This window comes from Novosphingobium huizhouense (genome assembly GCF_020179475.1).
In the GTDB taxonomy this organism is placed as follows: Bacteria; Pseudomonadota; Alphaproteobacteria; order Sphingomonadales; family Sphingomonadaceae; genus Novosphingobium; species Novosphingobium huizhouense.
This window is the reverse complement of record NZ_JAILXZ010000002.1, coordinates 1-56,250: the sequence shown is the minus strand read 5'-3', so window position 1 is coordinate 56,250 and position 56,250 is coordinate 1. Positions and strand designations below refer to the sequence as shown.

54 protein-coding genes and 1 tRNA gene (1 of these 55 only partly in view) are annotated in these 56,250 nt (G+C 65.0%); 26 read left to right on the top strand and 29 right to left on the bottom strand.

The window, feature by feature from the left end:
* A protein-coding gene (locus K3A85_RS08530) for a helix-turn-helix domain-containing protein (protein WP_225206092.1) crosses the window boundary here: on the top strand, positions 1-167 show its 3' portion. It extends 715 nt beyond the left edge of the window; only the last 167 of its 882 coding nucleotides appear in the window; its start codon lies off the left edge, out of view; the stop codon is at positions 165-167.
* 56 nt (positions 168-223) lie between these two features.
* Here the strand turns inward: K3A85_RS08530 and K3A85_RS08525 are convergent, their stop codons facing one another.
* The 9 genes from K3A85_RS08525 to K3A85_RS08485 all read right to left on the bottom strand — a co-directional run bounded on the left by K3A85_RS08525 (position 224) and on the right by K3A85_RS08485 (position 11,286).
* The gene (locus tag K3A85_RS08525; RefSeq protein ID WP_225206091.1) at positions 224-1,531 is read right to left on the bottom strand and encodes a family 1 glycosylhydrolase; all 1,308 of its coding nucleotides are present in this window, start codon (positions 1,529-1,531) and stop codon (positions 224-226) included.
* Positions 1,524-2,489, bottom strand: coding sequence for a fumarylacetoacetate hydrolase family protein (locus K3A85_RS08520; protein WP_225206090.1), 966 nt, complete (start codon positions 2,487-2,489; stop codon positions 1,524-1,526). The genes K3A85_RS08525 and K3A85_RS08520 overlap by 8 nt, the downstream gene beginning before the upstream one ends.
* A gap of 5 nt (positions 2,490-2,494) precedes the next feature.
* Entirely contained in the window at positions 2,495-3,274 is a 780-nt protein-coding gene (locus tag K3A85_RS08515) for a cyclase family protein (RefSeq protein WP_225206089.1), read from the bottom strand.
* A 25-nt stretch (positions 3,275-3,299) separates the two neighbouring features.
* A complete protein-coding gene (locus tag K3A85_RS08510) occupies positions 3,300-4,985 on the bottom strand; it encodes a GMC oxidoreductase (protein WP_225206088.1) in 1,686 nt (561 codons plus the stop codon).
* Positions 4,985-5,620, bottom strand: a complete 636-nt coding sequence (locus tag K3A85_RS08505; protein WP_225206087.1) for a gluconate 2-dehydrogenase subunit 3 family protein — start codon at positions 5,618-5,620, stop codon at positions 4,985-4,987. Before K3A85_RS08505 ends, K3A85_RS08510 begins: the two co-directional genes overlap by 1 nt.
* 127 nt (positions 5,621-5,747) lie before the next feature.
* Positions 5,748-7,979: a TonB-dependent receptor gene (locus K3A85_RS08500; RefSeq protein ID WP_225206086.1), complete on the bottom strand. Its 2,232-nt coding sequence runs from the start codon at positions 7,977-7,979 to the stop codon at positions 5,748-5,750.
* Positions 7,980-8,095: 116 nt separating this feature from the next.
* Positions 8,096-9,253, bottom strand: a complete 1,158-nt coding sequence (locus tag K3A85_RS08495; protein ID WP_225206085.1) for an alpha/beta hydrolase family protein — start codon at positions 9,251-9,253, stop codon at positions 8,096-8,098.
* Between the two features lies 1 nt (position 9,254).
* Positions 9,255-10,157, bottom strand: a complete 903-nt coding sequence (locus K3A85_RS08490; RefSeq protein WP_225206084.1) for a VOC family protein — start codon at positions 10,155-10,157, stop codon at positions 9,255-9,257.
* A 13-nt stretch (positions 10,158-10,170) separates the two neighbouring features.
* The gene (locus K3A85_RS08485; protein ID WP_225206083.1) at positions 10,171-11,286 is read right to left on the bottom strand and encodes an FAD-dependent oxidoreductase; all 1,116 of its coding nucleotides are present in this window, start codon (positions 11,284-11,286) and stop codon (positions 10,171-10,173) included.
* Between the two features lie 138 nt (positions 11,287-11,424).
* Between K3A85_RS08485 and K3A85_RS08480 the strand changes: the two genes are divergently transcribed.
* The 5 genes from K3A85_RS08480 (at position 11,425) to K3A85_RS08460 (ending at position 16,374) form a co-directional block, all read left to right on the top strand.
* Complete coding sequence (locus K3A85_RS08480; protein WP_225206082.1) at positions 11,425-12,351, top strand: LysR substrate-binding domain-containing protein; 927 nt, start codon at positions 11,425-11,427, stop codon at positions 12,349-12,351.
* 117 nt (positions 12,352-12,468) lie between these two features.
* Positions 12,469-13,479 (top strand): sugar phosphate isomerase/epimerase family protein, encoded by a 1,011-nt coding sequence (locus K3A85_RS08475; RefSeq protein WP_225206081.1) that lies wholly within the window; start codon positions 12,469-12,471, stop codon positions 13,477-13,479.
* A complete protein-coding gene (locus K3A85_RS08470) occupies positions 13,470-14,378 on the top strand; it encodes an alpha/beta hydrolase (protein ID WP_225206080.1) in 909 nt (302 codons plus the stop codon). Before K3A85_RS08475 ends, K3A85_RS08470 begins: the two co-directional genes overlap by 10 nt.
* Complete coding sequence (locus K3A85_RS08465; protein WP_225206079.1) at positions 14,378-14,770, top strand: C-glycoside deglycosidase beta subunit domain-containing protein; 393 nt, start codon at positions 14,378-14,380, stop codon at positions 14,768-14,770. The genes K3A85_RS08470 and K3A85_RS08465 overlap by 1 nt, the downstream gene beginning before the upstream one ends.
* Positions 14,767-16,374: a family 43 glycosylhydrolase gene (locus K3A85_RS08460; protein WP_225206078.1), complete on the top strand. Its 1,608-nt coding sequence runs from the start codon at positions 14,767-14,769 to the stop codon at positions 16,372-16,374. Before K3A85_RS08465 ends, K3A85_RS08460 begins: the two co-directional genes overlap by 4 nt.
* A gap of 22 nt (positions 16,375-16,396) precedes the next feature.
* Here the strand turns inward: K3A85_RS08460 and K3A85_RS08455 are convergent, their stop codons facing one another.
* The 3 genes from K3A85_RS08455 to K3A85_RS08445 form a co-directional block, all read right to left on the bottom strand.
* A complete protein-coding gene (locus tag K3A85_RS08455) occupies positions 16,397-17,389 on the bottom strand; it encodes an aromatic ring-hydroxylating dioxygenase subunit alpha (RefSeq protein ID WP_225206077.1) in 993 nt (330 codons plus the stop codon).
* 220 nt (positions 17,390-17,609) lie between these two features.
* Positions 17,610-18,665, bottom strand: coding sequence for a sugar phosphate isomerase/epimerase family protein (locus K3A85_RS08450; protein ID WP_225206076.1), 1,056 nt, complete (start codon positions 18,663-18,665; stop codon positions 17,610-17,612).
* 11 nt (positions 18,666-18,676) lie between these two features.
* Positions 18,677-19,792: a Gfo/Idh/MocA family protein gene (locus tag K3A85_RS08445; protein ID WP_225206075.1), complete on the bottom strand. Its 1,116-nt coding sequence runs from the start codon at positions 19,790-19,792 to the stop codon at positions 18,677-18,679.
* Positions 19,793-19,891: 99 nt separating this feature from the next.
* Here K3A85_RS08445 and K3A85_RS08440 point away from each other — a divergent pair, with 99 nt between their 5' ends.
* Both K3A85_RS08440 and K3A85_RS08435 read left to right on the top strand, forming a co-directional pair.
* Positions 19,892-21,112, top strand: coding sequence for an MFS transporter (locus K3A85_RS08440; protein WP_225206074.1), 1,221 nt, complete (start codon positions 19,892-19,894; stop codon positions 21,110-21,112).
* 92 nt (positions 21,113-21,204) lie between these two features.
* Positions 21,205-21,888: a TetR/AcrR family transcriptional regulator gene (locus tag K3A85_RS08435; RefSeq protein WP_225206073.1), complete on the top strand. Its 684-nt coding sequence runs from the start codon at positions 21,205-21,207 to the stop codon at positions 21,886-21,888.
* 15 nt (positions 21,889-21,903) lie between these two features.
* Here the strand turns inward: K3A85_RS08435 and K3A85_RS08430 are convergent, their stop codons facing one another.
* Positions 21,904-22,899, bottom strand: a complete 996-nt coding sequence (locus K3A85_RS08430) for a sugar phosphate isomerase/epimerase family protein (RefSeq protein WP_225206072.1) — start codon at positions 22,897-22,899, stop codon at positions 21,904-21,906.
* A gap of 20 nt (positions 22,900-22,919) precedes the next feature.
* On the bottom strand, positions 22,920-23,300 hold the full coding sequence (locus tag K3A85_RS08425) for a C-glycoside deglycosidase beta subunit domain-containing protein (RefSeq protein ID WP_225206071.1): 381 nt from the start codon (positions 23,298-23,300) through the stop codon (positions 22,920-22,922).
* A gap of 127 nt (positions 23,301-23,427) precedes the next feature.
* Between K3A85_RS08425 and K3A85_RS08420 the strand changes: the two genes are divergently transcribed.
* The 6 genes from K3A85_RS08420 to K3A85_RS08395 all read left to right on the top strand — a co-directional run bounded on the left by K3A85_RS08420 (position 23,428) and on the right by K3A85_RS08395 (position 30,711).
* Positions 23,428-25,056 carry a GMC family oxidoreductase gene (locus K3A85_RS08420; protein ID WP_225206070.1) on the top strand — a complete coding sequence of 543 codons (1,629 nt, stop codon included), beginning with the start codon at positions 23,428-23,430 and terminating at the stop codon, positions 25,054-25,056.
* 81 nt (positions 25,057-25,137) lie between these two features.
* Positions 25,138-25,914: a TIM barrel protein gene (locus K3A85_RS08415; protein ID WP_225206069.1), complete on the top strand. Its 777-nt coding sequence runs from the start codon at positions 25,138-25,140 to the stop codon at positions 25,912-25,914.
* Positions 25,915-26,129: 215 nt separating this feature from the next.
* On the top strand, positions 26,130-27,446 hold the full coding sequence (locus K3A85_RS08410; RefSeq protein ID WP_225206068.1) for a DegT/DnrJ/EryC1/StrS family aminotransferase: 1,317 nt from the start codon (positions 26,130-26,132) through the stop codon (positions 27,444-27,446).
* On the top strand, positions 27,430-28,470 hold the full coding sequence (locus tag K3A85_RS08405) for a hypothetical protein (RefSeq protein ID WP_225206067.1): 1,041 nt from the start codon (positions 27,430-27,432) through the stop codon (positions 28,468-28,470). The genes K3A85_RS08410 and K3A85_RS08405 overlap by 17 nt, the downstream gene beginning before the upstream one ends.
* Position 28,471: 1 nt before the next feature.
* A complete protein-coding gene (locus K3A85_RS08400; RefSeq protein ID WP_225206066.1) occupies positions 28,472-29,179 on the top strand; it encodes a class I SAM-dependent methyltransferase in 708 nt (235 codons plus the stop codon).
* Positions 29,176-30,711, top strand: a complete 1,536-nt coding sequence (locus K3A85_RS08395) for a glycosyltransferase (protein ID WP_225206065.1) — start codon at positions 29,176-29,178, stop codon at positions 30,709-30,711. The genes K3A85_RS08400 and K3A85_RS08395 overlap by 4 nt, the downstream gene beginning before the upstream one ends.
* A gap of 164 nt (positions 30,712-30,875) precedes the next feature.
* Here the strand turns inward: K3A85_RS08395 and K3A85_RS08390 are convergent, their stop codons facing one another.
* Both K3A85_RS08390 and K3A85_RS08385 read right to left on the bottom strand, forming a co-directional pair.
* A complete protein-coding gene (locus K3A85_RS08390; RefSeq protein WP_225206064.1) occupies positions 30,876-31,463 on the bottom strand; it encodes an HD domain-containing protein in 588 nt (195 codons plus the stop codon).
* Between the two features lie 15 nt (positions 31,464-31,478).
* Complete coding sequence (locus K3A85_RS08385; protein ID WP_225206063.1) at positions 31,479-32,321, bottom strand: sterol desaturase family protein; 843 nt, start codon at positions 32,319-32,321, stop codon at positions 31,479-31,481.
* A gap of 104 nt (positions 32,322-32,425) precedes the next feature.
* Between K3A85_RS08385 and K3A85_RS08380 the strand changes: the two genes are divergently transcribed.
* Together K3A85_RS08380 and K3A85_RS08375 are read left to right on the top strand one after the other, a co-directional pair.
* A complete protein-coding gene (locus K3A85_RS08380; protein WP_225206062.1) occupies positions 32,426-33,058 on the top strand; it encodes a Crp/Fnr family transcriptional regulator in 633 nt (210 codons plus the stop codon).
* 480 nt (positions 33,059-33,538) lie between these two features.
* A complete protein-coding gene (locus tag K3A85_RS08375) occupies positions 33,539-33,805 on the top strand; it encodes a sigma-70 region 4 domain-containing protein (RefSeq protein WP_225206061.1) in 267 nt (88 codons plus the stop codon).
* Positions 33,806-34,456: 651 nt separating this feature from the next.
* On the opposite strand, the gene K3A85_RS08370 is transcribed toward K3A85_RS08375, so the two are convergent.
* The 6 genes from K3A85_RS08370 to K3A85_RS08345 form a co-directional block, all read right to left on the bottom strand.
* On the bottom strand, positions 34,457-35,122 hold the full coding sequence (locus K3A85_RS08370) for a transposase (RefSeq protein ID WP_225206060.1): 666 nt from the start codon (positions 35,120-35,122) through the stop codon (positions 34,457-34,459).
* Positions 35,123-35,334: 212 nt separating this feature from the next.
* Positions 35,335-36,030, bottom strand: coding sequence for a hypothetical protein (locus K3A85_RS08365; protein ID WP_225206059.1), 696 nt, complete (start codon positions 36,028-36,030; stop codon positions 35,335-35,337).
* Between the two features lie 53 nt (positions 36,031-36,083).
* Positions 36,084-36,650 (bottom strand): hypothetical protein, encoded by a 567-nt coding sequence (locus K3A85_RS08360; protein ID WP_225206058.1) that lies wholly within the window; start codon positions 36,648-36,650, stop codon positions 36,084-36,086.
* 187 nt (positions 36,651-36,837) lie between these two features.
* Positions 36,838-37,050 (bottom strand): DUF5818 domain-containing protein, encoded by a 213-nt coding sequence (locus K3A85_RS08355; protein ID WP_225206057.1) that lies wholly within the window; start codon positions 37,048-37,050, stop codon positions 36,838-36,840.
* Positions 37,051-37,393: 343 nt separating this feature from the next.
* Entirely contained in the window at positions 37,394-38,443 is a 1,050-nt protein-coding gene (locus K3A85_RS08350; protein ID WP_225206056.1) for an endonuclease NucS domain-containing protein, read from the bottom strand.
* Between the two features lie 126 nt (positions 38,444-38,569).
* Positions 38,570-39,337, bottom strand: a complete 768-nt coding sequence (locus tag K3A85_RS08345) for a dCTP deaminase domain-containing protein (RefSeq protein ID WP_225206055.1) — start codon at positions 39,335-39,337, stop codon at positions 38,570-38,572.
* Here K3A85_RS08345 and K3A85_RS18195 point away from each other — a divergent pair.
* The 4 genes from K3A85_RS18195 (at position 39,325) to K3A85_RS08325 (ending at position 42,908) form a co-directional block, all read left to right on the top strand.
* Positions 39,325-39,873 (top strand): deaminase, encoded by a 549-nt coding sequence (locus K3A85_RS18195; protein WP_225206054.1) that lies wholly within the window; start codon positions 39,325-39,327, stop codon positions 39,871-39,873. The genes K3A85_RS08345 and K3A85_RS18195 overlap by 13 nt on opposite strands.
* 69 nt (positions 39,874-39,942) lie before the next feature.
* Positions 39,943-41,220, top strand: a complete 1,278-nt coding sequence (gene dcm / locus K3A85_RS08335; RefSeq protein ID WP_225206053.1) for a DNA (cytosine-5-)-methyltransferase — start codon at positions 39,943-39,945, stop codon at positions 41,218-41,220.
* Entirely contained in the window at positions 41,213-41,665 is a 453-nt protein-coding gene (locus K3A85_RS08330; protein WP_225206052.1) for a very short patch repair endonuclease, read from the top strand. The genes dcm and K3A85_RS08330 overlap by 8 nt, the downstream gene beginning before the upstream one ends.
* 97 nt (positions 41,666-41,762) lie before the next feature.
* Complete coding sequence (locus K3A85_RS08325) at positions 41,763-42,908, top strand: type II restriction endonuclease (protein WP_225206051.1); 1,146 nt, start codon at positions 41,763-41,765, stop codon at positions 42,906-42,908.
* 446 nt (positions 42,909-43,354) lie between these two features.
* Here the strand turns inward: K3A85_RS08325 and K3A85_RS08320 are convergent, their stop codons facing one another.
* The 5 genes from K3A85_RS08320 to K3A85_RS08300 form a co-directional block, all read right to left on the bottom strand.
* Positions 43,355-45,481, bottom strand: a complete 2,127-nt coding sequence (locus K3A85_RS08320) for a phage/plasmid primase, P4 family (protein ID WP_225206050.1) — start codon at positions 45,479-45,481, stop codon at positions 43,355-43,357.
* Positions 45,471-45,701, bottom strand: a complete 231-nt coding sequence (locus K3A85_RS08315) for a helix-turn-helix transcriptional regulator (RefSeq protein ID WP_225206049.1) — start codon at positions 45,699-45,701, stop codon at positions 45,471-45,473. Before K3A85_RS08315 ends, K3A85_RS08320 begins: the two co-directional genes overlap by 11 nt.
* 67 nt (positions 45,702-45,768) lie before the next feature.
* A complete protein-coding gene (locus K3A85_RS08310; RefSeq protein ID WP_225206048.1) occupies positions 45,769-46,221 on the bottom strand; it encodes a hypothetical protein in 453 nt (150 codons plus the stop codon).
* Positions 46,218-47,408 (bottom strand): tyrosine-type recombinase/integrase, encoded by a 1,191-nt coding sequence (locus tag K3A85_RS08305; protein WP_225206047.1) that lies wholly within the window; start codon positions 47,406-47,408, stop codon positions 46,218-46,220. Before K3A85_RS08305 ends, K3A85_RS08310 begins: the two co-directional genes overlap by 4 nt.
* A 174-nt stretch (positions 47,409-47,582) precedes the next feature.
* Positions 47,583-47,673 (bottom strand) — tRNA-Ser (locus K3A85_RS08300).
* 141 nt (positions 47,674-47,814) lie between these two features.
* Between K3A85_RS08300 and K3A85_RS08295 the strand changes: the two genes are divergently transcribed.
* The 5 genes from K3A85_RS08295 (at position 47,815) to K3A85_RS08275 (ending at position 51,614) form a co-directional block, all read left to right on the top strand.
* On the top strand, positions 47,815-48,729 hold the full coding sequence (locus K3A85_RS08295) for a peptidylprolyl isomerase (protein ID WP_225206046.1): 915 nt from the start codon (positions 47,815-47,817) through the stop codon (positions 48,727-48,729).
* Between the two features lie 2 nt (positions 48,730-48,731).
* Complete coding sequence (locus K3A85_RS08290; RefSeq protein ID WP_225206045.1) at positions 48,732-49,046, top strand: DUF1905 domain-containing protein; 315 nt, start codon at positions 48,732-48,734, stop codon at positions 49,044-49,046.
* A gap of 124 nt (positions 49,047-49,170) precedes the next feature.
* Positions 49,171-49,578 (top strand): hypothetical protein, encoded by a 408-nt coding sequence (locus K3A85_RS08285; protein ID WP_225206044.1) that lies wholly within the window; start codon positions 49,171-49,173, stop codon positions 49,576-49,578.
* Between the two features lie 73 nt (positions 49,579-49,651).
* Entirely contained in the window at positions 49,652-50,551 is a 900-nt protein-coding gene (locus tag K3A85_RS08280) for a hypothetical protein (RefSeq protein WP_225206043.1), read from the top strand.
* Between the two features lie 82 nt (positions 50,552-50,633).
* The gene (locus K3A85_RS08275) at positions 50,634-51,614 is read left to right on the top strand and encodes a calcium-binding protein (protein ID WP_225206042.1); all 981 of its coding nucleotides are present in this window, start codon (positions 50,634-50,636) and stop codon (positions 51,612-51,614) included.
* A 36-nt stretch (positions 51,615-51,650) separates the two neighbouring features.
* Here K3A85_RS08275 and K3A85_RS08270 read toward each other — a convergent pair whose 3' ends face one another.
* A complete protein-coding gene (locus K3A85_RS08270) occupies positions 51,651-53,741 on the bottom strand; it encodes a RelA/SpoT family protein (RefSeq protein WP_225206041.1) in 2,091 nt (696 codons plus the stop codon).
* Between the two features lie 133 nt (positions 53,742-53,874).
* On the opposite strand from K3A85_RS08270, the gene K3A85_RS08265 reads away from it, so the two are divergent.
* Entirely contained in the window at positions 53,875-55,086 is a 1,212-nt protein-coding gene (locus K3A85_RS08265) for a glycosyltransferase family 87 protein (RefSeq protein ID WP_225206040.1), read from the top strand.
* On the opposite strand, the gene K3A85_RS08260 is transcribed toward K3A85_RS08265, so the two are convergent.
* Positions 55,076-55,708 carry a GNAT family N-acetyltransferase gene (locus tag K3A85_RS08260; RefSeq protein ID WP_225206039.1) on the bottom strand — a complete coding sequence of 211 codons (633 nt, stop codon included), beginning with the start codon at positions 55,706-55,708 and terminating at the stop codon, positions 55,076-55,078. The genes K3A85_RS08265 and K3A85_RS08260 overlap by 11 nt on opposite strands.
* Between the last annotated feature and the right edge of the window lie 542 nt (positions 55,709-56,250).

The following is a 56,250-nucleotide window of genomic DNA, read 5'->3' as shown; positions in this document are numbered from 1 at the left end:
TCGAGGCGATCAACCGTCGCCTCGCCCTCGAGGCACGCCGGTTGCTGCGGCACACCAATGCGACGATCTCGCAGGTTGCGGAGGAACTGGGTTTCGCCGATGCATCGTACTTCTCGCGCTTCTATCTCCGCACGACCGGCAACAGGCCATCCGCCGAGCGGGATTGATCACGAACGCCACGATCGCCTCGGCAAGGAGCGCGCGGCCCCATCGCGTTCGCGGGTCAGAGCGAATTGCGGCGCGCAATGTCTCCCAGCACGGCCGCGCTCGGCTTGGGCGTGCGCTTGAACGTGGTGCGGTCGAGCGTGTGGAGACCGAAGCGGATCCGGTAGCCGAAGACCCACTCGAAATTGTCGACCAGCGACCAGTGGATATAGCCGAGCACCGGCACGCCCTCTGCCATCGCCTTCTTCAACTCGGCGAGCGCTGCCGGAATCAGCCAGGCCCGAACGCTGTCGTCATCGGTGCCGACACCGTGTTCGGTCACCATGATCGGCACCCCGGCCTGCGCATGGGCATACCGCGCGACGTTGGCGAGCGACGGCGGATAGACCTCGGCTCCCATCGTGTTGCGTTTGGCGTCCGCCGGCGGGGGCAGCTTGCCCTCGGCGTTCCACACCGCGCGCTCGTAGTTCTGGATGCCGAGGAAGTCGCACTGGCGCGCGGCGCGCAGCCATGCACCGTAGTACTTCTCACGGCGGGCATCGCGCTGGCTGTCGCGACCGACCGCCTGATCGTCGATGATCGCAAGGCTGACGCCGACCGGGAGGCTCGTCCGCGCGGCCTTGATCGCCGCCCGGCCCTGGGCATGCCCTTCGAGCATATGCGCCTGCGTCTTTGCCGGGTCGCGGATGTAGAGCGCGCTGCCGGGCTGGAAGAAGGGCACGTTCATCGCACGGGCCGCGGCGGCGGCCATGGCCTTGTCGCCCTCCATCAGGTTGGCCGGCAGCAGATCCTGCAGCACCCCGGCAAGGTTCGGCTCGTTGAGGGTGGTCGCGTATCCGATGCCCTCGGCAATGTGCCGCGCGGCGCGGTCGCAGTAGCGGGCGAACACGGCCGCAGCATCATCGTGCTCCCAGCCGCCCCGGCCGGCAAACCATCGCGGCGTGGTGAAGTGGTTGAAGGTGACCACGGGCGTCAGGCCACGATCGCGGCACCCCTCGATCATCGCCTTGTAGTGATCGAGCATGGCGATCGAAAACTGCCCTGGCTCGGGCTCGATGCGCGCCCACTCGATCCCGAAGCGATAGGTATTCAGGCCCATCGCCTTCACCAGATCGAGGTCGGTCCGCCACAATTCGAAGCTGTTCGCGGCATCGCCCGACGGTTCGGCAAAGACCGTCGGATCGACATGCTCGGCAAGCCAGATGTCGGAGTTGATATTGTTGCCTTCGACCTGATGACCGGCGGTGGCAGCTCCCCACAGAAAGCCCTCGGGAAACGTGGGGTCGACCGAGCGCCATGCTTTCGCGAAGGCGGGGGCTGCAACCGATGCGGCGCCAGCCGCAAGGAGGGTCCTGCGATCAATCATGCTTGCGAACCTTCTGTTCGATCACGCCGAACGGCTCGCGACCGGACGACTGGACGCCCGCCATCCGCACCGAATCTCCGAACGCCATGAACGGCGTCGTGGGCGCGCCCGCCGCGATGATCTCGATCGCGCGGCGTTCGGAAATGCAGGCCGACCCCTTGGTCGCATAATCCGGGTTGGAGACCGTCCCCGAGCCGATGATCGTTCCGGCCACGAGGTCGCGTGTCCGGGCGGCGTGCGCGATCAGTTCGGGAAACGAGAACGCCATGCACGCCCCGTTGACCCGGCCGAACCGCTCGCCGTTCCAGTCGACGTGCAGGTCGCAACACACCCGGCCGTTGCTCCAGTCTGCCCCCAGCTCGTCGGGCGTGACCGCATAGGGTGCCATCGAGCAGGCCGGCTTGGCCTGTACCCAGCCGAAGCCGGTCTTCATTTCGACCGGCGCAAGGGTGCGCAGCGACCAGTCGTTGATCTGGACCAGCAGGCGGATGTGGCGTTCCGCGTCGCGCGCGCTGGTGCCCATCGGCACCGCATCGACGATCACGCCGAACTCGCCCTCGAAATCGATACCAAGCGCCTCGTCGGGCATGCCGATATCGTCGCAGGGGCCCAGAAAGCGATCGCTGAGGCCCTGGTACATCAACGGGCGATCCGCAGGCACCGGGTCCATGTGGAACGCGATCTGCATCAGTTCGCCGTGTGTCGTATAGGCCGAACCGTCGAGCCATTGCCACGAACGCGGCAGCGGCGCGCGCAGGCCGGCCGGCTCGAGCGGTGCCCCCTCGCCATCCGCGAGCTGCGCCGCGATCGCCCGCAGGTCGCCCTCGGCCTGTGCCCAGTTCTCCACGGCCGTCAGCAGGTTGGGCCATGCCACGCACGGCAGGCAGCGCGTCCCGTCGTCGGACACGACCACGAGCGCACCGTCCGGATGCCCGTTCGCAAGGGTTGCCAGCCGCATCGCGATCAGTCCTCGAAGATCGCCACGGCGCGGGTCCACCCCGCCGAAGCGCCGGCAATCTTGTGCGGGAAGCACGATACCAGAAACCCGTCGGGCGGCAGCACCTCAAGGTTGTGAAGCTTTTCCAAATGGCAGTAGCCGATGTCGCGCCCGGCCTTGTGGCCTTCCCAGATGAGCGAAGTGTCGCCCGTCTCGGCAACCTTCCGTGCGGTGTGGACGAATGGAGCATCCCAGCTCCACGCGTCCGTGCCGGTGACGCGAATCCCGCGCGAGGTGAGATACATCGTCGCCTCGTAGCCCATGCCGCAGCCCCTGCTGACGAAGTCGGGGTCGCCCAGCGCCTTGCCGGCTGCGGTGTTCACCAGCACGATCTCCAGCGGGCGGAGTTCGTGGCCGATCCTCGCCAATTCCGCCTCGACGTCCGCTGCCGTCACCACGTAGCCATCGGGCATGGCGGTGAAGTCTAGCTTCACCCCCGGCTGGAAACACCATTCGAGCGGGATCTCGTCGATGGTGAGCGCCTTCTTGCCGCCGTCCTGCGTCGGGTGGAAGTGCCACGGCGCATCGAGGTGGGTGCCGTTGTGCGTCGAAAGCCGGACCATTTCGGCCGCGGCGAAGCCTTCGCCGTCGGGGGTCTGGTCGGCGGTGACGCCGGGGAAGAAGTGACCGAGTTCGGTCATGGTTTCGCCGTGGGTCTGATACTCGATATGCGGCCGCATGAACGGCGGATCGCTCACCACGTCGTTGCACAGGGTGATCGAAAGGTCGACGAAGCGGCGGGTCATTGGGATCAATCCTTTCGGGCTGGGGTCAGATCACGCCATCGCGCAACATCGAGACGGCAGTGTCGCAGGCCCGTGCTGTAAGAGCCATGTAGGTCAGTGACGGGTTCTGGCAGGCCGACGAACTCATCTGCGCGCCATCGGTGACGAACAGGTTGGCGATGTCGTGCGCCTGGCTCATGCGGTTGAGCACGCTCGTGCGCGGGTCCCAGCCCATGCGCGCCCCGCCCATTTCGTGGATCGCCGTCCCGCCCGCGCCCGGCTGGTCGAGCGCGACGATGACCTGGCCTCCCGCCGCAGTCAGCATGGCCGAGGCTTCGGCCTTCGCATCGGCCAGCGCAGCGCGTTCCTGGTCGCCGTGGGAAAACGCGATCTCGAGCTGCGGGATGCCGTTGGCGTCGACCTTGGTGCGGCTGAGCGTCAGGCGGTTGCTCGCACGCGGCAGCGATTCCGCGAATGCCACCAGCACCATCCGCCACATGCCGGGGGCACGCAGGCGGGCCTTGAAGTCCGCGCCGATACCCGCCTCGCGCTTGCCGCGCGTCCACGCAGACTGAAGCGCGCCGCCCTGGAACGAATAGCCCCGGGTAAAGCCCTTGCCGTCGAGCCGGTCGAGATTGCGGAACCGCGGAATGACGATGCCCGTCGGACGGTTGCCGAAACTTGTCCGGTTTTCGAAGCCGGGCATGATCGCAATGGCGGAAAGGGTGTTGGCGTGGTCCATGATGTGGGTCCCGAGCACGCCGCTGCTGTTGGCAAGGCCCCGGGGCATCGCCTCGTTCGCCGAGTTGAGCAGCAGGTGGACCGAGTTGAAGGCCCCCGCATTGAGAAACACCAGCCGCGCCGTTGCGCTGCGTCGGGTCTTGGTCCGCGTGTCGATCCAGCGCACGCCGGTGACGCGGCTGGAGACGGGATCGTAGTCGATCTTCTCGACCGCGGCGTCGGTGATCAGCGTCAGTCGCCCGGTCTTTTGGGCCGCCGGCAGGGTCGACGACTGGGTAGAGAAATAGGCGCCGAAGGAACAACCGCGGTTGCAGATGTTGCGGTTCTGACAGGCAGCACGACCTTCCTCGGGCTTTGCCTCGGTCAGGTTGGCGGTCCGGCCGATCGTCAGGCAGCGCTCGGGCCAGCGCTCGGCGATCCGCTCACGCAGAGCCTGCTCGACGACATTGAGCTGCATGGCCGGCTGGAACTCGCCGTCGGGCAGTTGCGCCAGTCCCTCGCGCGCGCCGGACACGCCGACGAAGCGCTCGACATGATCGTACCACGGAGCAAGATCGGCGTAGCGGATCGGCCAGTCGGTCCCGATCCCGTCTCGCTTGTTGGCGCCGAAATCGTAGTCCGACCAGCGATAGCATTGCCGGCCCCAGGTCAGCGACCGACCACCGAGCTGGTAGCTGCGAAACCAGTTGAAGTCGCTGCCGGCCGCGGTGGAGTACGGGTTCTCGCGGTCGTTGACGAAGTGGTTCTCCGACCACTCGGTGAAGTGGCGGTTGAGCATCTGCACAGGATGTTCGCGCCGGTACATTTCAGTGTCGCCCTGGCCGCGGAACGGCAAATCCCACGGCGCCTTGGTCTCGGTCTCGTAGTCCTGCTGGTGGCGGATCTCGCGACCGCGTTCGAGCATGAGGACCCTGAGGCCCTTTTCCGTCAATTCCTTGGCCGCCCATCCGCCGGTGATGCCCGAGCCGACGACGATTGCATCGAATTCCATCAGCCGAACTCCACCGCGGTCCAGTCGCTCGACCACGCGCGGTCACCCGGAGCCAAAGCGATATCGGGATCGAACCGGCCGGGGACGAGCTCGTAGCGCAACTCCTGCGCACCGCCGGGCTCGGACGTATAGTACCCGGTCAGGATCAGCCCCTTGATCGTGGCCCAGGGCGCAGGAGTCTGCGGCGGGGGCCCGGGCGGGAACGCCGCCGCATCGAGTGCTGTCAGGATCCGCGCCTGCTCCGCCGGTGCGATGGCGAGGAAGTTCCCTTGCGCATTGCGGTCGAGCGTCGCCTCAAGCCAGGGAAGATGGCGCAGCGAGCTGTCGGCGCGCAAGAAGGGGCGCAAGGCGCTGTCGGGCGCAACAAGCGCCGTGCGGCTTGCCGACAGGCCGTGCGCAAGCGCGAGCGCGACGAACGCAGGAACCCCGGTGTCGACCGCGCCCGGTGTCTCGGTCCGCGGGATGACCAGATCGGCAACGCGCGCCAGGACCTGCATCTGGCGATCCGACGGCGCCTCGTCGGCGCTGGCCGGCGAGAGCATGACGCTCGCGGTCGGTACTCCCAGGGCGAGAGCGAGCAGCGCCGCGCCACCGAGAAAGTCGCGCCGGTTCCAACCCTGTGCCTGATCCGTCACGATCACCCTCTTGCCGATTGGGCCGCGACTGCCGCGACCCGGAACCACGACCATGGCCTATGCCCGGTCGTGGCTCCATTGTCAGGACACGGTGCGGCAAGCGCGGCCGCCGCACCGTGCTGCACCATCAGATCTTCCAGCCGAAGCGCACGCCCCAGGTGCGCGGGGGCTGGAACTGATAGGTGTTGAGGCCCGCCACGAAGTTGCGCTGCGCGTTGGCCAGAACGACCTTGTCGGTGAAGTTGCGTACGAACGCAGTCACCTGCCACTGGCCGTTTTCCGGCTCGTAGGTAAGCGAGGCGTTGCCCGTTGCATAAGGCCGGCTCTGCGTGTCGCGGGTGTTAAACACCGAATAGTAGAACATCGAGCTGTACTTGCCGTCGATCCGCGGGGTGAGCTTGCCGCTGCCCACGGGGAAGGCATATTCGATGCCGCCCGAGATCGACATCGTCGGCGCGTTGGGCAGGCGGTTGCCGGTGATGTCGAACGGATTGGGCGGATTGTCACCATCGACGACGACGATGTCGTTGCCGTTGTCGTCCTTGCCGAACCTGGTGTGCAGGTACGACGCGTTGAGGTCGATGCGGCCACCTTCGCCGAACAGGGCGATCGTCTGGATTTCCGCGCCGTAGATCTTGGCGCTGCCGACGTTGAAGATGCCCGACGAGCAGGTGGGACAAGAGGTCTGCGACGCCTGGTAGCCCTTGTAGTTGAAGTAGAACGCCGCGGCGTTCAGCTGCAGCCGGTTGCCCATGAAGCGGTTCTTGGTGCCGATTTCGAAGGCATCGAGCTTCTCCGGGGCATAGTCGACCGAAGCGCCGCTGCCGTTCGAATTGAAGCCGCCCGCCTTGTAGCCGCGATCGTACTTGGCGTAGACCAGCGTATTGGCCGAAGGCGTATAGTCCAGCCCGACGTGCCAGGTGGCCTCGCCGTGCTTCATGTCGCCCTTGCCGTCGGTCGTAACGGTAACGAAAGGCGGCACGAATGGCGAGGCCAGCGCCCCGATGATGAGCTTGGCGTTGCCGGTGCGGACCTTGCTGTCCCACGTGTAGCGGCCACCGACCGAGAGCTTCAGCTGTTCACTCAGCTTGGCCGCGACCTGTCCAAAAACAGCGTCCGACTTGGTCTTGATCTTGTAGTCGAACTTGATGCCGTACTGGCCGGCATAGCTGTGATCGGAAAGCGGCCCGCCCTCGGCGAACGGTCCGGTCATCGCGACGTTGAACAGGCCGGAGTCGATCGTGTTGTCTTCCTGGAAATGGAAGTACCCGGCCTGGAAGAACACCTGTCCGTTCGGATCGTTGTTGATACGGACTTCGTGGTTCCAGGTGCGCGGATCCTCGCCCTGGCGGAACTGGCGGGTGGCGGGGTAGCCGGGGCCGGTCCCGTCGAGGGCGTGCTTCCAGGTCTGGTGGTCGTAGCCGCCCGCGTAGGTCAGGGTGAGGTCGCCGGGAAGGCTGTCGTAGCTCGCTTCCCAGCGCGCCCGGTCGCCCTTCAGGCGGTTGGAGGTTTCGGCGTAGTTGGGGAACGACTTCGCATCGCCGAAGTCCGGGCGGGTGCGCAGCGGCGAGGTCATCGCGACGTCGCCCACCGCGTGGATATCGTCATGCTGGTACGACGCCCACAGCTTCAGCCCGTCGACCGGCTGCGCAGCGACCTGGATGCGGCCCGAGGTGGTGTTGTCGTCGTCGCCGCGGTCGTCGATGACGGTCAGCTTGCGATACCCGTCATGCTGGCGATGGGTGCCGGAGATGCGGAATTGCAGGCGATCGTTGACCGGCACGTTGGCGCCAGCCTCGACGTTCAGCGCATCGTAGTTGCCGACTTCGATCGAACCGAAGGCCCCGGCGTCCTTGCCCGGGCGATTGGTGATGATCGAGACGAGGCCGCCCGTCGAGTTGCGACCGTTGAGCGTGCCCTGCGGTCCCTTCAGCACTTCGACGCGCGCGAGGTCGTACATCGAGGTGCCGATCGAGAACGAGCGATTGGTGTAGAAACCGTCGCGCGCGATCGGAACCGAAGGGTCACCCACTTCGGTGACGTCGGTCGAGGCGACGCCGCGCACCGCGACATACGCGGCGCCCGTGCTCGAGGTGACATTGACGCTCGGATCGATCGCCGAGAGCGCCTGGACCGTGGCGATGCCCTTCTCGGCAAGGTCCGCGCCGGTGTAGACGGTGAGCGCGACCGCGGTCCGCTGCGCCGAGGTTTCCGCGCGCGTCGCCGTCACGATGATTTCCTGGATGCCGGTCTCGGGCGCGGCTGCGCCCGCCGCCGCGTCCTGCGCCATGGCGGACACCGGGAACGCCGCCAGGCTGACGCCAGCAAGCAGCAGGTGATTGGTCAAACGAAGCCTCATACGATCCTCCCTGAAACACACCGCCGGTCCCGCCGACGGCTTAATTAGAACATTTATTCTACAAAATGCGCATCCGCCCTGTCAAGAATGAACGTTCTAGTACGGATTTATGCCGCTCACGCCGTCGCCCCGCCCAGCGTTTCGGCGAACCAGTCGGCGATGCAGTCGCGGCCGTAGGCCATGTTGTCGGCGCCGACATGCTCGACCCCGCCTTCGCGGGCGGTGAAGATCACCTTCTCCCGGCGCGGCGCGTTGACCAGCTGGTCGTAGAGATCGTCGGCATAGGCCGGGCTGATCTGTCGATCCTGCGCCCCGTGGGTGACCAGGAACGGAACGCGGATGCGATCCATGTGGCCGTTGAGGTTCATGTCGGTCGACTTGGCGAGGAACTCGTCCATGTCGGCCGCGCCGAACGCCCACATCACGTGCGCCCAGTAATGCGGCACCGGGTTCTCGCCCTCGCGCTTCAGCCGGCGGTCCTGCACTTCGCGCCAGTTGTGGTTGGCGCCCCACACCGCGCCGCTCGCAAATCGCGGCTCGTAGGCGACCGCGCGGGGCGCGAAGTGGCCGCCCAGGCTGATCCCGGTCATGCCGATCCGTGCGGGGTCGACGTCCGGCTGCTGCTCGAGCCAGTCGACCGCCTTGCTCGCCCAGCTTTCCGAGTGCGGGTCGACCGGCAGGCCCTGCAGGCGCAGCGCCTCGCCCGAGCCGGGCTGGTCGACGCACAGCGTCGAGATGCCGCGCCGCGCCAGTTCCTGCGGCAGCCGGCTCCAGTAGAGCAGTTCCTTGCAGCTATCGAGCCCGTTGCAATAGACCACGACCGGCCGCGGGCCCTCGCCCGCTGCGCGGGTGTAGAGCGCGGGCATGGTCCCTTGCCCCAGCGGGATCTCCACCCGCTCGCGGTTCAGCTTGCCGAGCGCGGTCGACTTGTCGAACGCCGCGCGCGCCCTGGCATAGGTCTCCTTGCGCCCGGGCGCGCCGTGGCCCTGCATCCGCTCGGCAGTGAACAGGTAGAGCGAGGCGCGCTCCAGCTTGTTCGAGGCGCTGAACGCGCGCCCCTTCGCCTCGTCCTCGGCAGCGAGCGCGATCAGCTTCTCGCCCATCGCCGCCCATTGCGCCATGAACTGCGGCGTGCCGGCATCCGCGCCGCTGGCCGCGGCATCGCGGATCGGCTGGCACATGTCGACGATCTCGCCGATCTGCGCCCCGCTCTCCATCGCGATCGCGACCGAGAGGTTCCAGATATAGTTCGGAAAGTACTCGAACAGCGCCATGTCAGGCGTCCACCGCAACGAACAGCCCGGGATTGGGCGCAGGGTGCGGCAGCGTCTGCGGCCCGCCGACGCCGATGCCCCACTGGTCCATGACCATCGGCGCAGGCGTGTAGACGGTCGGCTCGCGGGTCTCGAAGTCGACCTCTTCCAGTTCCGAGGTGTATTCGGTGACGAAGCCGCCGGGGGTGACGAAGTAGCTGAAGGTGTTGTTGCCCGCGGTGTGGCGCCCCGGTCCCCAGCCGATCTCGACGCCCCTCTGCTTCAGCCGGTGAATGCCGCGCATCATGTCGTCGACGCCGAGCATGTCGTAAGCCACGTGGTTGAGGCACGGCGGCCCCGGCAGGATCGCGAGGCGGTGGTGCGCCGAGTTGCAGCGCAGGAAGCACATGAAGTCGCCGAGCCAGTCCGAAACCTTGAACCCCAGCACGTCGGTGAAGAAGCGCACCATGGCCTGGTGGTCGGGCGAATGCAGCACGATGTGGCTGATCTTGACCGGCACGCCATCCCAGCGCGCAAGCTCGCGACGCGACCCCTTCGCGACATCGGCCGAAATCTCGAACTGCAGGCCGTCGGGCGAGAAGAAGCGGAAGCCGTAGCCGCCGCCCGGCGTGGTCAGCGCGCGCGGGGGGTGGACGATCCTCGCCCCCGCTGCCTCGACCCTCGCGCACAGCGCATTGACGTCGGCGCGGCTGTCGGTCGCCAGCGCGATCACGTCGACGCGGTTCGCCTCCGCCCGGCGCAGGCCGACGACGTGATGCTCGTCGCTGCCCGCCGTCTTGAACCAGGCGCGATCGTCCTCGCCCGCCACCGGCTCCAGCCCGAAGACCTCGGTATAGTAACGCTTCTCGGCCTCGAGGTCGGCGACCCCGTAGCCAACATATCGGATTTCGGTCACGCGGCTCATGCGCTGGGATCCTTCAGATCGGCTGGGAAACCACCGCGAACATCTCGCCGGTGGCCTTGTGATTGTCGACCGGCGGGGCGATCCCCAGCTGGCCGTGGCAGATCGCCAGGCTCGCCCTGACGATGTAGGCGCAGCGCTCGAACCGACGGTCGCGATAGGCATGGAAGGCGGCCTCCACCGTTTCGGCACGGCCGAGTTCCTCGGCGAGCACGATCGCGTCCTCGACCGCCATGCCCGCGCCCTGGCCCAGATGCGGCGTCGTCGCATGGACAGCATCGCCGAGCAGGCCGATCCGGCCACGGCTCCACGGCCCGGTCACGAGCATACCCTCGAGCGGGCGATAGACCACGGCGCGATCATCGACGATCTGTTCGCCGAGCGCGCGGACCGACGGCGCGCAGCCCGCCAGCTTGCCGCGCATGGCTTCGGCGATCCCTTCGATCGGATAGCGCGGATTGCCAGGCTCGGGCGTGGTCACGAACATGTACATGAGCGTCTCGCTCATGGGCACGAGGCCGACGCCGATCGGGCCGTTGTAGACCTGCAGGGCATCGAGCCCCTCGCTGCGCGGAAAATTGTAGCGCCACACCGCCTGGCCGGTGAACTCCGGCCGCTCGGCATCGGGCAGGATCTTTGCGCGTGTGTCGGAATAGATCCCGTCCGCGCCGATGACCGCGTCATAAATGCCGGTAGTGCCGTCCGAGAACCCGACCGCAACCTTGTGTCCGTCGTCGTCGAGCGAGTCCGCGGTCACGCCGAGCCGGATCTGCGAGCCGAGGGCGCGCGCGCAATCGCCGAGAACCTTCTGCAGCGCCCTGCGGCCGATGCCCACGTTGGCGGGCCTGCCCTCCACCAGGCGCGGCGACGGAACCCGAGCGACCATGGTCCCGTCGGGCACGAAGATTTCCACCGCATCGAAGCCGAAGGCCGCGTCGAGGAAGGAATCGAGCACGCCGAGCTGGTCCATCGCACGAACCACGTTCGACTGCTGGATGATGCCCACCCCGTAGACCGACCACTCCGGGTCGCGCTCGATCAGCGTCACCCGATGCCCCGCGCGGTTCAGCGCGATCGCCGAAGACAGGCCGCCGATGCCGGCGCCGATTATCAAGATGTCGAGGTTCTGCATAAATCCAACTTGCTGGGCCGCCGGCACGGATGCTGTCCCGTGGCGGTGCGGCCGCTCTCCCGGTGGCCAGCTAAACCGTCAGCTTGCCTTTTGCCGAATTGTTTGTTTTCATCGAAATCCATAAATTCGGATGATACGATGCGCTTCAAGGGCCTCGACCTCAACCTCCTCGTCGCGCTGGAGGCGCTGCTCGAAGGAGCAAGCGTCAGCCAAGCCGCGAAACGCCTCCATCTGAGCCAGCCGGCGGTCAGCGCGTCGCTGCGCCGCCTGCGCGAATGGTTCGGCGATCCGCTCCTGGCGGCCAACGGCAAGGGCCTGATGCTCACCCCCTATGCCCTGCGCCTGAAGCCGCAACTTGCCGAACTGCTCGCCCAGATCGACGCGTTCGCCAGCCAGCCGGCGCAGTTCGACCCGGCGCGCACGCAGCGGCGCTTCCGCATCGCGATGTCGGACTTCCTGGTCAGCGTCCTTCTCCGCCCGCTCACTTCCGAGATCGCGCTGCGTGCACCAGGCATCGAGCTCGACATCGTCACCCCCGACGACAGCTCGGTCGAGTTGCTCGACCGGGGAGAGATCGACCTGATGATCGTGCCGCAGGATTTCGTCAGTCCGCGCAACCCCTCGCGGCTGCTGTTCGAGGAGAACCACGTCGTCGCAGGCTGGAGCGGAAGCCCGCTGATGCAGGCCCCGCTCACGCTCGATGTGTTCGCGAGCGCAGGCCACGTGTCAGTGCGGCTCGGCCAGATCGTGCGGCTCACCTTCGCCGAAGCGCAACTGCGCGCGCTCGGGATCAACCGGCGCGAGGAGATCATCGTGCCGGCGTTCACCATGGTGCCCGACCTTCTGGTCGGCACCGACCGCCTGGCGATCATGCACGAGCGGCTTGCGCGCCTCGCCGCCCGGCGCTCCGAGATCGCGATCGCCCCGCTTCCCGTCCCGTTCCCGCCAATGCGCGAGATGGTCCAGTACCACCGCGCGCGGACCGATGATGCGGGCCTGCGCTGGCTGCTGCGCGAGATCGACGCGGTGATCGCGGCGGACGGCTCCGCTTCGCACGCGGATTGACACCCCGGCCGATCAATATAATAATCTTAGTTCCAATACTCGGTCATGGAGTCGCGGCATGGCCCATCGGGCGCGCGTCGCTGCGCCGGGTAAAAACAACTTCGGCGGGGATACGGCATGACCGGTTCGATCAAGCGCGGCGTCAGCCTCTACAGCTTTCAGGAAGAAATGTTTCTCGGCCAGATGACGGTCGAGGACTGCGTCGCGTTTGCCACGTCGATCGGCGCGAACGGGATCGAGATCCTGCCCGAACAGAACATGCCCCAGTTCCCGGCCCTGACCGACGCCGACGTCGCCACCTGGCGCGAAATGCTCGCCCGCCACGGCGCGCATTTCACCTGCTACGACATGTTCCTCGACACCAAGCTGCGAAAGGGCGAGCTGCTGTCCGACGACGAGCAGGTCGAAAGCATCCGCCGCGACCTCGAGCGGTGCAACCGGCTCGGCATCCGCAACATGCGCGTGCTCGTCTTCGTGCGGCCCGACATTCTCGAACGCTGCGTTCCCTATGCTGAGGCGCTCGACGTCCACATGGGCGTCGAAGTCCACGCCCCCTGGCACCTCGAGCACGCCTGGATCCTGCGTACGATCGAGGTCGCCGACCGTCTCGGCACCCGGCACCTCGGCATCCTGCCCGACATGGGCATCTTCATGAAGCACTATCCGCCCGAATTCCGCGCCCGCTTCGAGCGCGAGGGCGCCCGCCCCGAGGTCGCCCAGTTCATCGTCGACCAGCACGAACAGAAGATCATGTGCGAATACACGATCTACGAAGTCGCGGTGAAGATGCAGGGCAATCCAGCGGAAGTGCGCATGGCGGAGACGCTGCGCCATGCGCCGTTCGCCAACCCCAAGCGCATTGCCGACTATGCGCCCTATTTCCGGCACATCCAGGCCAAGTTCTACGGCATGACCGAGGACTGCACCGACCCCAGCATCGCCTACGACGAAGTCATTCCCGAACTGGTCCGCTGCGGTTGGGACGGCACCCTGTCCAGCGAATACGAAGGCAACCGCTGGGTCCAGGACGCGGGGCCCGTGGACAGCCGCGAGCAGGTCCGCCGCCAGCACGTGATGTTCGAGCGACTGATCGCCCAGGCCCGCGAAGACGTCCGCGAATGCGCCTGATCCTCGCCACCCTGCTGGCGGCCACGGCATACGCGAGCATTCCGGTGAACGCCCAGCCCGTCGTCAGCCGCGACACGATCCCCGCACCGGTCCAGCCGGGCGCGATCGACCTCGATACCGGCGCAAAGGCCGCCGACCGCGAGATCTGGCATCTCGACGGCACCCGGGTTTCGGTCCGCAACGTCACCCGGCCCACGCTCGTGCCCTTCAGTCCGGTCGGTCCCGCCAGCAAGGCTGCGGTGGTCATCGCGCCGGGCGGCGGCTTCCTCGGCCTCGCCATCGAGAAGGAGGGCTGGGACGTCGCGCGCTGGTTCGCCAACCACGGCATCACCGCCTTCGTCCTGAAATACCGCGTTCTCCCCACGCCCCCCTCGCAGCCCGACTTCGCCAGCCAACTCGAGCGCATGATCCGCGGAGAAAAGCAAGGCGTCACTTTCGGCGTGCCCGACGACACCCCGCCCGAAGCCCTGGCCGACGGCGTCGCTGCGCTGCGCTATGTCCGCAGCCATGCCGCAGACTATGGCATCGATCCGGGCAAGGTCGGCTTCATGGGGTTCTCCGCCGGCGGCTTCCTGACGCGGTCCGTCGTGGCCCGGGGCGGCGCCGACATGCCCGCCTTTGCCGCGCCGATCTATCCCAGCATGAAGCCGTTGTCGGTGCCGCAGGATGCGCCGCCGATGTTCGTGGCGATGGCGCAGGACGATTTCCTCCTCGGCATGGTCAAGGGCTTCCCGCTGATCGATGACTATCGCGCCGCTGGCCGACCCATCGAATTCCATCTTTTCACGAGCGGCGGCCACGGCTTCGGCGCGGGTGTCCGGGGGACCCCGACCGAGGACTGGCTCTATCTCATGCTGCGCTGGCTCACCGTCCAGGGCTTCGTCGAAGGGACCAAATGATGTTTGACCGCTACCTGATCGATTCCGACAGCCTGCACAACACCGGTCCCGTCCAGGCGCCGACCGGTTTCGCCTTCACCGCGCGGCTCGGCTATTATCGCGGCCTCGGCCTGTCGATGGTCGAGGAACTGGAGGTTTCCATCGACGGCGAACCGCTGCCTCGTTCGGCGGTGCGGTTCGACGAAGGCAAGGGTGCCTTGACGCTCGACGAGATGGAAACCTGCTATGACCGGCGCTGGGGCTTTGGCGCGCCTGCGACGATTTCGGTGGAGCACCCGGGCGGCTTCCCCGCCGGGGAGCACAAGCTCTCTTTGCGGCAGCGACTGCGGGTCAGCTACATGCCCTTCCCGTCATTCAACTTCGACGAAAAGACCGTGACCCTCGCCGCATGATTGATCGTCGGGCGGCGCTTGCGCTGGGGATTGTCGGCGGACTTTCGGCAGGCCTCCCGGCAAGCGCTCGCACGCCCCGCGCCGCGATGGACACGGGCGAAGAGCGGCAGCAGCACGGGGATCTGGGCAATGGCACTTTCCGCAATCCCGTTCTCGCGGGGGATTGGCCGGATCCTTCGATCCTCAAGGACGGAGAGGACTACTACCTCACCCATTCCTCGTTCGAGGCATCGCCCGGCCTCCTGATCTGGCACTCGCGCGACCTCGTCAACTGGTTCCCGGTCGCGACCGCGCTCGACAATCCGCTGGGGATCGTCTTCGCGGTCGATCTCGTCAAGCATGACGGGCGGTACTTCATCTACATCCCTTTCATGGCCGCGCCGTGGTCGCAGGGGCTGAAAAGTTTCGCGAACATCTTCGTGATCTGGGCCGACGACATCAGGGGCCCGTGGAGCGCTCCGATCGACCTTGGCATCGGCGGCCTGATCGATCCCGGCCATGGCGTGGGGGAGGACGGCAGGCGCTACCTGTTCCTTTCCGGCGTCAACCGCGTGGCGCTTACCGACGATGGCCTCGCCACCGCCGGCCCCGTCGAACCGGTTTACGACGGCTGGAAGTACCCGGACGACTGGGTCACCGAAGCCTACTCGCTCGAAGGCCCCAAGCTGTTCCGGCGTGGTGAATTCCTCTACCTCGTGACGGCCGTCGGCGGGACCGGCGGCCCCCCGACCGGCCACATGGTGACGATCGCCCGCGCGCGGTCGATTGACGGCCCCTGGGAGAACTGCCCGCACAATCCGATCGTGCGGACCACCGACCCGCGCGAAGCCTGGCTGTCGCGCGGCCATGCGACGTTCGTCGAAGGGCCGGCCGGCGACTGGTGGATGGTCTATCACGGCTACGAGAACGGCTATCGCACGCTTGGCCGGCAAACGTTGCTCGAACCTGTGGGCTGGACTGCCGACGGCTGGCCGCGCGCCCTGGGCGGCGATCTTGCCAGGGCGATCGGCAAGCCGCGCGGCGGAACGCCGGGGCCGCACGGGATCGACTGGAGCGACGACTTCTCGAAGCCTGCGCTTGGCACGCGGTGGCGCTTTTACAACCAGGCGCCGGGCGAGAGCGGCCGCGCCACGGTCGCCGGCGGCGCGCTGACGCTGCTGGCCAAGGGGCACGGACCGGACGATTGCTGTCCGCTCACGCACCCGGTCGGCGATCATGCCTATGAATGCACGGTTTCGCTCGAACTCGAAGGCGGCGCAACCGGCGGCCTGCTGCTGTTCTTCGATGACCGGATGTTCGTGGGCATGGGCTACGACGGCAGATCGATGACCAGCTACCGCGGCGGCAAAGCGAGTTATTGGCAGGAACCGGTGGGCAAGGCTACGCGGATCGACCTGCGCATCGTCAACGATCGCAATATCGTCACCATGTACCATCGCGTTCCGGGGGCCGACTGGACCCGTCACGGTGTGCGCAGCGAAGTGTCCGGGTACAACGCCAACACGATGGACGACCTCGCCTCGTTGCGCCCGGCCCTCTTTGCCAGCGGCAGCGGCAGCGGCAGCGTGCGGTTCAGGGACTATCGCTACCGGCCTCTTCCCTGAACCGCCTGCGCCGCGCTCCTGCTTACTGCTCGGCGCGGCGCAGTTGCATCATCCGCCGCCGCGCCCGGATCGCGGCTGCGTCCGATGGCAGGATCAGCGGCTTCAGTACCCAGAAGTCGGCATCGCCCATCGCCTCGGCCTGCGCCGCGATCATCGGCTCGTCTTCCTCGAGGAACACGCGGCGCGCCATGGCTTCGGCCTCCGGACCGGGCTCGTGGGTGAAGAAGTAGTGCGTCGAATGTTGCGTCTCGGGCGTCAGGATATGGGGGTTGACCATCTCGGCGATGACCTCCGCGCCGCCGCTGCGGGTCATGCGGATGAACAGCGCGAGACTGGCCGGCGCGTGCCAGCGGATATGCAGGATCTGGTCGACGGTGGCGCCCTCGCCCAGCATCGGAAGCGCCCATCCCGGCGGCGGCGCGCCGGTCATGTCCCACTTGTTCCAGATCGCGCCGGTGTCGTCCTGCACGACGGTCTGCGCGCCATGGCTGAACAGCGAACCGTTGGTGCCGAAGCTTTCGACGTGGAGGAACTCGGCGTGGCTGAGATCGAGCAGGTTGTCGGCGATCAGCTCGTAGTTCACGCCCATCACGTAGTGCGACTTTCCGGTCGCGGGGCCGCTTTCGACGAAGGCGAAGTCGGGGATCGTCGCGGGATCGGCGCGCCCGGCATCGCCCGGCCAGAACCACAGGGCGCCGTGGCGCTCGACAACTGGCATGGCGGAAATGCGGGCGGTGTCGGGCACGGCGTGGCCGAACGGGTTGTGGACACAGGCGCCCGTGCCGTCGAACGTCAGTCCATGATAGCCGCAGGCAATCCGGCCGTCGGCGAAGCGACCGCGGCTGAGCGGCACGAAGCGGTGCGGGCAGCGATCCTCGACCAGCGCCCAGCTGTCATCGGGATTGCGCCACAACAGCCAGCTGCGGTCGAGCAGCTTGCGCGCGAGGAAGCCGTCCTCGGGCACTTCCCGGACCCAGGCGGCCATGTACCAGCAGTTGCGAACGTATTCGGCCATCGTACCTTCCTCTCGTTATCGAGGCACGGGAAATGGCTGAGGATTGAACGCATTGCCCGCACCCACGCGGACTAACGTCCGCCTATGCCGTGGGGCCTGCGCCGGCGGCTCCGCTTCGGGAGCCGCCAAGCCAAGCCGGCGGAGATTGCCGGCTGCCAGGCTGTCGCCCGATCGTCGCGACCGGGCAGGGGATTTGTCTAGATTGGAATTATGGTTCCTGTCAACCGATCCCCATCAGGCGCCTGTTGGCATCGCGGTCGGCGCCGCCGGCAGCGAAGTCGTCGAAGGCGTGCTCGGTCACGCGGATGATGTGGTTGCGGATGAACGGCGCTCCCTCGGCGGCGCCGTCTTCGGGGTGCTTGATCGCGCACTCCCACTCGAGCACGGCCCAGCCGGGGAAATCGTTGGCCGCCATCTTGCTGAAAATTGCGCCGAAATCGATCTGCCCGTCGCCCAGCGAGCGGAACCGGCCGGGCCGGTCGACCCACTTCTGGTAGCCGCCGTAGACGCCCGAGCGGCCATTGGGGCGGAACTCGGCGTCCTTGACGTGGAAGCACTTGATGCGCTCGTGATAGATGTCGAGGAACGCGAGGTAATCGAGCTGCTGGAGGACCAGGTGGCTCGGATCGTACAGGATGTTGGCGCGCGGATGGTTGCCCACGCGCTCGAGAAACATCTCGAAGGTGACCCCGTCGTGAAGGTCCTCGCCGGGATGGATCTCGTAGGCGACGTCGACCCCGTGTTCGTCGAACACGTCGAGAATCGGCGTCCAGCGCCGGGCGAGTTCGTCGAAGGCATCCTCGACGAGTCCCGCCGGGCGCGCCGGCCAGGGGTAGAAATAGGGCCACGCGAACGCGCCCGAAAAGCTTGCGTGCGCGGTCAGGCCCAAGTTGCGGCTGGCCTTCGCCGCCAGCACGAGCTGGTTCACCGCCCACTCCTGCCGCGCCTGCGGATTGCCGTGGACCTCGGCAGGGGCAAAGCCGTCGAATTGTGCGTCGAACGCGGGGTGCACGGCGACGAGCTGGCCCTGCAGGTGCGTCGAAAGCTCGGTCACGGCAAGGCCCTTGTCCGCCAGCATGCCGGTGATCTCGTCACAGTAGACCTGGCTCGTCGCCGCCTTCTCGAGGTCGAACAGGCGCGCATCCCAGCTCGGGATCTGAAGGCCCTCGTAGCGGAGCCCGGCGGCCCAATCGGCGATCGTTGCAAGGCTGTCGAACGGCGCGGCATCGCCAACGAACTGGGCGAGGAAGATGCCGGGTCCCTTGATTGTCTTCATAACAGGCTCCTTCAGGCCGGAAGCTTGACCCAGCCGGCATTGTCGCGGCTGGCGCTGACAGCGGTATCGATGAACGCCATGCCCCGCAGGCCGTCGGCCATACCGGGCAGCAGGGGCGCCGCTTCGCCGCGCAGAAGCGCGGCAAAGTCGCGGTAGAGATTGGCGAAAGCCTCCAGGTATCCCTCGGGGTGACCGCCCGGCGTGCGGGTTGCTGCCGTCGCATCGGGCCCGAGCAGCCCGGTGCCGGCACGGATCGTCCGGCTCGACCCGTCGAGGCCGGCGATCGTCAGCGCGTTGGGCTCCTCCTGCTTCCACGCAAGCCCGGCCTTTTCGCCGTAGATCCGGATGCGCAGCCCGTTGAGTTCACCGACCTCAATCTGGCTGGCGAGCAGGACCCCGCGCGCGCCGTTGTCGAACCGAAGCAGGATCGCGCAATCGTCGTCGAGCAGACGCCCGGGGACCACCGCGCCAAGGTCCGAAAGCAGCGATTCGACCCTGAGGCCAGTGACGAATTCGGCCAGATGGAACGCGTGGACGCCGATGTCGCCGATGCAGCCGCCCAGCCCCGCGCGCGCCGGGTCGACCCGCCATTCGGCCTGCTTGCCCTGCGCCGGGCCGGCCAGCCAGCCTTGCGGATATTCGACCACCACCTTGCGGATCGTGCCGAGTTCGCCCGCGGCGATCCGCGCCCGCGCTTCGCGCACCAGCGGATAGCCGGAATAGGTATAGGTCACGCCGAACGGAAGCCCCGCCGCTTGCGCCAGCGCGGCGAGTTCCCGCGCCTCGGCCAGCGTCGCCGTGACCGGCTTGTCGCACATCACCGGCACGCCTGCCTCAAGCGCGGCGCGCGCAGCCGGAAGGTGGTGATGGTTCGGACTGACGATCGAGACGAAGTCGATTCCGTCCTCGCGCTGCGCTTCCTCGCGCAGCATCGTCGCCACGTCGGGATAGGCCCGCGCGACGTCGATGCCGTAAGTCTCGCCGGCGATGCGGCTACGCTCCGCACTGCTCGAGAAAGCGCCTGCGACCAACGCGATTTCGCGATCGAGTTCCGCCGCGATGCGGTGCACGGGGCCGATGAAGGCTCCCGGCCCGCCGCCGATCATGCCAAGCCGCAACCGCCGCATTTCCGCTCCCTCTGCCGATAACATTTGTAATTCTTATTCTATTTTGATACCCCGAACCCCGTCAAGCACAAACGCGGCGGGCACGCCGAGGAGAGGGGCATGCAGTTCTTGCGGGATTTCTACCGGTCGCTGACACTCAAGCCGCAGGGCTTCACGATCGTTCTGGCGGCGTTCCTGCCGGTTTTCGCGATCATCGCGATGTTCCCTGTGGTCGCGGCGATCATCGCGCACTTCCACGACGACCCGGACGCGCCGATCCTCGTGCCCCAGATGGTCACCGCGCCCGGTTACGCGATCGCCCTGCTCGCGCCGTTCGCCGGCCTGTTCGTAGACAGGTTCGGTCGACGACCGCTGCTGCTGGTCTGCACGTTCTTCTACGGCGCGCTCGGCGCTGCCCCGTACCTGCTCGATTCCCTGCGCGCCATCATCGGCACGCGCATCGTCCTCGGCGTGTGCGAGGCCGGGATCCTGACCATCGTCAACACCCTGATCGCCGACTACTGGGACGACAATGGTCGCCGCAACTGGCTGATGCTGCAAGGAATGATCGGGCCGGCCCTGCAGCCGCTGGTATTCATCCTGGTGAGTGCGGTCGCCGCAATCCAGTGGAACGCGGGCTTCCTGGTCTATCTCGTCGCGTTCCCGATCTTCTTCGCCATGTATTTCACCTTGTTCGAGCCGGAGCGCGCTGCCTCACCTCTCGCCGGCGACGCCCGCGACGGCGGCAATGGCAGCGACGGGCAGGCGTCGGGCAGCCGCTTTCCGGCGGGCGAGGCGGCCCTCGTTGCCGGTCTCACGCTGTTCGTCTCGATCCTCTACTACGTCTTCATCGTCAACGGCAGCATCGCCTGGCAGGAAATCGGCCTCGCCGATCCGATGGCGGTGAGCAAGGCGACCGCCATCCCCGCGTTGTTCATCCTGCTCGGCGCGGTCCTGTTCCGCTTCGTCTCGCGGTGGAGCAACGCGATCCAGATCAGCACCTTCCTCGTCATCCTCGGCCTCGGCCTTGCCGGGATCGGCGTGGCGCACGACGTCCGCACGATGCAGTTCGCGCTTGCCGTCCAGCAGACCGGCGCGGGCATGGCCATCCCGGCGCTGATCGCCTGGGCGCAGAGCAAGTTCTCGTTCGAGCACCGCGGGCGCGGCATGGGCGTCTGGACCAGCGCCTTCTTCCTCGGCCAGGCGATCTCGCCGGTCGTGGTGGGCACCGTCGCGGCCCGGGCCGGCTCGATGCACGCAGCCTTCACGCTCGCCGGCCTTACCGCGCTCGTCGGCGGGGCGCTGCTGCTGATGGTCTCGCGCCGCACCGCCGCGATCTGAGCGCGCCCGGGCGGGTTGGCATCGCGACCGCTGGCCGCTATCGCTCGCGACTGCATTGCAATTCATCGCTCTTGCGGGGATAACGCCAGACCATGACCAGTTCGACGAGGCCTCGCGCAAGAAAGGCGACGGCGCCGGCCGAATTCACGGTCGAGACGATGAGCCGCACCCCGCAGCAGGGCCGCAGCAAGGCCTCGCTCGAACGAATGCTGGCGGCCGCGCGCGACCTGATGATCGAGCGCAGCAGCGAGGACTTCACGCTGATCGAGGTGAGCAAGCGCGGCAACGTCTCGATCGGGTCGATCTACCTTCGCTTCGAAAGCAAGGAAAACCTCGTCCGCGCCGTGCTGGCAGAGTCCATGCAGGCGCTCGAGAACGACGAAGCGGCGATGCTCGCTCGGCTTGCCGCGTCGTCCGGCGACCTGGCGAGCTTCGTCCCGAAGTTCGTCGAGGCCTACGCCGCGATCCTATCCGAGCACGCAGCCCTGCTGCGCCTGTCGATGATCCGCGCAGAGCACGACCCGCAGGTGGCAATCCCCGGAAAGGCCGCCGCCCTGCGCTCGGCGACGCGGTCGGTCGAGGCCATGCTGGCCTATCCCGAACTGGCGGGCGAGGATCGCGAGGTCCGCGCGAACTCGGCCTATGCCGTGATCTTCGCCACGCTCGCCCGCCAGCTCAGCCTCGGATCGACGCGGGAATCGGTCAACAACCAGGACTGGACGACGCTGAAGCGTGAGCTGGGACGGATGTCCCTCGCCTATCTCCAAGCGTCGTAGCCATTCCCGCAAGGCTCAGCCCGCGAGGATCTTCCTGCACATCGCGTGGTGCCGCTCGACCTGCTCGAACGCATCGCGGGTGTCGTAGGCGTGGCCTTCCCACTCGCTGACCATCGTGCCGGTAAAGCCTCCGTCGCGGAACAGCGGCAGAATCGCTCCATAGTCGATCGCTTCCTCGACCAGGTCCTCGCTCACCCCGTAGAACTTCCCGTGGATGTGGATGGTGCGGTCGACCATCTCGGCCCAGCTCAGCGGGTCGTTGTTGGCAAGGATGAAGAACGCGAGGCTGGCCGCCTGGATGTGCGCGGGCGCATGGCCTTCGCGCAGGGCGATCTCGCGCAGCTTGCCGGCGCGTTCATGGCTCATGCCGGGTTCGAGCCAGATATCCTGGAGCAGGTCGATAAGGCTCTCCGCCGCCCCGGCGGCGCGCGCCGCGTCGAGCATGCTCGCCGGAATCCGGCTGGCGGTGCCGCTGAAGTCCGGGATCCAGCCCAGGACCGGGGTGTCCAGCTTCTCGTACATGTCGCGATAGGCCAGCACGGCCGGATGGCGCGCCCACATCGGGGCGTGGACCTCGACCCCCATGCGCAGCCCCAGGTCGCCGGCATAGGGCGCGATCTCGGGAAGCAGGTGCACCGGCAGCGCGAATTGGTAGCGCACCAGCGAGAACCCCATCTTCGCCGCCGAACGCAGCTGGCGCTTGTGGTATTCGACCAGCGCGGCATCGTCGATCGGCTGCTGCCCGGGCTTCAGGAAGCGGTCCGAATTGATCGCGCAGGAAACCGGATTGAGGTTGTGCGCCGCGATCAGCTCGCGGAATTCGGCAGCGAACCGGTCGCTGACGTCGGGAAACTCCTTGAAGGTCTGGAACCCGATGATTTCGATGTTAGGACCCAGCCCGCGCCGGTCGACTTCATGCAGCAGCGCGGGCAGGTCGAACTGCCGGCTCAGCCACTCGTTGGTGAAGGAATAGAGCGAAACACCGATGTTCGGTCCTTGCGCGACGGTCATGGCAGCATTCCTTCCTTGGCTCAGGCGACGCGAAGCGTTGCGACCTGCGTGTTGGTGCGGGTCATTCCGGGGATGTACGGCGGGCTGATGTTGATCGTCAGCGACAGGGCGACCTCGCGCCCTGCTTCGATTTCCCCCGCGGGAAGGACGAGGAACGCGCTGTCGCGGACGAACCAGAACTCGTCCACCTTCTCCCCGTTCTGCGCCAGCGGCCAGGACTTGCCATCGTACTCAACGACCGCATCCGAGAGATCGGCGGCCACTCCGTCGAGCGACACCGCCGCCACCTCGACGGTCGAGAACGGCAGCGAGCGATACCAGGGCAAGCGCATCGCCAGCCTGATTCCCCGCGGATGGGCGCAAACGCCCTCTTCTCCAATCAAACGCTCGACCGGCAACATTCGGCATCTCCCGTCAATAATTAGAAGTATGGTTCTAATTGCTGCTTGACAGCGGGTCAAGCCGCGTGCTCTTGGAAAGCGAATAAAAGTTCTAGTCCTGCCGACGCAGGGGTCCGGGGTGAGCGCGGTGAACGACAGCGAATTCGACTACATCATCGTGGGGGCCGGATCGGCCGGCTGCGTCCTCGCCAACCGGCTGTCCGCCGACCCGCGCAACCGCGTCCTGCTGATCGAGGACGGGGGCGACAACCAGCACCCGTTCATCAAGATGGCCGGCGGCTTCGTGAAGATCATGGGCAACCCCGCCTACTTCCGGGTGTTCCCGGTCCAGCAGCGCCCGGGCATGCGCGGCGGGATCCACACCTATGGCCGCGGCATGGGCGGGTCCTCGTCGATCAACGGGACCTGGTATCTGACCGGCATGCCCAAGGATTTCGACAGCTGGTCGGACCACGGCATCACCGGGTGGGGCTGGGACGAGATCGCCCGTTGCTACGCCAGGCTCGAAAGCTACCGCGAACCCGGCGCCCACCCCGGTCGCGGCCGGGACGGCGAACTGCAGATCACCGCATCGACCTACTCGTCCCCCGTCTTCGACGCGCTGGTCGAGGGCTTCGCCACGCAAGGAATGCCCTGGCTCGACGACATCACCACGCCCGGCGCCCACGGGGTCGGGCGAAGCCAGTACACGGTCGATCGCAAGGGCGTCCGCGAAAGCACCTACAAGGCTTTCGTGCTGCCGGTTCGCGGCCGGCGGAACCTCGCCATCGCGATGCACACGGCGGTCAAGCGGGTGGTTACGGTCGCCGGTCGCGCAACCGGCGTGGTGGTCGAGACGAACGGCATGGAACGGCATGTTGCCTGCGCCGGCGAAGTGATCCTGTGCGCCGGCGTCTACGGCTCGCCCCAGTTGCTCCAGCTCTCGGGGATCGGGCCGGGCGCGGCGCTGCAGAAACTCGGCATCCCGGTGGTCAACGACCTGCCCGCGGTCGGCCAGAACCTTGCCGACCACCAGAAGTTCGGGGTCTCGTTCGACCTGCACAACAACCCCGGCACCAACCGCGAGTTCTTCGGCTGGCGGCTCTACCGTAACGCGCTGCAGTATTACCTCACCGGCAAGGGCGCGCTGGCCCGCGTCGGCATGCCGCTCACCGGGCTGATCGCCAGCGAAGGCGTCGATGCGGACTGGCCCGATTTCCAGGTCGCCGCCGCGCCCTTCGCGATGCGCACGGTCAACGAGATGGCGGCGCGGCCGGGCAGCCCGCTTACCCCCAATCCGGGGCTCACGTTCTCCGGCTACCATCTGCGCCCGCGCAGCCGCGGCTCGATCACTCTCGTCGACCCCGACTTCCGCACCCCGCCCCTCATCGACGGCGCGATCTGGTCCGATCCCTATGACCGGGCCAAGGCGGTCGAACTGTTCAAGCTGTTCCGCGCCATCGCCCTGTCCGACCCGCTCAAGCCGTTCATCGGCGCCGAGCGCATGCCGGGACCGGACGTGCAGGACGACGACGCCATCGCGGCAGAACTGGCGAAGATGGTCGAATCCGGCCTGCACGGCAGCGCCACCTGCGCGATGGGCGCCGATCCCGCCCACGCGGTCACCGATGGCCGCTGCCGTGTCCACGGCATGGCAGGGCTCAGGGTAGTGGATGCGTCGATCATGCCGACACCGGTCTCGGGCAACACCAACGGCCCGGTCATTGCCGTTGCCGAACGCGCCTCCGAGCTGATCCTCGCCGATCGCCCGGGGTGACGAAGGCGACCGCCGCCCTGCCCGCCCTTTGCCGCATCCCTGCTGACCTCGCCAACGCCTCTTGGAAAGGACCACCCGGCCGTGACCTACGACCTGTCGATCAACCTCGAATACGGCTTTACCGAAGCCGGTGACCGGCTCGAGGACCGCATCGCCGCCGCCGCCGAGGCGGGCTTCCGCAAGATCGAGCTGTTCCTGCTCAAGGGACGCGACCTCGCCGCGATCCGGCAGGCGATAGACGCCCACGGCGTCGAACTGATCAGCACGATCGCCGACTACGTGACGCAGCTGGTCGATCCGGCGACCCACGCAGGCTTCCGCGACATCTTCCGCCGCGCCGCCGACGATGCGCTCGCGCTCGGCTGCCGCAACGTGGTGGTCACCTCGGGCCGCGGCGTTCCCTGGCTCAAGCGGCCGGTGCAGCTGCGCATCCTTGCCGACGCGCTGGAAATGCTGGTGCCGATCGCCGAGGAGCGCGGCGTCACGATCCTGCTGGAAAGCGCCAATACCCGCATGGACCATCCGGGCGTGCTGTGCTCGACCACCGAAGACAGCGTGGCGGTCGCCCGGATGGTCGGTTCGCCGCGGATCGGGCTGATCTACGATCTCTACCACTCGATCGTCGAGGGCGAGGATCCCGCGGTGGTCCTGCCGGCGGCGATGCCGCTGGTCCGGCACATCCAGGTCGCCGATGCCCCGGGCCGCGGCGAGCCCGGCTCGGGCGCGATCGACTGGCCGGCGCAACTCGCGCTGTTCGCACAGCTCGGCTACACCGGGACGATCGGCCTCGAATGCCACCCCTCGAGCCCGTCGGCCCAGTCGCTGCAGTGGTTCCAGGAGCTTGTCCGCGCGTCCTGAGCGTTGAACCGGTTGCTGACTGGTCGGCGGGCGAGCTAATCGGCTTCAGCCCTCCCCTGCTTTGCCGACTTCTTTGCGCATTCGACCTGCCGGCATGCTGAAGCAGTCCCGCTAGCAAGCGACATCACCTGGGAGAATAGGACCGGATCGCCAAACGATCTTCATAATATTCGGTTCGATGGGGAACCAGACGCTCCAGGTGCTCATTCCCGTCCTTGGCTTGGCCCGATCCGCTGACAACCTGCTCCAATACAATAACGGTCAGCGGGGGAGCGGGCGCGGAGGGTTCCAGGTTTGCCACGCATCGAGATTCGCGCCGCATGAGGCAACTTGCCATTCTCGGCGGACACCCGGCGTTTGCCGAACCCCTGCATGTGGGTAGGCCCAATGTCGGGTCCGAAGAGCAATTCCTCGCGTTGACGCAGCAGGTGCTCGCCTCGCGCCGGTTCACCAACTACGGGCCGTTGGTGGCGCAGTTCGAGCGGCAGATATCCGAGCGCCTGCAGGTCGAGCACTGCGTTGTGGTCAATAACGCGACGAGCGGGCTGGCTCTCGCCGCCATAGCGCTCGGCCTGTCGGGTTCGGTGATCGTCCCCGCTTTCGGCTTCATCGCCACAGCTCATGCGATGCGCCTTGCCGGTCTCCGCGTGCTGTTTGCCGACATCGACCCACGCACCCATCACATCGATTGCGCAAGCGTGCTTGCCCGGATCGAACCGGACACGTCCGCCGTCGTGGCGGTCCATCTCTGGGGCAATCCCTGCGACATCGCGCCGCTCGAGCAGCTTTGCGAAGAGCGGGGGATGAAGCTGCTGTTCGATTCCGCGCAGGCTTTCGGATCAACCTGTGACGGCGTGCCGGTCGGCGGCTTCGGCAATGCGGAAGTGTTCAGCTTCCATGCGACGAAGGCGATCAACAGCTTCGAAGGCGGCGCGATCACCACCCGCGATGCGGCGCTCGCCGACAAGCTCAGGTTGCTCGTCAATTTCGGCTTCGCCGGCGAGGACCAGATCGACTCCTGGGGCATCAACGCCAAGATGCCCGAAGTTTGCGCGGCGATGGGGATCACCTCGCTCGCGAGCGCCGATGCGATCTTCGCGCACAACTTGCGCATCCATGACGCCTATGCCGCGCACTTGCGCGGAACGGAGGGCCTTGCGCTGTTGCCGTACCCGCGCAACGAAGCCAATTCGCGCAACTACGTCGTGCTTACGGTGACGGACGCGTTTCCGTTGGACCGCGATGCGCTGTACCACGTGCTGCGCGCCGAGAACGTGCTCGCCCGTCGCTATTTCAATCCTGCCGGCCATCAGGCCGAACCTTACCGGCACCTGTCGGAAAACCGGCGGCTGACGCTTCCCGCGACCGAACGGGCCTGTCGCGAAGTCCTGTGTCTTCCCACCGGCACAAGCATCACCATCGATCAAGTGCAGCGCATCTGCGAGATCATCGCAAGCGCGGGCGAGCAAGCAGCGGCGATCCGCGATGCGCATGCCCTACCCGAGGAGAGAGTGGATGCGGCTGGCCGTTGATCGCGCGGCGAGCCCGCAGACCGTTACGCTTGCTTCCAGCGACGTCGCGGCCCGGCTGGTGCGGCTGGACGCCGATGGCGAGTGGACGGCCGCCCTCGCGGGATTGCGCCAGGCGTTCAACCATTCCCACGCCGCCAACCGCGCCTTTGCCCTCTCGACCGGCATCGACGTGCGCCTGCTCGTCTGCGAGAGCGCCCGCTTTCGCTTGGCGTGCCCGCTGGCGATGCGCGCGTACGCAGGCGAGACCGATGTCTTCACGCCGCCGGGCTTTTCGGGGTTTGCCGTTTCGGGCGAAGTCGATGGTTTCGATCAACTCTGGCAGGGCGTGGGCCGCAACTTCGGCTGGGTCTGCGCCTACGTGCAGTTGCATCCGGCGCTGCCCGATCCCTGTCCTCCCGCCAAGGTAGCGGACGCGCGCGTAGCCTACGTGCTCGACCTGTCGCAGCCGCCGTCGGAACTGCTGGCTCGCATGTCCCAGAGCCGGCGACGCCAGCTCCGAAGACCCTCGCCACCGCTCAGCGACATCCGCATCGCCAAGGAAGGCGCGGCGGCATTTCTCACGCGCGAGAGTCCGGCGTTCTTCTCGGCCAGGAACGCCGCGAAGCTCATGCATCTGTCCCCGGAAGCCTGGGACACGCTGCTTGCTTCGCCGCAGACGGTGGCTGTGGCGGCGCGCATCGACGGCGAGATTCAGGCGGTATCACTCTTCGGCCTCGCCGACGGCGTCGCGGATTACCTGTACAACGTCTCGACGTCCCAAGGTCAGGTCTGGTCGGCCAACCTCATCTGGGAGGCCATCCCTGCCCTGCAGGCGGCGGGCGCGCGCAGCCTCAACCTCGGCGGCGGCATCCGCGCAGACGATGCGATCGCGGAGTTCAAGCGCCGCTTCGGGCCTGCGCAACTTCCCATCCGGCCCTTGCGGACGATCTTCGACCCGCAGCGATACTGGCAGCTGGTTTCCGCCTCCCGCGTTCCGACCGACACGGCCTTCTTCCCGGCCTACCATCTCCCGACACAGGACTGACATGTTCACCAAGACGGCCCGCTTCTACGACGCGCTCTATTCGTTCAAGGACTACGAGGGCGCGTCGCGAACGCTGACGAAGATCATCGGGGAGGAATGCCCCGATGCGCGGACCCTGCTCGATGTCGGCTGTGGCACCGGGCGGCATCTCGAAACGCTGGGACGCACGTTCGAAGTCGCCGGGCTTGATCTCGACGCCGGACTGGTCGCGGTTGCGCGCGAGCGCAACCCTGCGACAGATATCCGCGTCGCCGACATGACCGACTTCGACACCGGCCGCACCTACGACGTCGTCACCTGCCTGTTCAGCGCCATCGCCTATGTCGAGACGCGCGAGCGGATGGAGCAGGCCATCGCCGCGATGGCCCGGCACGTCGCGCCGGGCGGCCTGCTCATCGTCGAACCCTGGTTCGGGCCCGAGACGTATTGGGAGGGCCATCTCACCGGCAACTTCCACGACGAACCGGACCTCAAGATCAGCTGGATCTACCTCAACGGGCGCGAGGGCGATGTCTCGGTGCTCGACATCCACTACACGGTGGGGACGCCGGCGGGCGTCGAGCAGTTCCGCGAAGTTCATCGCATGGGCCTGTTCCGGCAGGACGAGTACGAGGCCGCCTTCGCCCGCAACGGGCTTACCTGCAGATACGATCCGAAGGGCCTGTTCGATCGCGGCCTCTTCATCGGCGCCCGTCCGCATCAACGATGACGGCGCCCGTCGACAGCCGGCCGCTGGTTTCGGTCGTCCTCTTGACCTACAATCATGCGCGCTTCATTGCCCAGGCGATCGAAAGCGTCCTGATGCAGGAGGCGCCCTTCGCATTCGAGCTGATCGTGACCGACGATCACTCGACCGACGGCACCTGGGACATCGTCGAACGCTTCGCCGCCGAGCACCCGACCATCGTCCCGATCCGCTCTGCGCAGAACCTCAATACCAACGAAGTAACCACCCGCGCCATTGCCAAGGCGCGAGGCGAGTTCGTCGCCTTCCTCGATGGCGACGATTACTGGACCCGCCCAGACAAGCTTGCGGTGCAAGTCGCTTTCCTGCGCAGCGACAGCGCCTGCTCGCTGTGTTGTCATGATGTTTCGGTCATCGATGCGGATGGCGAGATCGTCCGCGCATCGTTCGCGGAGCTGAACCCAGCGCCCCTGATCGGCGACTATCGCAGCCTGTCGCGCACGAACTACATTCCGGGACCCAGTCCGCTCGTTCGCCGCTCCGCGCTCGAGCCGCTTCCCGACTGGTTCGAAAAGGTCGAGTTCGGAGACTGGGCGCTTTACCTCGCCGCGCTTCGTCATGGCCATATCGGCTACCTGCCCGAGGTGATGGCCGCCTACCGCGTCCACGCTGGCGGATACTGGTCCGGGCTGTCGCGCGCGGACCAGCACGAGCGCCTGATCCGCTTCTACGACGCGCTCATCGCGCACGGCCCACCGGCGTGGCGGGAGGAGTTCGGGCAAGCGCGCGACGCCAGGGAGGCGCAATGGGTCGCACGGCCGGCGACAGAGCCTCAGGCGCCGCCGCGGCGGATCGAGATCGATCTGGCGGCAATTTCTGCGGGCCACCTCCACATCGCGCCCCCGAACGAGACCGTCGAGCTCGATGTCCGCTGGAGCGGGACGGCACTCGGCGCCCTGCCTTTCCATGTCGGCGACAGCGGCTTGTCCGCATCCGCCGCGATCGCCGCGATCGCGAGATCCGGCCTTGGGTGGACAGCGGTGTCGCTCCTGCTGGAGCGGACAGTCTACCCTCGCCTCGTGATCAAGGCTGACGGGCCGACATGTTCCGCCTGGCTCGACGACGAAATGCTTGCTGACGGTCTGCCGGCGGACCCCGCCAGCCGCCTTGCAGCGCTCCACGAAAGGATCGACTGGCACCTGCTCGAACGCGAACTGCGCCCGCGGGCAGGGCCGCACCCCCTGCTCATGGCCGCGCTGTTCAAGCGTCCGGCGACCAGCGGGAAACTTGCGGTGAGCATCGACCTCGCGAGGCCCCTGCCCCGCATCCTCACGAATGCGGGGTCACTCACGATCCGGGTGTGCCTTGCCAGCGTCCTCCTCAAGGAAATCGAGATCGTGCGGACGGGCACCACTATCGAAGCTGCCGAAATCGCAGCGGGCTGCACGGGCTGGGGATACGCGCTCGCCAAAGCCGCCTTCATCGGCGGCGTCGTCGGTTACGCGCTCGACGACCGCACACCACTTCCCGAGCGGCTCGCGCGCGCTGGCAAATGAACGCTGCGCGCCGCCGTCGATAGAAAGCGAACCCGTCTCCGCTTGGCGAAACGCCCGGGCCGAGCGCGCGCCGGCCGATCACTTTCAATAAGCCTATCAGCGAAGCTCGTTCGCTGGCCAAGGCGACCGGTTGCCGACCTACGTGCAACCGGGGCGCTAAGCCGTCAGTCGATCGCTGCCTTGTAGAGCCCGCCGCTAGGGCGTTCGAACAAGCGCATGACCATGGGTTCGAAGAACGACAGCGGCGCGGAATCGTAAGCGGGATCAAACGCCGGGCAATCGTAGAGTTCGACGAACTCGGCGGTGGCCTCAAAGTGCGGATGGCCGCGGAAGGCTTCGCGCTTGTCGCGATCGAGGCCGATGTAGTGGAAGAAGTTGTAGCCCTGGAAAATGGCGTGCTGCTCGGTAATCCAGTGCAGTTCCTCCGAGACGAAGGGCTTGATCATGGCCGCCGCGATCTCGGCGTGGTTGTAGGCGCCCAGCGTGTCGCCGATATCGTGCAGGAGGGCCATCACCACGTAGTCCTCGCTACGGCCGTCGCGGTGGGCGCGGGTTGCCGTCTGCAGGCAATGGGTGAGCCGGTCGACGGCAAAGCCGCCGCAATCCCCGTCGAGCAGGCGCAGGTGATCAAGAATCCGCGCCCCGCCGTTTGCGGCAAACGGCTTCATGTGGGTCATGATGATGTCCCAGTCCTGCTGGGTGCAGTCCGCCATCGAATGGAACGTGGCGGTGCGGTTGATCAGGGTGTCCATCGTGCGTTCCTTTTGTCAGGCTGCTGCCGGCGAGGCGCCGGGCACGGCGCGGTCCCTGTCGGTATTCTCGGGGAAGATCGGCCAAAGCAGCTGCTGGCCCAGCGTCGCATCGGGCAGGTTCTCCACCCCGTAGCTTCCAGGATAGCGGCGGGTGATCTTCGCGGTGCCGAACAGCACGTCCCAGAAGAACAGGAGATTCCCGTAGTTGCCCTTGTAGTGCACGGCGGGATCGCTGAGATGGCGGCCATGATGCGCGTGGTGCGTCGCCGGCGTGGAGATCGTGCGCTCCACCACCCGCATCACCGGCGAGAGCCACTTGATCCGGTAGAGCGGCGCATCCCACGCCACGTCGCTGTGCGCACCGATGATCACCAGCATCTTGACGATGAGATAGCCGGCATAGAACCAGCCGAGGCCAAGGTAGATCAGCACGCCCGATAGCCAGATGCTGGGCATCATCGCGTAGTAGATGATGTTGTTGCGGTAGACGAGCCGCACGCTCATGTAGCGGGCGTTATGGTGCGCGCGGTGCAGGTTGTAGAGCCAGGCGAAGCTGTGCGAGGCGCGGTGCCACCAGTACTGCATCATGTCCTCGAACACGAGGAAGAGCGGCAGCGCCAGCCAGAACCCGAGACCGGAAAGGGCGCCCTGATATTGCGGAAACCAGCGCAATCCCAGCCAATTTACCAGGAGGATGATCGATGGCTGCGTCACCGTCAGCAGCAGCACCGTCGAAATCGTCTCGACGATCCCGTCGTTCCTGCACTGCTCGCGCTTGGTGAACAGGTCTGATCGAACCAGTTCGACGAGGCCGAAGGCCACGTAGATCCCCAGGACGATCCAGTTCGAAATCGGCATGGCCTCTCTCCTCGCACCTCGGCGCGGCCTTGCTCCGGCTGCTGCCCTGTTGCGTCAGTGGCTCTATCCGGGCATCAGGGGAAAGAATGCAAAGAACTTATCAGTTGTCGGAAATTGCCCCGACGCGGGCCGAGGGCAAGCTGGCCGACCTGCTCCTGCGCGAGGGCACGGTGTGCCACTTTGCCGCAGGCGCAATGATCCAGCAGCAAGGCGACGAAGGCGACGGCTTCTGGCTGATCCGGTCCGGCACTGTTACGCTGTGCCGGTTCACTCCCGACGGCAACGTGACCGTGTTCGGGATTCTCGGACCGAACGATCTGTTCGGCGAACTGGCCTATTTTGCGGGGGTATCGCGGCAGGTCGATGCCGTTGCCGAAGCTGATGCCACACTTGTCCGCATCGGCGCTTCGCTGATCGAACGCTTGCTCGCGAGCGAACCCGAATTCGCACGCTGGCTGCTTAAATCGGTATCGAGCCAGCTCAGAGCTGCACTTGATCGCATCGAGGAGGAGCGCCTGCTCTCGGCCCGGCAACGCGTGATCCGGCTGCTGGTCGACATGGCGCGCAGGGATGGCACGACGCTCACGATGAGCCAGCAGGCCCTTGGCGAACACATCGGCGTGTCACGGATCACCGCGGGCCAGATCCTGCGCGCTCTGGCAGCGCGCGGGCTGATCCAGCTCCACTACCGGCGCATCGCCGTTCCCGACCCGGACGGCCTGGCCGCACTGCTCTAGCTGGTGCTGCCAGTCCGATGCGAACCGGTCCCCACTTGGCGGCGCTGGCTGCGGGACAGGCGCCCCTCGGGCAGGGTCGCCCTGACGGGGCCGGCATCGCCACCGACCTTGACCGGAATAGACGGCGCTGCGAGCGACCGGATCGAGGCGCCTCACACCGCCGCATCGCATTGCGGCATCACGCCCCATCCCCCGTCCTGGGCCGGGGGCCGCGCTTTTGCCCATGCGCCCGCTCCGCCGCCGCCGACAGCAAATCGAGGTACAGCGCGCAAATCCGCGTCCTCGAAGAACGTTCGCTGGCGACCGTCACCACGCTGCGTCAGGTGATGGGCAAGCCCCGGAACCACCGCTCCGGAAAGCCGTGCCGTGGAGCAAGCAAAGCAAATTAGGGGATGCGGTAAAGTGTCACCGTAATTCCCGATTTAGGGGTTTACGCACCTGTCACCGTAATTCCCTCCCCACCGTAATTCCCTCCGCGCCATGACCGCGCCTGAACCCTCTCCCTACCCGTGGGCGCGCGTCAGCGCGTGGTGGGCGACACGCCGCCGGCTCGCCCGCATGGCCACCGCGCTCGACGCCATGCCCGAACCAACCCGCACGGTGTTCGTGATGCGCCTCTTCGATGGCCTGCCCTGTGCCCGCATCGCCGGTAAGCTGGACCTCGCCCCGCGCGAGGTCGAGGCCCACATCGCCGCCGCCATCATGCTCCTGGCGAACGCCGCGCGGGGCCAGGCCGACACCGGCTGAAGGCAGCCGCCACCACGCCAGCACATCCCGCCGTTGCAGCGTACTGCAGCCGATAAAAGGCGCGATTACAACAGGATGAGCGGTCATCCGTCGCCACTGCAGCGGGCTGCAATCCGCAACGCAGCAGACAAGCCTCTGGAATCACACCGCTTTAGGGGTACGGACCGCCGTGTTCGGTGTGCTTCTTCAGCACGCCAGACACACCTCGGACAAGGGATGCTGCGCGCTTGGCTGGAGTGTACCGTGAGTGGTGGATTCCAGAGGGCAGTCTGTCCGGTCGGTCAGGGGAAGCACCAAACCAGGCAAGCCGAACCATGCCTAAAACAGAGCGCAGTTCAATTTCCCAGTTGATTTAGTGCTCTGTCACCGCCAATCCGATGTCAGTCAACTGTGACGATTTATCATTACGACATTAAATGCAATCAATGGAAATATAACAATAAATGGGATAATTCCAGCATCAATCCCAAATAATTTCCCTATAAACGTGGCAAGCGGAAAGGAAGATATGCAAGATATTACTATAAATATCTGAAATAAAATTCCTTTCATATTGCAAGGCATATATCCGCCCAGAATTTTTATATACCATATATCATTTTCCATAATTATAATCCTGATTTGGGATTACGGTGACAGGTGCGATAACCCCTAATTGCCCTTCGGCTTGGGTCCGCGCTTGCCCGGCAGGAGCGCCAGCCCCGTCCTGCGTTCCATGTCCTCGAGCCATTCGCGCGATCCCACGGGGCGGCCGAGACTTTCGGCCTTGCGCAAGGCCGCGTAGGTGAAGGCTTCATCGAACTCTTCTCCCAGAAACTTCGCGAAGTCTCCGATCCGCTCGAGCGCGGGGGCCACCTTGACCACGTGATCGTCCTGGCCCGCGATGTGCGCCCTTGCGCTCGACCACCGCCAGTCCTGCGCACGCGCCACCAGTCGGGCGCGTACCGGGTTGAGCGCGACATAGCGGAATGCGGCATGGAGATGCTGCTCGTCCATCGCCACCGAACCGAAGCGCCCCTGCCACACATGCCCCGTCACCCGCATCCGCGCGTTCACGTATCCGGCGTAATGGCGGTGCACATGGCGAAACGTCGCGCCGAGCGCCTCGCCGTCGCGCGGCACCGCCACGATATGCACGTGGTTGGGCATCAAGCAATAGGACCAGACCTCGACCCCGTAACGAAAGGCCCCTTCCGACAGCAGATCGAGATAGAGCGCATAATCGCCATCTTCGAAGAATGTCCGCTCACGCCGATGACCCCGCTGCGTGACATGATGCGGGATGCCGGGAAGGACCATGCGAGGCAGCCGCGCCATCGCGCTATTCCAACACCATCCGCCCGTCGCGTCAATCGCCCCCGGCCTGCGGGCCAACGCAATTGCGACCGTTACGGCAGAAAGTCGCAGCCTCGTTTCTGCTGGAAAGACCATGGCGGAGCGGGAGGGATTCGAACAAGCACGTAAAACGTGGCTTTTTCTGATGAAGACGGGTGAAGGTTGCGATTTTTCACCCGTTTTGGCGCTAGCTCTTACACCAGTTTCAGGATCACGTTCGTAACGAGGTCCATAATCATCTCGTCTGCCGAGTGTTGGGTGATCGTCACGCGGGAGGGGTGAGCTGCCATGTTACGCCTGCCCAACTTTTCCTTCAGAATTTGCGTCGTGTTTTTGTCTAACAATCCACCCGTCCGGGCTGCTTCGAGAAACTCGGACTCCTTCAATTCATCTGCATCCTCATGCCTCGCGAGCACCAGTCCTTTTTTCGGATATTTTCCTGCAATCCCCTTGTTCATGTCTGCGAGCCGTCCAGCTTCTGCGAACACCCATCGCACCAAGTGGTCGTATGTGAGATTCCATGCCATTATGATTGTGGCTCGGTATGCCCGGACGCGGTAACAATTCAGGGCTTCGGTAAGGAATTCACGTTCCTCTAGGTCGGGCACCTGCTGGGGCAGGTCTGTAAGCGTTTTCGCTACGGCTATAATGGTAGGATCGCCGCCCAAGCGAGTGTCTAGCGAGCGGCGCACCGATCCAGCGAGCCTGTAGCCACCCTTCTCCTTCACAAGTTGAGGAGGCTTTTTTGATGCAAGGCGCGGCAAATAGACACTCATATCCGGCGGTTCGATGCCGACATCGCGAAAGCACTGGCGCATATATGCACCGTCGAAACTCTGCCTCTGCTGCTTGGCCTCGATGAACCAAGCGAGCGCGAGAAGCTGATCCACCGCCGAATTGCGGTAGAAGCCGGGCGCAGAACCAGCAAAGTCACTAATGCTAATCAAGCATTCGTCCCAATCTCGTCAACTCGCGCGATTCCGAGATGATTAATCGCGAACTGGCCGCGACCAGGACTCGTCACAAGCTGCTGCTTCTTGAGACTTCTCAATGTTGCTGAAAAATCTTCGATTCCCGAAGGCCACTTGGCCGCGCGATAACAGGTGTAAACGTGGTTCGCTGTTACGGTTTCGTCGGGACGATGCTCCTTGAACCAAGCCAAGGCTACCAAATTGCGCTCGGTGTCATTCTTTGGAGGATGACGGTGAACGAAGCTCTCGAATGAGGGTTCGGTTGTCAGATCCAAGTCGAGCACCTTCATAGCGGTGGGCTTGCGAACGCGAGGCTCCCGCGTTGAACGCGATGGTTGAGTGCTCGTTTCATGCTCTCCCGACAGTTCTCCTTCTTCGTCCTCTGCTTCAAATTCAATAACCTGGGCCTCATTGCCTAAGGCGGCTGGTGCTTGAGCGGGGATGCGCTGCTGAATAATCGTCGTCGCGGGCTTGAGCGCATTCTGTATGGCAGAAGTGATTTGGCTAAGATCGCCCTCTGGAATTTCGGCGTCAAGCATGATGAATCTAATGCGAGACGTTCCAGACTTGGAGGTCGGTTGTTTTGCCACAGGCGGCGGCTCCATGCAGTTTGAAGCCGAACATTACAAGAACGATCAAGCGGTGACAACGCTATAGTTGCATGCACGTAACAGGGCTGGGGAAAAGATGTGATTGCTTGGACAGGCTCCTGCCCAAGGCAAAAATTTATCGCCAACCGGTGATGTAAGCAAAGAAGCGACCGTGCCATCTTCTTTTGGGCGACGCTGAGTTGGCGGGTCGCACTTCGGCAACGTCCAGCAGATCAAATCCGGCTCGCATACCCTCGACGATTACCCTTTGGCCAATCAATCGTCGAACAGGCCAACTTACGTCCAACCGCCAGATGCCCCTCCTTCCATCTCTAACTCGTAGCCCCATCGGCCCAAGCGCAAGATGCCGGTTTCAACATGGCGCGTGCCTCTCGGCATGGGCGCTTCTCCCCGGAAGCCGTCGCGGTGCGCCCCCGCGTGGCTCCACATCTGATCCTTGGTGATCGGGGAGTTGATACACCGCACAAGACGGCCCCTTGGCCTTTAGGCTGGGAAGCCCTGGACATACGCCAAAGGCTCCCCGACCATAGGGTCAGAGAGTTGTGCTGTCACGGCCAGCACGATCCGCTTGTGTGGGGGTATCAATCCCCAGAGCCGTGCGTGGCGGCTCCGCCTCCGCTTATTGACGAATAACGGACCGGAGCAAACAACTTTCCACGGTCTGGAGGGCTTCAGCCTTCGGCTTGAACACCGAACTCCTGCACTAGAAAATCCACCGTTGCCGGATCGCGAAGGCGGCAAACGACAAGTGGGTTGGCAAAAATCCCTTGGAACCTGCGCGCTTCGTCCACGTCGAATGCCCTTTTCCAATCGACGCCCACCACATATTCGGCAAGGTCCGGGTCGCTGGATCGCGACTTGATCGCGGGTCCATCCAAGGGCTGTTCGAACAGAGGGCCGTTCGCCGTCTCGAACTCGCTCGCGAGCACCTTCTCGGCAGTCACAACGCCATAGCCGATATAGCCTGCGCCGCTGTGATAGGCGAAAATCTTGTCGCCTTCATGGAGTTGATCGAGCTTGCTTGAATACACGCGCCCGCCACCGGCCTGTACGTAGCCATAGCGCCGCATGTCTTTCCATGAGCGGTGATCGCCAAGCCCGGCGTTGACGAAATAGAAGCCCGACCAGGGCGCGCGCACCTTCCGCTCTGACCGTTCCTCGACAGCGGCCTGATCCAGCAGGAAGTCGGTTGTCAACCATTCGGAGCCATCGGCCCCGAACATGTTGAAGAAGGCGGTGTTGATAGCGACGCCGTGCTCCTCCGACAGATATTCCACGATCCGCCGCGATGCTGGGTCAAGCTCGCTGGCGACGATCAGCATGGAATGCGTGCCGTTGAGTTGTTCAGGGATGCGCTCGCCGAACCGCTCCTGAAACGTGGCGGCCAGCCGGGTGCCAAGGTGGCGTTCGGCCAGTTCATAAACCGCTGGCGTGGTCAGCGTTCGGACCCATGTGGCATAATCAAGTATCTGCGCCACGATGTCGCGCGGGGTGCGATCCTTCTTGAGTTCGATGATGACCAGTCCGCCGGAACGGTCCAGTGCGAGCAGGTCAATGAACTTGCCGTGCTCGGTGGCGACCTGCCGACCGACGATCAGCGCGTCCAGCCCCAGCAGCGAGGGATCAGCCGCCACCCAATCTTCAATCATGCGCTCCTGCGACAGCGCGCGGCGCTCGGCTCGGACCAGTTGGCCGTTTTGGACTTTGAAAAGGGTCGTCATTGTTGCGCCTTACACCGTGGCTGCGTCGCCAGCGGCAGCTGGTTCAATACATCCCGCATCGCCTGCCGCTTCTTCATGACAATTCGCTTCCCCTCTTGTTGCGCAAGGCAGCGGCTCAATGGTGCTTCATTCAGGCGGGCAAATCAGCCTTTTCCGCCCATTCAGGTTTCCCTGCTGACACTTTGCAGGGTCAATCTTCGGTTGTGTCAGGCGGTCCTCCAGTCCCTGAACCTTCGCTTCCAAGGTTGCGATTTTCGCCTTGTCCCCATTCCCATCCGTCCAAATGGCTACGCCCACCGGGATGGAGATAGCAAAAAGTCCAATTACAACAGCGATGAAGGCCAAAATTAATCCCCACCTTGGCAGCCCCAGAACTCGGTCCGCAACGGTGCGAGATAGATCGTCCATATCCAAGAATGTTGGAGCAAATGAACGGGACTGCCCCAAGGTTTGCCTGATATAATCGGACTTTGAGACGGTTTTGGACCTCAATTCGGTTGCTGGGATTGCAGCGTGAGAATGAAATAGTAAGCGCAGGAATGGCATGCCTCTTTTTATTTCAAAGGGGCTATTGCTAAAGTTTACCACTGCCGTTGCCAACGGACCGTTCCAGCCGGGATCAACGATTCCCACGTTCAAGGCCAGAACGCCTTGGTGGGTCCACTGTGTCTTCAGTGTCGCCAAGCCCGTTACGCTGTCACCGATGTCGAACGTCTCCTGCGAAACAAGCCAGATGATCTGGCGAGGCTCAAGGGTGTAGGTCGGACCGTTGATTTCCACGCCGCCCCGAATTATCGAGCCGACCGTCGCATCATAGGTGGTAGGTCGCTCCCCTTCCGGAACGCGCCCGACGACGATCCCTTTCCCTCTCACCTCCTGCGATGTTAACACCATGGTCGTCCCCCGTACCCTGGAGCAATGCTATCTCGCGATTTACTGGAAGAACAGAGGCTGATCGGTTCTATCTCGATGAGGCCTTTCGTGAACGATCAAAATCGGACGATCCGAAGGCGAGGCACGTCGCTCAGTCGGGTGTGGGCGTCGTTCTCGTGGGCGAAGAGGGAGAAATTACGCGGTCTGCAAACGTGTTGCCTCCGCGACTTCGCGAGGCCTATTCGCGCAGTGAAAAGACCGTGGAGGCCGACGATAGGTATCATGTAATTGAGCACGCTGAGCGCGCTGCGATCTTCAAAGCGTTTCTCGCCGGTCACAATTTAAACGGTTCAACAATTTATTGCACGCGATTTCCGTGTAGCGATTGTGCGCGTGCGATAGTCTGGTCTGGAATCACTAGAGCAGTTTTTCCGAGTGGCTTCGCAGGCGAAGCGCGGTGGATCGACGCCCAGCGCGCGGCGCTAAAAATCATGCGGGAGGCAGGGATCACGGTTCGCTACCTTCCCCCAGTGTTCGATCCTTCCCCAACCGACTGACCCCCAAATGGAACATTAAGAGAACAAAACGCTTGCCATCCGGGTCAGAGTCCGTCACAGTGTCAAAAAATGACACAGGACAAGGCGACACCGATGCGAATTGTAGGCAAAAGAAGTGATTTTCAGCACTTGTGCGATCAGGCTGGTCTCACCCTCGAAGAGGCTGCTGAACGCATTAAGGTGTCGGAGCGGACTGCATATCGCTACGCCAGCGGAGACAGTCGGCCTAGCGCCCTCGCGTTGAGCGTTCTTCGGGAGGCGGCGCGTGAGGCTCGCGCAAATGACGCAGCGTCATCATTCCGGTTTATAGACTTGTTCGCCGGGATCGGCGGGCTGCGTCTCGGCTTCGAGAGCATCGGCGGTCATTGCGTATTCACGTCCGAATGGGACGTCAACTCCCAGAAAACCTACGCCTTCAATTTTCGCGACAACCACCCTATCGGCGGTGACATCCGGGAGTTTTCCAAGGCTCCAGAGACGATCCCAGAGCATGACGTGCTTCTGGCAGGATTTCCCTGCCAGCCCTTCTCCATCGCGGGGGTATCGAAAAAGAATGCGCTTGGTCGCCCGCATGGATTTCTGTGCGACACGCAAGGCACGCTGTTCTTTGATACCGCCCAGATTATCGCCCACCACCAACCGGCTGCGTTTGTCCTGGAAAACGTCAAAAACCTCGAAAGCCACGACAAGGGACGAACCTTCGCCACGATCATGCACGTTTTGCGGCAGGAGCTTGGCTACCATGTCCAGAGCCGCGTCATCAGCTCGGAGCCGTGGGTGCCGCAGAAGCGGGAGCGCATTTTCATCGTCGGCTTCCGGGAGCCGACTGCCTTTGACATCAACGCCCTGAAAGTGCCCGATAAAGCCAGCGGCCCCAAGCTAGGCAGCATTCTTCAACCGCACGAGGAGGTTGATCCCAAATACACGCTGACGCCCCGCCTCTGGGAGTATTTGCAGGGCTACAAGGAGAAGCATCTGGCTAAGGGCAATGGTTTCGGATTCAGCTTGTTCGGCCCGGACGATGTCGCCCGCACCTTGTCAGCGCGCTATTACAAGGATGGATCGGAAGTGCTGATTGCCCAACCGGGGAAGCGTCCGCGCCGCCTTACTCCTCTGGAATGCGCGCGCCTTATGGGCTTTGATCGTGGCGACAGGCGTTTTCGTATCCCGGTGTCAGACACTCAGGCATACCGGCAATTCGGCAATGCAGTGGTGGTGCCCGTGGTGGAGTTCATAGCCAAGGCAATGGAGCCATATTTGCGGACCGCAATCGCCTCGCAGCCTGCCCGCACGGAAGCCGCGAAAGTGACCCGGCCCGAACGCGAAATTGCGGTGGTCTATGGCTGACATTGTTTCGGCTGCGATCCGCAGCCGGATGATGGCGGGCATCAAAAGCAAAAACACCAAGCCGGAAATGCTTCTGAGAAGTGGCCTGCATCGTCTCGGATTTCGCTTCCGGCTTCATGATCGTCGCCTGCCCGGAACTCCAGACATGGTTTTGCGGCGGCACAATGCCGTGATTCTTATACACGGATGTTTCTGGCACGGGCATGACTGCCACTTGTTCCGGATTCCAGCAACGCGAACCGACTTCTGGCAAGCCAAGATCACTCGGAATAAGGAACTCGATCATCTGGCAGTGGAGGCATTGATAAGCCAAAGTTGGCGCGTGGGCATTGTTTGGGAGTGCGCGTTAAAAGGCCGCGCGCGCATCGCCCTAGAGGATGTATTAGCCATCTGTAGCAATTGGCTCGAATCAGACAGTCTATCGTTGGAAATCAGGGGAAATTGACGTGCGCAGGGGGCTACTGTCAGATCAATTCACCGCGATAGCGGCAAAGCGCCTTGCAGTTGTCGATACCATTACACCTCTGTCCAATCAGCATGAAGTGACCGGCTCCAAGGTATTGCTCCGCATTCTGGGCGAGCAAACCAGAAACGCGCCGCGCGGCGGGGCAGATGCCCGTTATGATGCGACCTACATCTGGCTGGGTGCGGAGCAGGAGGCAGTTTCAGAAGAAGGCAAGCTGTCGTGGTATGACAGCCGCGCTAAAGACCCGAAACGCTCGGCTGAATGGCGCCTTTATTATCAGAGTAACACCGTTACCGAGATGATGCAGCCCGGTGATACTCTCTTTGTCGCGCGCCGCCCCGATGATCGGCTGCTATTCATAGTGACACCGGACGGCACGACGATTCAGAGTCAGTTGCTATGGCTATTTGGGTTGTCCGAACAGCCAGGACTTCAATTCGAGCAACGCGAACTGACGCCAGACACGAGCGGCGAACTGGATTTTGCTGCCCGCTATATTCTCGATGAGCTTGGCATTGATGCAGATGAACCGGAAGCGGACCTGCTGGACGGCCTGATTGCGCCGTTTGGCCTAAAGTTCCCCACTACGCGGGTGTTTTCCGATCTGGCCCGATCATCACTGCCGAACGTATCGGCGCGGGATGCGCCGGACGCTGCGCTCATGGCGTGGATGGAACGTGAGGAATTGCTGTTCCGGCGATTGGAGCGGCGGATCGTCGCAGAACGCATCGCAAATGGATTTCTTGCCGGTGATGATGCCGATGTTGACGGCTTTTTGGGCTTCTCGCTGAGTGTGCAAAATCGTCGCAAGGCCAGAGCCGGACAGGCGCTGGAAAATCATCTGGAAGCCCTCTTCACCGCGAACGGCGTCCGGTATGCGCGCGGCGCGGAGACGGAGAACAAGAACAAGCCCGATTTTCTGTTTCCCGGTCACGCAGAGTATCACGATGCGGCGTTCGCACCTGATCGGTTGACGATGCTTGGGGCCAAGTCCACTTTGAAGGATCGCTGGCGGCAGGTCTTGTCGGAAGCAGTCCGCATTCCCGAAAAGCACCTCCTCACGCTCGCGCCGGGTATTTCAGAAAACCAGACCGACGAAATGCGCGCCAAAAATCTGCAACTGGTGATCCCGCGCGCGTTGCACGGCACCTATCGACCGGCACAACAGGCGTGGTTGATGGACGTTGCCAGCTTCGTTCAGTTGGTAGCTGGCCGACAATAGGCGAAAGCCAAGCCATCGCGGCTGATCTTGCTTTTCGGGCGAAGGCACCTCAGACAAGCTAGGTGGGCTGGCGACTGCGTAGCGGGGGCTGGCCCTTTCAGTTGGACCGGGATTGCCGCCCAGACGTGTTCGCAGCGGCGGCGATCCGTCCGGCGATCCCCCCGCGATTTTCCGCTCCGGTGTTTGTCGGAGCGTGGCGGGAGGCGTAGGCAGGCCGGAGGGCTGGCCACGATTCCGCGCCGCTCTATGGGCCGGAAATCGCGCCCGCATCGACACTGCTAACAGAGCAAAAACAGGTGCCTGATTACCGCAATAGTCCGGCACGTCCGGATGCGACCGGATAAAAGCGATACTTCGAAGGGGAATAGAACGGGGCGAAAATCGAACGGCGATAACGGGAATGGCATGGCCGATCCGGACCGATCCGGACGGCACAGCGAGGGCGATCACATATGGGCGATGTTGGCGTACTGCGGCGTCTTGATGACCTCTCTGCCGCCTATGTGGACCCGTTGCAGGCGAAGCCCACGCCAGAAGCGGGCACGCTTGCCTGAAGTCTCACGATCAGCCCGGAAGCCGCGCTTGGTCAGCAGGCTGCCAAACCCCTTGAGCGATCCGACATCCTCGCCGACTTCCTTGGCGAACAGACTCCAGTTGTGGAACAGTTCGTGCGAGTTCTCCCTGAGCGCCGGGCCGACCTCGCAGAATTGGGCGAGCCACTGGCCAAACACGTCCTGTTCCTCGAAATAGTCTGCCGTCGCATCGCTCACGGCCTGCGGGCGCTGTAACCCGCCCGCTCGCCACTTGCGGCAACCTTCGAGCATCCAGTTCAATATCTGCGGAAACTCCTTCTCAAGTTCGGCTTCGAGGTTTGGGTTTGGTGTCAGCGGCTTGCGGTTGAACGGGATAATGTTGAACCGCCGCCTCATCGCGTCATCCACCGCGTTGAGCAACGGGTGGAAGTTGCCGATAATCAGCAGCTTGAACACAGGCACGAAGCTGAAAAAATCCTGGCGCATGAACCGGGCGCTGATCTCGTCGTTGCCGGTGAGCTGCTTGATGCGGCTTTCCGCCCACGCGCGGCCATGTTCCGTCTCACTGGCTGTCACGAGGCGTGCGCCGCGCAACTTCGCCAAGTTCGTCGGGTGCTGGTCGCTGCGGCTGGCCGTGAAGGTTTCCATCGCCGCTGTCTCGGCATAGTCGCCCATGATCCGGCGCGTGACGTTCACGAACACGCCTTTACCATTGCCGCCATCGCCGTAGATGAAGAACAGCGCCTGCTCGTTGGTTAGGCCAGTTAGGCCATAACCAAGTGTCCGTTGCAGATATTCGACCATATCCGCATCGTCGCCGGTCGATTCATACAGAAACCGCAGCCACCGGACCGGCGTGCCGCTGGCAGGCGACACTGACGTTGATCGGCTGACATACCGCAGCGGATCGGGTGGCAGTAACGCGCCCCTTTCCAGATCGACCGGGCCAAGCGGGGTGCCCAAGATCATAGGTTCGGTATCGAACACCTCAGAGGTGACGGCGATTTCCGGAAGTGCCTGAGCAAATGCCTCGGTGCCCCGGACAAAGCCGATGTTGGAATATCGCTTGTCGCCGCCGCCGGTCAGGTGGACGTGGCTGGCGATCTCATCGAAGGTCGCGCTGGTATCATCGCGGTGCCAGATGCCGCTGGCGGGATCGGCGCGCATCCACTTGCCACGCGAGTGGTCGTATCGCCGGGCGCTGCCGTGCTGTCGCGCCCATTGTTTGGCCATAAGTCGCTGGCTGAGATTGTTCGAGGATGCCTTGTTGCGCGGCTTGGCCTGCCCATCGTGGAGCGCCCGCCTTAACACCTGCTCGACCTCTTTGGGGTCCAGCCCTGATGCCGTCGCCGCCTCGAACAGCCCGTCCTCAGCTTCCGCCGCCCCAATCAAACCGTCTGCAATCAACTGCCCGGCGCGGAAGGCGAGCTTGTTCAGCGTGTCATTGCGAGTTCCGTCCGGAGCGGCGCGCATCTGTTCGACGATTTCCGCAAATTCCTGGCAAGCATTACCGGGCGCGCTCGCCGGTAAAGAGTCGTTGCGGGGCTGCGGTCGCAGGGCCGCAAGCAAGGCTTCGGGCGCGGCGGCTATGTCGGCATCCACGACAATTTCGTATGCCTGCCCATCGGGATGGATGCTGCCCGCGCCGATTGCATATCCGCCGTCACCGCGAATATCGACGTGCGAGGCGAGGCCAGTCCTGTTCCGAACCGGAGAATCTGGCATCCGATAGTAGAAGTGCAGACCGCGCGCGGTTCTTACGGTGAGGGTTTCCGTCAGCCACCCCTGAGATCGCGCGAACCGCTCCGCGTCTGGACCGTCCAAGTCCAGCACGAAGGCATTTGACGGCGCTCCGGTTATGATCCCAACATTGCGGTCTGTTCCGTCAAGCCCGGCGGCCTGATCGAGCGTCATTGGCGTGTCGCGGAATCGCGTCCATAACGTATTCGGCACCTTGCTTCGGGTGGGGAGGTCGAAAGGGCAAAGGCCACGTCGCAAGGCGTCGGTGAACCTGCCTCCCGAACGCAGTTCAGGCGGCATCGCGAATGGCCTTCCGCTCTTCGATCCACGCCTCAATCTCGCTGACCAGCCAACCGCGCGCCTTCGGCCCCAGCGGGATCGGACGCGGGAATGTCCCGGCGGTCATCGCGTCCTCACGCGCCTTGCGCGACAGGCTGGTAAGCGCCTTGAGATCACGTTCTCGGTAGATAAGCGGCTTGGGCAGTTCGCGCCGAACAGCCGCCTTTTCTGTGGTTTGCATCGTCGCCTCCTTGGTTTGAAGCCAAGGAATCCGCGAAAAAGCGAATAAGATCGCCGCCGAAAATAGGCTATTTTTGGGCGGTAGCGATGCGATCCAAGCGTCGGCTGTTGGGACGCCTCATCGCCTCATCGACTTGTTGTTTTGAATACCCGTGGCGCTGTCCGGCGATCTCATGGGGATGCACGGGTGGCTTGGGACAAGGGTTCTGGGGATTTCTACGCTTCCAAAGCGCCTTGAGTATCTCAGCGTCTCGTGCTGCCCGCCAGATTTTTTGTTCAGCTCTGTCTTGGACCGGACGGGGTGGCCTCCCGCGTTTTTTCTCTGTGAGAAGTAATTCCTGAATTTCATAAAACTGCTCTTGCGTAATCCCAGGCCATGCCTTCTTTGCATAGTTCCACCTTACAAGGTGATCCAAATGGGCTTCGTCGCTAGATGGATCATTAATCTTGCCGATCAACCGCTCTTCATCGGAATGTTCGAGATAGAACATGGCAAATGCTCGCCATTCGTCAGCCGTCATGCTTCCGCACTCCCGCAATAATCAGCCCAGCGTGTCATCAGGTCGCGCCGCCGGTTGAAATAGTCGCCGCGCTGGTATGCGCCTTCCACGCCGCCCACCGCATGGGCAAGCGCCGCCTCGGCCACTTCGCGGGGGATGTCCAAGCACTCTTCCGCCGCCCATGTGCGGAAGCTGGAGCGGAAGCCGTGGACGGTCACGCCGTCCTTGCGGTCCATCCGCTTGAGCAGTTGCGTCATGGCCATGTCCGACAGCGGTTCGCCGGGATTGCTGACGCTGATAAAGAGGTAATGTCCGTTGCGGTCGCGCGGCATCGCCTTGAGCACGTCGATGGCAGCGGGACAGAGTGGAACGCGATGGGCGCGGCCCGCCTTCATAATTTCCTGCGGCACATTCCAGACCGCTTCCTCAAAGTCGATCTGGTCCCACTCGGCCAACCGGACTTCCTTCGCCCGCGCGCCGGTCAGGATCAGGAATTGCAGCGCGGCTGCGGCGATGCCCTCCCGCTGGCGAAGCTCGGCCATGAAGGCGGGCACATCCTGATAGGGCAGCGAATCATGCGCCTTGACCGTGTGAACCCGCTTCGCTTTGGGCAGCAGCTTGTCGAGCTTGCCGCCCGTCCGGGTCAAATCCACATCGGCGCGCAAGTCCAGCGCGGCGGCATAGGCCAGCACCGCGCCGATCCGCCACCTGATCTTTTTCGCGGTGGGGTGCTTGGTCAGCCAGATCGGGCTGAGGACGGCGTGAACGTCCTTCACGTCGATGTCCTTCACGTCCTTCTCGCCGATCAGCTTGTAGGCATGGTCGCGAAGGCTGTTGCGCCAGAGACTTTCGGCCTTGTCCGGGTTGCGCCAGCTATCCTTGTGCTCAGCCAGATACCGTTCATTCACCTGCGCGAAGGTCCGATGCTCTTCCTTCTTCTGGACCGCGCCCCGGCTGACGGGTGGCTCGATGCCTTGCCGGAGCATGGCGCGAAACTCGCCCGCTTTCTCGCGCGCTTCCTCAAGGCTGACATTGCGATAGGAGCCAAGCCCGCGCATCCGATCCCGGCCAAGGCGGCGATAAATGAACAGCCAACTCTTGCTGCCGGTCTTGGTCACATGGAGGTAGAGGTTGCGGCCATCGGCATATTTGCCCGCCTCCTTGAGCCGCTCGATCATCTTGATGTTGAGTTGCTGCCCGCGTGCCATCGGAACCTCTCGGATTTTTCACCCGACTTTTACCCGACTTGGCCAAAAAGGGAACAGGAATCGCATAGGAGCGCATAAGGGCCATCGCCCTTCGCGAAAGCGCCAAAATCCGTTGATTTTCTGAATGTTGAAAGCACCCAAAGGGGCGCATAAAGACCAGCAAAAAAGGTGAAATGGCGGAGCGGGAGGGATTCGAACCCTCGATACGCTTTTGACGTATACTCACTTTCCAGGCGAGCGCCTTCGACCACTCGGCCACCGCTCCGCACGAGCCTGATCGGTTCGTGGCGACACGGACGCCAGCACGGACCGGGAATCAGGCGATTATCCAATCGCACTGGAAGTCGAGCGCCCTAACGATACGGCGGCGCTTTCGCAAGGCCGCGAAGGCTGGCACAAGCGTTTCATGCACAAGACGCTTTTTGCCGCCGCCCTCCTGCCCCTCCTCGCCGCCGCTGCGCCTGAAAACGAACCGCCGAAGGCGCTCGCGCCGCTCGAAATCGTGGGCCAGGCGCCCGCCGCCGACTGGAGCGCGATCGCGCCGGCCGACCTGCTCGTCATGGACCTCGCCCCCGATGCGGCGGGGAAAGCCCGGCGGGTGGTGATCCAGCTGCTGCCGCCGCCCTTCACGCAAGGATGGATCGGCAACATCCGCAAGCTCGCCGCCGCGCACTGGTGGGACGGCACCAGCATCAACCGCGTGCAGGACAACTACGTCGTGCAATGGGGCGATGCCGACGGCGAGGATGCGGCGAAGGCCAAGCCACTGCCGCAGGGGTTGGCGACCATTCCGCAGGCACAGTACACTGTACATGCAGCGCCGCTTGGCTGGGTCAACCCGATGCATGACGCTTATGCCTCGAACACCGGCGTCGTACTCGGATGGCCGGTTTCCTATGCGCCCGACGGCGTCACGCCCGTCCACTGCTACGGCACCGTCGGCGTCGGCCGCAACATGCCGCCCGACACCGGCACGGGCGCCGAGCTCTATGCCGTGATCGGGCACGCGCCGCGCCAATTGGATCGCAACATCGCCGTCGTCGGCCGGGTGATCGAAGGGATCGAGCACCTCTCCAGCCTGCCGCGCGGCACCGGCGATCTCGGCTTCTACAAGACCGCCGCCGAGCGCACGCCCATCCGCGCCATCCGCCTCGGCACCGATGTGCCGGACCTGCCGCGCTACCAGTACCTCTCGACGGAAAGCGCCAGTTTCGCCCGGTATGCCGATGCCCGCGCCAACCGGCGCGATCCGTTCTACATCCGCCCGGCGGGCGGGGCCGACATCTGCAATATCCCCGTCCCCGTCCGCCGCGCGCCTTGAGGATGGACGAGACCCACGCCCTCGCCCCGCCGCTGTGGCGCTGGACCGGTGGCAACGGCGGCGAATGGTACTTCGTGACGATCGGAGGCGCGGCCGGTGAGGCGCTCAGCGCCACCGCGCTGATGCGCCGGCTCGAGACCGGCCGTCGCTCCGGCTGGGGCTCGGTCAAGGTCGAGCTGGAGGTGGGCGCGAGCCGCTGGTCGACCTCGGCCTTTCCGATGAAGGACACCGGCTGGATCGTGCCGATCAAGGCCGCGGTGCGCCGCGCCGAAGGGCTCGCCGAAGACGAACCGGTGGCGCTGACAATACACTTTTAATCATCGCCTGCGGCCAATAGGTTGAACCGGCGCGATTATTTGTTCGTGCCTGATCGGCGATGCGGTGTTAGTTTTCCTGATGTGTCCGGGGGATTGTGGACCACCTTGTGATCAGGGGAAGATCATGAAGAAGCTTGCTGCACCCGTGCTCGGCCTTGCCGCCGCGCTTGCCTTTTCCGCCGCCCCGTCGTTCGCGGCCGAAGCCGACGACGTCTCGGTCGACGCGGCCGTCGATGCCAAGGAACCCGCCGTCGATCCCGTGGTCGACGTCAAGCTCGACGATCCGGTGGAGGTCACCCGCGCCGGCGACGACGGCGTGATCGCCGACAACGAGCGCAACCTCGAAGGCCCCAACCCGGTCGATAACCCGGACGTGATCTTCTACACGATGGCCCCGGGCCTCGATCCGGCCGACAGCATCGCCGAAACCGCCGCCGAACAGGCCGCGCAGCAGGTTGCCGACCGCGTCGAGGACAAGGCTGCGGAAACGCCGGCTCCCGCCGCCATGGCCGCCGCGGCCGCCCAGCACTGATCGCCACGCTCCTGGTGCTGCAACGCCGGGCGGTAGCCACCGTCCGGCGTTCGCTCATGAAGTCGCTCACCCTATGACATCCGCACGGGCGTTCGCCGCCGCCTCGGCCCTGCTGTGGCCGGCCTTCGCCTGCGCGCGCGCGCCGCTCAGCGTCACGCTCGGCGCCGGCGTGCAGTACGACAGCAACATCTCGATCGAGGAAGCCGACATACCCACGCGCCGGGGCGACGAGGCGCTGCTGCTCCAGGCCTCGGTCCAGCTGACCGCCGCCGAGACGAAGCGCTCGACGCTGCGCTTCGGCTACAGCTACGACGACGAGCGCAATCGCACGCTCGACCAGGTCAGCATCACCTTCCATGGCGTCTCGGCCGGGGTCACCCGGCGCATCGGCCGGGCCGCGCTCGCCGCCGACTACCAGTACAGCCACGTCCTGCTCGGCGGGCATCCCTATCTCGACATTCACAGCGTCTCGCCCTCGATCGCCGGCTTCGTCGATCGCAACCTCTATCTCCGGCTCGGCGCCACCTGGCAGAGCAAGGGGTTCACCGATGTCGACGCGCTCGATGCCGACACCACGCTGGTCTCGCTCGATGGCTACCGCTTCTTCGCGCGGCGCAAAGGCTATGTCGCGCTGGGCCTGCGCGCCGACAGCGAACACACCCGGGCCGCGCAATACCGCTTCGGCGCGGTCCAGGGCTCGCTGCGCCTGCAGGTGCCGATCAGGGTCGGCAGGGGCCAGTGGAAGGCGCGCGCGGGCCTCGCCTACCAGGAGCGCGAATACCTCGCCCCCTTCCCCTCGATCCGCACCGAGCGCCACGAGACGCGCCTGACGCTATCGGGCGGCCTTGAAGTGCCGGTGACGGGGGGCGTGACGCTGCGCCCGCAGGCGCGCTACATCGACCGGCACTCGAACGTCGCATTCTACGACTATCGCGAACACGTGCTGTCGGTTACCGCTTCGCTGAAGCTATAGCGAAGCGAACAGGGGACCTGGCGTTCGCGCCAGAGATTGCAGACACCAATTCCTCGAACGGATGGACGAGCGGAGACAACGGATGGCAAAGTTCACGGCATTCCAGGCATTCAACATGCTCACTCTCGACCTGTCGTCGCTGATCACCGACGGCACCAGCCAGAGCTTCCTCGACAATGCCAACATTACGCTCAACGGCGTCAACTACCAGGACCTTGCCGGCTTCGAATACTACGACAACGGCTATTTCGCGGCCGTTTTCGGCGGCACCGGGTTCGTCGTCTCGAAGGCAGGCACCCCCACCGCCGGCACTGTCACCGGAATTGCCGAGTTCGTCGGCCCGCTCTCGGCGGTGTTCTCGCCGAACCCGAACCTACCGCCGCAGGGCGCCTTCCTGCTCCAGGGCGTCTCGCTCCCCGTCACCTCGCTCGTCGCGGCGGCGCTGACCCTGCCGACCAGTGACGATCTCGCGCTGTTCCAGACGGCGCTTTCGGGCGCCGACACCATCACCCTGTCGGGCGGGGCCGACGTGTTCAAGGGCTTCGACGGCGACGACGTGCTCAACGGCAATGCCGGCGCGGACAAGCTCTATGGCGGCAACGGCGCGGACAAGCTGTTCGGCGGGGCCGGCAACGACACCCTGTTCGGCGATGCGGGCGCCGACAAGCTCTACGGCGGCGCGGGCAAGGACATCCTGACCGGCGGCGACGGGGCGGACGCCTTCGTCTTCAACACCTCGGCTGTCGCCACCAGCGCCGACGTGATCAAGGACTTCAGCCACGCCCAGGGCGACCATATCGACCTTGCCGCCGGGATCTTCCGCGGCATCGGCCAGGCGGCGGGGACCACGCTGTCGAGCGACGCCTTCTTCGCCAGCAGCGCGTTCAACGGCAATGTCGCCGCGCACGATGCGACCGACCGCATTCTCTACGACCAGGTGACCGGCAAGCTCTACTACGATGCCGACGGCAATGGCGCGGCGAGCGCGCCGGTGCTGCTGGCGACGCTGGGGACGACGACGCACCCCACGCTGGTGGCGGCCGACATCCACATCATCGCCTGACGCACCGTTCCGGCCGGGGTTCGCGGCGGGGCCGAGTCAGATCCGCTCGGCCTGCGCCACCGCGTCGCTGGCGCGCAGCGCGCTGATGATGCGGGTGAGGTGTGCGAGGTCGCGCACTTCGAGGTCGACCTCGTAGGTGTGGAACGGGTTCTCGCGCTGGGTCATCTCCAGGTTGACGACGTTGGCGTGGTTCTTGGCGAAGATCCCGGCCATTTCAGCGAGCGTGCCGGGGCGATTGTAGAGCTCGGCGCGCAGCCGGCCGACCGCGCCGTCGGTGCGCGCGTCCCAGCTGATGTCGATCCAGTCGGCGTCGACCCCGTCGGCCAGGCTCAGGCAGTCGATCGCGTGGACTTCGACCCCGCGCCCCGGGCGGCGCAGGCCGACGATGCGGTCGCCCGGCACCGGGTGGCAGCATTCGGCGAGCTGGAAGGCCATGCCCGGGGTCAGCCCGCGCACCGCGATCGCCCGCTGCTGCTTGGGCCAGTCCTCGCTTTCGGGCAGGTGCGCCGCGCTCCCGGGGACCAGCGCCTCCATCACCGCGCGGTCGTCGAGCTTGGCCGAGCCGATCGCCACCATCAGCTCCTCCTCGGAGGCGAGCTTGAGCCGCTTGACCGCGTCGGCCAGCGCCTTCTTGCCCACCGTCGAAGGCAGCCGCTCGGCGATCTCCTCGTAGAGCTTGCGCCCGATCGCGGCGATCTCGGCGCGCTCCTTCTGGCGCACGAAGCGGCGGATCGCGGCGCGCGCCTTGCCGGTGACGACAAAGCCCAGCCAGGACAGCTGCGGCTCGGAATTGCGGCTCTTGATGATCTCGACGACGTCGCCGTTGCTGATCGCGGTACGCAGCGGCACGTGACGGCCGTTGATCTTGGCGCCCACCGCCTGCGCGCCGAGGTTGGTGTGGACGGCGAAGGCGAAGTCGATCGGGGTCGCGCCCTTGGGCAGCTGGAACAGCGCGCCCTTGGGGGTGAAGGCGAAGATGCGATCCTGGTAGATCGCCATCTTGGTGTTCTCGAGCAGTTCCTCGGCGTCGTGGCTCGCCTCGAGGATCTCGACCAGGTCGCGCAGCCAGCCGACCTGCCCGTCGGGCCGCCCGCCCTGCTTGTAGGCCCAGTGCGCCGCCAGCCCGTACTCGTTGAGCCGGTGCATCTCCTTGGTCTTTACCTGAACTTCGACGCGCATCGCATTGCTGTAGATCAGCGCGGTGTGCAGCGAGCGATAGCCGTTCATCTTCGGCGTGGAGATGTAGTCCTTGAACCGGCCGGGGATCATCTGCCAGGCGCGGTGGAGCACGCCCAGCGCCTTGTAGCAGTCGTCCTCGCTTTCGGTCAGCACGCGGAACGCCATGATGTCGGTGATCTGCTCGAAGCTGACGTGGCGCTCGGCCATCTTCTTCCAGATCGAATAGGGGTGCTTCTCGCGCCCGGAAACTTCAACCTTCATGCCAGCTTCGGCCAGCACTTGCTTGATCTGCAGCGCAATTGCATCGACCTGCGCGCCTTCTTCGCTGCGGATCGCGGCGAGCCGGCCGGTGATCGTGGCATAGGCCTCGGGCTCGAGCTGCTCGAACGCGAGCAGCTGCATCTCGCGCATGTATTCGTACATCCCCACCCGCTCGGCGAGCGGGGCGTAGATGTCCATCGTCTCGCGCGCGATGCGCCGGCGCTTGTCCTCGCTCTTGATGAAGTGCAGCGTGCGCATGTTGTGTAGCCGGTCGGCGAGCTTGACCAGCAGCACGCGCAAGTCCTCGCTCATCGCGAGGAGGAACTTGCGCAGGTTCTCGGCCGCGCGCTCGTTCTCGGTCATCGTCTCGATCTTCGAGAGCTTGGTCACCCCGTCGACCAGCCGCGCGACATCGCCGCCGAACAGGCGCTCGATCTCGTCTGTGGTCGCAAGGGTATCCTCGACCGTGTCGTGAAGCAGCGCCGTTACAATGGTTTCCTGGTCCAACTTCAGCTCGGTCATCAGGCCCGCGACCTCGACCGGATGCGAGAAGTAGGGGTCGCCCGAAGCGCGCTTCTGGGTGCCGTGCTTCTGCACGGTATAGACATAGGCACGGTTGAGCATCGCCTCGTCCGCATCGGGAGCATAGGCGAGCACGCGTTCGACAAGTTCGTACTGGCGGAGCATCTGGCCGCTAAAATGGGGCCAATGCCCCCGCTTCCGCAAGGGAAAAGGCGCGAGGCCCGGCGGGCAAAAGGCTTTGTTTACCTCTCGTTTGCCATACCTGCGGCCGCCGACCCCTTGCGGAGCCCTTCCCGTCGTGACGTCATCGAGCGCCCTTCCCGCCACCGCGCCGCCCGCTTCGGGCGGGCCGATCGCCGCGTTGCGCACGCTCGCGTTTCTCGACCTGCCGCGGGTGCGCGCCTACGGGGTGATGATCGCGCTCGCCTACCTGCCGATGCTGGCGAAGGTCTATCTCGAGGCGACCGGCAACGTCGGCAGCGATTTCCTCGCCTTCTGGGGCGCGGGCAAGCTGGTCGTGGCCGGCACTCCGGCCAGGGTCTACGACATCCTCGCCGAGCAGACGGTGCAGGCGCTGTCGGGCACCGGGCAGCTGGTGGTCTTCGTCAATCCGCCGCCCTACCTGTTCGTCGCCGCGCCGCTCGGGCTGCTGCCTTATGCGAGTGCGTGGGTCGCCTGGGTGGTCGCGGGCTGGAGCGCATGGTTCCTGCTGTGCCGCCGCCTACTGGGCGAAGCGCCGATCGCGGTATTCGCCTTTCCCGGCGCCTATCTCGCCGCGAGCCATGCGCAGAACGGGTTCCTGACCGCGCTGCTGCTGGTCGGCGGCTGCCTTGCGCTCGAACGCCGGCCCTGGCTCGCCGGCGCACTGCTGGGCGCGCTGATCGTCAAGCCGCACCTGGCGCTGCTCGTGCCGCTATGGCTTGCCGCGGGCCGCCAGTGGCGCGCCTTCGCCGGCGCCGCGGCCTCGGCGCTGGGGCTGTGCCTCGCCAGCTGGCTGGTGTTCGGCACCGCGACCTGGCTCGCCTATCCCGAGAGCTTCAAGGCCAGCGCCACGCTGATGGCCGACGACACGGGGCCGTTCTTCCTGCGCATGGCGACGGTCTATGCGGGCCTTCGCTACCATTTCGACGCGACCACCGCGTTCGTCGGACAGGCCGTCGTCACGATCGCCACCGCCGTGCTCGCCTGCCGCTACTGGGCGCGCGCGGCCGACGCCCGCGCCGCCGGAGCAATGCTGCTCGCCGCTACCGCGCTCGCCTCGCCCTACCTGTTCTCCTACGACCTCGCCTTCCTCGCCCTGCCGGTGTTCTGGCTGGTCGGCGAAGCGCGCGCGCAGGGCTGGCGGCCGTGGGAGAAGCTCGGCATCGTCGCGCTCTGGCTCGCGCCGCTGGCGACGCGCGCGGCGGCGCTGCCGCTGCACCTCAACCTGATGCCGCTCGCCTCGGCGGCGCTGGTCTGGATGATCTGGCGGCGCGCCGGCCCGCCGCCAGCGCCCGTCGTCAGGCCCTGATCACCGGCTGCTGGGGCGCGGCATCCCCGGGCAGCATGCCGCCAAGCCGGGGATCGGGAAAGACCTCGACGAAGCGGGCATAAGGCGTGAAGCCTTGTCCCATGTAGAATGGCAGCGCCTGCGGCCCGTCGAGCGTGCAGGTATGGACCCAGACGCGCGCCACCCCGGGCGTCCAGGCAAGCTGCAGCGCGCGGCGCATCAGCCACTTGCCGAGGCCCTTGCCCGTCGCGCCGGGGATCAGGCCGAAGAAGGCGATCTCGCATTCGCCGGCCACCCGGAAATCGAGCTCGAGCATGCCGACCTCGACCCCGGCGCGGTCGGCCACCGCGAACAGCTGCACGTGCGGATCGCCGATGATGCTCGCGAGCTCGCCGTCGTCCTTCGCCAGCCGCGACCACCACAGCCACGGCGCGCCGACGCGGCGGTAGAGCATCCGGTACTTCTCGGGCGGCGTGTCCTTCCACCGCACCAGTTGCAGCGGCACCTCGGCCTCGGGCGCGAGCCGACGCAGCCCCTCGGGCGGCGCGCGCATCTCGAGCGCGGTCACCACGCAGGCAAGATCCCCCGGCGCAACGGCATGGAAGCCCGGCGCCAACGAAGCGGAATGGTCGGTTGTGATCATGCCCCCTCCATGCCCGACCTGCGCCGGCACCGGCAAGCCCGCCAGGCGCCAGAGATTTGCGCAAGCGCCACCCTTCCTCCTCGGGGCGCGGGGAAGAAGAGAGGCTCTCGCAGAGAGGCGCAGAGTTTACGCAAAGACGCGGAGAGAGCCCGCCCGTCATCCTCCCCTGAAAGGGGAGGGGGACCACCCGCAGGGTGGTGGAGGGGTATCTGCCCCGCGCCAACCCTAGAAGAGCAAGGACGATCCTTCGACAAGCTCAGGATGGGCGGAGTTGGCAGGCCAGCCCGTGCCCCGAGCCCCCCGGATGGACCGGCCAGGAGACCAACGCCAGCCCCAAACCCGCCCGCCCTGAGCCTGTCGAAGGGCTGTCCTTCTTCCTAGCGCAACACCCGAACACCCCGCACCCCGCGCCCCAACCGCAAGGCCAGCGCCGGAAGACCTCCCGGGAGCGCGAGGGGCCCGGCCCCACGCACCGCTCTTCTCTTCCTTCTCCGCGCCTCTGCGCCGCTGCGCGCCCCAATCCATACCCAACCCCACTTGAC

Coding starts and splice junctions, on each gene's coding strand:
- K3A85_RS08525 (WP_225206091.1), bottom strand. CDS start 1,531: ATGATTGATCGCAGGACCCTCCTTGCGGCTGGCGCCGCATCGGTTGCA.
- K3A85_RS08520 (WP_225206090.1), bottom strand. CDS start 2,489: ATGCGGCTGGCAACCCTTGCGAACGGGCATCCGGACGGTGCGCTCGTG.
- K3A85_RS08515 (WP_225206089.1), bottom strand. CDS start 3,274: ATGACCCGCCGCTTCGTCGACCTTTCGATCACCCTGTGCAACGACGTG.
- K3A85_RS08510 (WP_225206088.1), bottom strand. CDS start 4,985: ATGGAATTCGATGCAATCGTCGTCGGCTCGGGCATCACCGGCGGATGG.
- K3A85_RS08500 (WP_225206086.1), bottom strand. CDS start 7,979: ATGAGGCTTCGTTTGACCAATCACCTGCTGCTTGCTGGCGTCAGCCTG.
- K3A85_RS08495 (WP_225206085.1), bottom strand. CDS start 9,253: ATGGCGCTGTTCGAGTACTTTCCGAACTATATCTGGAACCTCTCGGTC.
- K3A85_RS08490 (WP_225206084.1), bottom strand. CDS start 10,157: ATGAGCCGCGTGACCGAAATCCGATATGTTGGCTACGGGGTCGCCGAC.
- K3A85_RS08485 (WP_225206083.1), bottom strand. CDS start 11,286: ATGCAGAACCTCGACATCTTGATAATCGGCGCCGGCATCGGCGGCCTG.
- K3A85_RS08480 (WP_225206082.1), top strand. CDS start 11,425: ATGCGCTTCAAGGGCCTCGACCTCAACCTCCTCGTCGCGCTGGAGGCG.
- K3A85_RS08475 (WP_225206081.1), top strand. CDS start 12,469: ATGACCGGTTCGATCAAGCGCGGCGTCAGCCTCTACAGCTTTCAGGAA.
- K3A85_RS08470 (WP_225206080.1), top strand. CDS start 13,470: ATGCGCCTGATCCTCGCCACCCTGCTGGCGGCCACGGCATACGCGAGC.
- K3A85_RS08465 (WP_225206079.1), top strand. CDS start 14,378: ATGTTTGACCGCTACCTGATCGATTCCGACAGCCTGCACAACACCGGT.
- K3A85_RS08460 (WP_225206078.1), top strand. CDS start 14,767: ATGATTGATCGTCGGGCGGCGCTTGCGCTGGGGATTGTCGGCGGACTT.
- K3A85_RS08455 (WP_225206077.1), bottom strand. CDS start 17,389: ATGGCCGAATACGTTCGCAACTGCTGGTACATGGCCGCCTGGGTCCGG.
- K3A85_RS08450 (WP_225206076.1), bottom strand. CDS start 18,665: ATGAAGACAATCAAGGGACCCGGCATCTTCCTCGCCCAGTTCGTTGGC.
- K3A85_RS08445 (WP_225206075.1), bottom strand. CDS start 19,792: ATGCGGCGGTTGCGGCTTGGCATGATCGGCGGCGGGCCGGGAGCCTTC.
- K3A85_RS08440 (WP_225206074.1), top strand. CDS start 19,892: ATGCAGTTCTTGCGGGATTTCTACCGGTCGCTGACACTCAAGCCGCAG.
- K3A85_RS08435 (WP_225206073.1), top strand. CDS start 21,205: ATGACCAGTTCGACGAGGCCTCGCGCAAGAAAGGCGACGGCGCCGGCC.
- K3A85_RS08430 (WP_225206072.1), bottom strand. CDS start 22,899: ATGACCGTCGCGCAAGGACCGAACATCGGTGTTTCGCTCTATTCCTTC.
- K3A85_RS08425 (WP_225206071.1), bottom strand. CDS start 23,300: ATGTTGCCGGTCGAGCGTTTGATTGGAGAAGAGGGCGTTTGCGCCCAT.
- K3A85_RS08405 (WP_225206067.1), top strand. CDS start 27,430: ATGCGGCTGGCCGTTGATCGCGCGGCGAGCCCGCAGACCGTTACGCTT.
- K3A85_RS08400 (WP_225206066.1), top strand. CDS start 28,472: ATGTTCACCAAGACGGCCCGCTTCTACGACGCGCTCTATTCGTTCAAG.
- K3A85_RS08395 (WP_225206065.1), top strand. CDS start 29,176: ATGACGGCGCCCGTCGACAGCCGGCCGCTGGTTTCGGTCGTCCTCTTG.
- K3A85_RS08390 (WP_225206064.1), bottom strand. CDS start 31,463: ATGGACACCCTGATCAACCGCACCGCCACGTTCCATTCGATGGCGGAC.
- K3A85_RS08385 (WP_225206063.1), bottom strand. CDS start 32,321: ATGCCGATTTCGAACTGGATCGTCCTGGGGATCTACGTGGCCTTCGGC.
- K3A85_RS08375 (WP_225206061.1), top strand. CDS start 33,539: ATGACCGCGCCTGAACCCTCTCCCTACCCGTGGGCGCGCGTCAGCGCG.
- K3A85_RS08370 (WP_225206060.1), bottom strand. CDS start 35,122: ATGGCGCGGCTGCCTCGCATGGTCCTTCCCGGCATCCCGCATCATGTC.
- K3A85_RS08360 (WP_225206058.1), bottom strand. CDS start 36,650: ATGCTTGACGCCGAAATTCCAGAGGGCGATCTTAGCCAAATCACTTCT.
- K3A85_RS08355 (WP_225206057.1), bottom strand. CDS start 37,050: ATGGGGCTACGAGTTAGAGATGGAAGGAGGGGCATCTGGCGGTTGGAC.
- K3A85_RS08350 (WP_225206056.1), bottom strand. CDS start 38,443: ATGACGACCCTTTTCAAAGTCCAAAACGGCCAACTGGTCCGAGCCGAG.
- K3A85_RS18195 (WP_225206054.1), top strand. CDS start 39,325: ATGTTAACACCATGGTCGTCCCCCGTACCCTGGAGCAATGCTATCTCG.
- K3A85_RS08345 (WP_225206055.1), bottom strand. CDS start 39,337: ATGGTGTTAACATCGCAGGAGGTGAGAGGGAAAGGGATCGTCGTCGGG.
- dcm (WP_225206053.1), top strand. CDS start 39,943: ATGACACAGGACAAGGCGACACCGATGCGAATTGTAGGCAAAAGAAGT.
- K3A85_RS08330 (WP_225206052.1), top strand. CDS start 41,213: ATGGCTGACATTGTTTCGGCTGCGATCCGCAGCCGGATGATGGCGGGC.
- K3A85_RS08320 (WP_225206050.1), bottom strand. CDS start 45,481: ATGCCGCCTGAACTGCGTTCGGGAGGCAGGTTCACCGACGCCTTGCGA.
- K3A85_RS08315 (WP_225206049.1), bottom strand. CDS start 45,701: ATGCAAACCACAGAAAAGGCGGCTGTTCGGCGCGAACTGCCCAAGCCG.
- K3A85_RS08310 (WP_225206048.1), bottom strand. CDS start 46,221: ATGACGGCTGACGAATGGCGAGCATTTGCCATGTTCTATCTCGAACAT.
- K3A85_RS08305 (WP_225206047.1), bottom strand. CDS start 47,408: ATGGCACGCGGGCAGCAACTCAACATCAAGATGATCGAGCGGCTCAAG.
- K3A85_RS08295 (WP_225206046.1), top strand. CDS start 47,815: ATGCACAAGACGCTTTTTGCCGCCGCCCTCCTGCCCCTCCTCGCCGCC.
- K3A85_RS08290 (WP_225206045.1), top strand. CDS start 48,732: ATGGACGAGACCCACGCCCTCGCCCCGCCGCTGTGGCGCTGGACCGGT.
- K3A85_RS08285 (WP_225206044.1), top strand. CDS start 49,171: ATGAAGAAGCTTGCTGCACCCGTGCTCGGCCTTGCCGCCGCGCTTGCC.
- K3A85_RS08280 (WP_225206043.1), top strand. CDS start 49,652: ATGACATCCGCACGGGCGTTCGCCGCCGCCTCGGCCCTGCTGTGGCCG.
- K3A85_RS08275 (WP_225206042.1), top strand. CDS start 50,634: ATGGCAAAGTTCACGGCATTCCAGGCATTCAACATGCTCACTCTCGAC.
- K3A85_RS08270 (WP_225206041.1), bottom strand. CDS start 53,741: ATGCTCCGCCAGTACGAACTTGTCGAACGCGTGCTCGCCTATGCTCCC.
- K3A85_RS08260 (WP_225206039.1), bottom strand. CDS start 55,708: ATGATCACAACCGACCATTCCGCTTCGTTGGCGCCGGGCTTCCATGCC.